We start from the raw sequence: 56,419 nt of genomic DNA, 5'->3' as shown, positions 1-56,419 counted from the left end.
GCTGAGTTCGAAGCAAAACATCCGCTCGATCGCGGCCTACGGCGAAGCCACCTGGCATGCCACCGCCCTCCTGGACGTGGTGCCCGGCCTGCGCTTCGAACGCGAGCGCGCCCGTGCCGACACCAGCTACGGCGCGATGGCGCTGGGCGGCGAGAAGACCTTCCACGCCACCTCGCCCAAGCTGGGCTTGAACTACCGGCTGTCCGACGACCTCACCGTGTACGGCCTGTACAGCACCGGCTTCAAGGCCGGCGGCTACACGCGCGCGGTGACGCCGCAAAACATCGGCTACACCTACGATCCGCAAACCACGCGCAACCTGGAAACTGGCTTCCGCAGCGAACTGCTGGACCACCGACTGGAACTGTCCGGCTCCGCCTACTTCATGCGTACCAGGGATTATCAGCTGTCGGTCGGCCCGGTACAGGGCCAGTATCTGCAAAACGCCGGCGAGGTGGAAACCAAGGGCGCAAGCCTGAACGCAAGATGGCAAGCCACGCGCAGCCTGTACCTGAAGGCCGGCGCCGCGCTCAACGACACCAAGTTCACCCGCTACGCCGACGCCGCCAACCCCGGCATCAACCTGACCGGCAACAAGGTGCCCTACGCGCCCAACGCCACCGGCAACCTCAGCGCCGAGTACACGATAACGCTGGCCGGAGGCGGCCGCCTGATCCCACGCGCCGGCATCAGCTATGTCGGCAAGACCTGGTTCAACGAAACCAACAGCGTCGGCCAGCAAGCGTATGCGCTGTACAGCGCGGGCGTGTCGTGGCAGTTGAACCAGACGCTGTCGGCCGACCTGAGCATCGACAATCTGACCGACAAGGCCTACGCCGTGTACGCGTTTGCCGCCGGTGCGCCTTACGGCACGCTGTACCAGGTCGGCAAAGGACGCACCGCCGGAGTACGCATCAATGCCCGCTACTGAACCAGCGCGCAAGCGGCGCGACATGCGGATCTGGTGGCGCTCCGCGCACCGCTGGCTGGCTTATGTGTTCGGCGCCTTCTTCGTGGTGCAGGGATTGAGCGGCAGCCTGCTGGTGCTGTCCGATCCGCTGGACGACTGGCTCAACCCGGAGCTGACGGTGCCGGCCGCCCGCCGCGTGCCGCTGGTGGACATGGCGGACGCGCTGGAACGCCAGCATCCCGGCGCGGCCGGCATCGGCGTCACGCAGATCGACGATGCCGGCCGTCTGACCACCGGCTTCTGGCCGACGCCCGATCCGCTGATCCCCAGCGAACGGCGCTACTGGCTGGCGCGCCTGCATCCCGGCACCGGCGAGGCGCTGGTGGTCACGCCCTACGGCGCGTGGTCGCTGGACCGGCGCGACCTGATCGGCCTGCTCTACGCGCTGCACACCAGCCTGACGCTGGGCGCGGTGGGCAAGCTGTTGCAGATCGTCACGGCGGCTTGCCTGCTGGTGCTGCTGGCGGCCGGCGCGATCACCGCCGTCAACCGCTGGCGGGCCGTGCGCGGCAAGGCGGCTGCGGCCATCGTCGACACGGCGCCGGCGCGCTGGCACCGGCGGATCGGCAGCGTGGCGGCACTGGCGCTGGCCATCCTGCTGGCCAGCGGACTGGCCTTGCAGTTCGAGACCGTGCTCGATCCCGCGTTCGGCTACCGCTCGCAGCCCGCCGCGTCCGGCCAGCGGCTGTCGCTGCGCCAGGCGTGGACCGTGGCCCACCGGCGCTACGGCGACGCCGAGACGCGCCTCATCATGGCGCCCTTCACCAAGGGCGGCGTGTTCCGCGTCGATATGGTGCCGCGCAGCGGTCCGCAGCGCGGCGAAAAGGTGGAGGTGTTTGTCGACGCCTACTCGGGCCGCGTGATGAAGGAGCGGCGCGCAAGCGAGCGCGAAGGCGTCCAGCAGGCGCTCGGCGTGCTGGAGGCGCTACATGGCGGCAAGGCGCTGGGCGTCAGCGGTCAGGCACTGGCGCTGCTGACCGGGCTGCTGCCGATGTTGTTGCTGACTACCGGACTCGTCATGCGCAGAAGGCGCGGCAAGTAAGCAGGCAGACAGGCAGACAGACAGACAGACAGACAGACAGGCGGCTTATTTTGCGGCGGGACTGCGCGGCTTGCCGTCCACGTACAGTGTGCGGGCGGTCTTCGTTACCACGTATTTGATTTCGCTACTATTGGGCACCGTGCCGTAGGAGCGGCCGTTCAGATACACGACGCCTTGCAACAGCTCCACCTTGTCGCCCAAGATGTTGGTGGTGCCGCCCATGCCACGGATGGTCGCCACGCCCCCGTCGTCGGTGACCTCGATGCGGCTGCTGCTGCCGCCATCCTGGCGAGGTGCTTTGGCGGCGTTGCCCGCGTAGGCGGAGAGGGAAAATACGACAGCGAACAGCGGGATCAAATAGGAAATTGGTTTCATCATCGTGTGTGCGTGAAGTTGAAGATTTTCAATCGAAGCGGTAGCTGAGCGCAGCCAGCCCGGAATCGAGCGAGCGCCGGCGTACGGCGGGATTGCTGCGGATGGAATCGTCCAGCCAGGTGCGGCGCACGTTGGCGACCAGGTACCAGTGTCCGCCCAAATGAGCTTCCACCAGCAGGCCGACAAACGGATTGTTGGCATGGCGGGCGACGCCGTCGTAATAGCGCACATAGCTGGCCGAACGGTATTCGAGGCCGGCCTGCGGATAGAAGGCGTAAGGCCCTTGCTCGATTTCCGCCGCGTACATCAGGTCCAGCATGGCGCCGTGCGATTTGCCCAGGTCGCGGTACAGATTGGCCATGAAGGCGCCGACCGGCGTCACCTGCAAGGTGCCCAGGCCCAGCGGCAGCGACGAGCTCCGGCGCGCTTGCGGCGGCGCGCTGGCGCGGTAGCCATCCTCCATCGCGCGCGTCACCAGTTCGACACTGCCATAGCCCACAGGCGCCAGCTTGACGCCGAAGGTGTCGATGCGCGCAAACGCCGGGCCGTAATCGAAGTTGAGATACGGGACCACGCCGGTGCTGCGCGACTGCGCCGCCACCGCGACCGGCGCGGCACTGACACCCAGGCCGACATCGCCGACCAGGTGGTTGGCGCTCTCTTGCGCCTGCGCGTAGCCCATGCACAGCAAGGCCATCGCGGCCCAACGCCGATACGGAACGCTCACCGGAAAGCGCTGACGATCAGCGCGACATTGCTGCCGCCGAAAGCGAAGGAGTTCGACATGGCGGCCTGCAAGTCCAGTCCGCGCCGGCATTCGCGCGGCACGTAGTCGAGATCGCACTCAGGATCGGCTTTGTCGAGGAAGGCCGTCGGCGGCACGGCGCCGTGGCGCACGGCCTGCGTGGTCAGCACGAATTCCAATGCCCCTGCCGCGCCCAGCGTATGGCCGTGCATGGACTTGGTGGAGCTGACCAGCAGCTTGCCCGCCAGTTCGCCAAAAGCTTGCTTGATCGACGTGGTCTCGGCGACGTCGCCGGCCGCGGTGCCGGCGCCGTGGGCGTTGATGTAGCCGATCGCCGACAACGGCAGACCGGACTGCTCCAGCGCCTGGCGCATCGCCCGCTCCTGGCCGTCGGCGTCGGGCTTGGTGATGTGGGTGGCGTCGTTGCTGGTGCCGTAGGAGACCAGCTCGGCCAGGATGGTGGCGCCGCGCGCCTGCGCCGACTCCAGCGATTCCAGCATGACCGCCGCGCCCGCCTCACCCAGCACCAGGCCGCCGCGTCCGGCCGAGAATGGCCGGCACGAACGCTCGGGATGCTCGGCATCGACCGGCGCCAGCACGCGCAAGGCGTCCCATGCGCTGACCACGCCGTAGCTCAGCAAGGCTTCCGAACCGCCGGCCAGCACGCGATCGGCGTAACCGTGGCGGATGTGGCGATAGGCTTCGCCGATGGCCTGCGCCGACGACACGCAAGCGCTGCTGTAATTGTTGACACTGCCCTTGAAGCCGCAGCGCAGCGCGATCTGCGCCGCAGACGCGTTGTTCATGCCGGCCACGACCGACATCGGCCGCACGCGGGTTTTACCGTCGATGAACAAATCGACATAGCCGGATTCCACGGTGAGCGCGCCGCCCATGCCGGTGCCCCAGAACACGCCGCTGCGTTCGGGCGCGACGGTGGCGTCCAGGCCCGACTGGGCCAGCGCCTCGCTGGCGGCAGCCCAGCCCAGCAGCGCGAAGCGGTCGAACACCGGCAGTTCCGAAGTCTTGACCAGCTCCGGCAAAGGGCCGCGTATCTGCGCGGCCGGCGTGCCGGGACGCTGGCGGTCGCCGCCCAGCTGCAGCAGGCCGATGCCGCTGTGGCCGGCCAGCGCCTGCTCGAAATTATGGTCGGCGCCAACGCCCAGGGAGGAAATCGCTCCCAGGCCGGTGATCACCACGCGCTGCGCGGTCATGCCTGGGCAGCCTTGCCGGCCAGGTAGGTATCGATCTGGTCGGCGATGTCTTGCACCACGACCAGTTTAGGACGCTCGTCGCCGACTTCGATGCCGAACTCTTCTTCCAGGTCGAAGATCAGTTCGATCACGGTCAGCGAATCGGCGCCCAGCGCTTCGAGTTCGGTTTGCGGTTGGATCTGGTCTTCCGGCAGGTCGAGGCTTTTGGCGAGCAGTTTGGCTACGGTTGGAAAGGAATTCATAAAAATAGTCTCAGTATGGAATGTGTTAAGCGCGGTTCAGCAGCGCGTCTTCGGCAGGCAGGTGCTGGTTGAAGAACGCGATCGTCTCGTCGGCAACGAGTTCTTTCTCATTGTCGAGGGTGATGATGTGGTAGCTGTCGTGCAAGATGATCTTGCGGCGGCTCGGCGAGCTGATGCTGCGTTCGACCAGGTCGGCACTCTTGGTGCTGGCGACGTCGTCTTCCTCGGCATGGATAATCAGCGCCGGCGCGATCACTTTGGACAACTGGCTGCGCACCTGCTTGATCAGGCGGTGGGCCTGGAAGATGCCCTCGGCCGACAGGCGCGAGGCACCGGCCGCCGACGAATCGCTGACCTTCATCTCGCGCGCGATCCAGCGCCGCAAGTTTTCGTTTTTCAGACCGTAGGGATAGCGTTCCTGGTAGGAGTACCAGTGGCGCGCCGGCGTGTAGTACGCCAGCGGCAGCAGGAAGCGATACTTGGGGATGCTCCAGCCGTCGTACGACAAGGTGGTGGCCAGCAGGCCGAGGGCGGCCACTTCGTCGCCGCGCTCGATAGCAAGACGCAAGGCCAGCACCGCGCCGATGCACAGGCCGACCACCGACACGCTCTTGTGGGTCTGCTTGAGCTGGTCGAACAGGCGCGACACTTCCTCGAACCAGCGCTCGCTGCGCGTGGTCCGATAAGAGTCGGCCTGGCCGGACGAATAGCCATAGCCCGGTATCAGCGGGATGACCACCGTATACCCTGCACGTTGCAGGCGCTTGCCCACATACTGCATTTCCAGCGGGTTCCCCAGCAGGCCATGCAATGCCAGCACGGCATGTGGACCGCCTGCCAATTCAATAGTCTTCATACTACCCTGTTCAAGAAAATCTTATTATTATTGACCGAGAAACGGCCGCTGATCGCTGTCGCCGCGTTCGTCAATATATGGAGTCATGATACCCTCGTTTTGCGCAGAAATTCCAGTTACCGCCGCGCCGGAATGCCGTCGACATGCAGTTTTTTTGCCGAGGGTGTGCAACGCTTGCCCGATCAGCTCGCTGTGATCATCGATGCGTTGACATTGATGCCGTGGAAAAATTCGAGGATAAAATCATCCAGCCCGTAGGGTTGGCGAATTTTATCCGTTCCAGGCTGTCGGCAGGATGACCACTTTATTACAGATTGGAAAGGCAAAACCGCGCCATCTGGCGAAGCAATCAATTCTTTCTTGCTTTACGCAGGCCCTTTGCTATAATCTCGGCCGCACACAGGGGGGTATAGCTCAGCTGGGAGAGCGCTTGCATGGCATGCAAGAGGTCAGCGGTTCGATCCCGCTTACCTCCACCAATGTGTTTCAATTTGGCAGTTCACAGTCCCCATCGTCTAGAGGCCTAGGACATCACCCTTTCACGGTGAGTACGGGGGTTCGAATCCCCCTGGGGACGCCATCATCACGCGGTCGTATCGACCACACTTCCCACCGTCGCTTCGCTGGATTTCGCTTTGCGCGCCGCAGCGGCCGACAACTCCTGCTGATGCTTCAACTGTTCCAGCGCGGCTTTCTGCGCGGCGGCCGATTGCAGTTGCGCGATCTGCGTCTGCAGCGCCTGGATCTGCATCTGCAGCAGTTTCAAGCGCTCCTTCGCGCCCGGCGACCGGTCTTGCGTCGCCTCCCGCAGCTTCTTCATCAAATCGCCCATCTTCCTTTGCAGCACTTCAATCGCACTGTTGCCGCCCGAAGCGCCACTGGCGCCGACCGCTCCCACCGCTGTGACCATGTCCGCCTCCATGCCAAATCCGTAAGTGTACCATTTTAGCAATATGCCTCACCCAACATTGCTCCTTAGGGTGTAAACGGTATAAACCGAATAAACAGTAGGCTCTAACGCTGTGGCCGGCGTTGCTGCCAGGCTGGCTGCATCACTGCAGCTTTTGAAACTTGCCGTTGTCCAATAGCTTCGCCCTCGCCCGCCCTTCGTGCATGCAGACATAGTCGCGGTTGAACTGACAGCCGTAGATCTGATCGACCACCTTGCCGCCGGCGATGGAAAGATACACGCCGCTCATGATGTCGCGCTCCTCATTGCGCACGTAGGCAAAATCATCGACCCGCACCAGGACCACATCCTTCATCGGCGCGAACACCAGGAAGGTTGCTGGAATTTTCTGCTGGAACGGTGGAGAGAAGCCCTCCGTGTATTGCTGTCCCCACTTCGAATAATCGTGATTGCCCACAAGTTTCATGATGGGATCGGAACTCTTTGGATCGGCGACGTAAGGGAAGTAATCCGGGGCGCATTTGTCGGTCGTATGCGGCCGGCCCTTGGCCAGGATTTTCGGCAGGCAGGACGCATAATAGCGGTCGTAATCCAAGGGCAGCTGGCTCAGCTTGTACGCCGACGCGATCGTCCCCTGCGGCCCCGCCGACGCTTCGACCGGGACTTTTACGTAGGAGTAAAACGTAATGCCTGTCACAGCCAGGATCCGGTCGCCTATCACAAAGAATTCCATGGTGCGACGGCTCCCGCATTTTTCCGTCGAATCCAGGGAGTAGATCTCCTTCGTTCCGGCCAGCGCCAAATGAAAATTCTTCAACAGGAAGTAATCCATCTGCTTCGCCGAAATACCCTGCTTGGTTAGCGGCTGGAACACATCCGGAAAATAATAGGGTTCCGACGTGACCTTGGCAACGCAGCTTGCAGACAGGCTGACTTCGTTTTTACTAAACTCCAGGGTGGGGAACGGCGGCGCCTGATTCGCCGGGATACGGCCCTCGAAGTCGCCTGCCCGCTCAAACTTCCACCTGCCCTCCGGAACCGCGGCCGAGGCAAGCGCCGTGGCAAACAACACCCCCATCAATAATCCGATCTTTGCAACTCGCATGCCCATTCCCTTATTGTTTAAATTAATTTTTATTGTATGACAACATCCTGAAATGCAACTTCGGCGATTTCAATCGGATTTCAATGGTGTTGCCATAAATATATGTCTTCGGCTTATCATGGCGGCCTTTGCGGCCCTGCCGCGGCACTCCGAAAGCATGTATGAAACCAACAGTCCTCGCGCTGGCCCTGCTCGGCATAGGAATCGGCCTGGCCGGCACTGCCCGCGCAGATCTGACCGGCGGCTTATCGGCCTACGAGGCAGGCCGTTGCGAAGAAGCAGTCAAGACGCTCACCCCGATCGCGGAAACGGGCGACGCGGCGGCGCAAAAGACGCTGGGCGATCTCTATCAGAACGACGAGCAGCACTGCAAGGATAAAGGGCGCAATCTGACGACGGCGGAATCCTGGTACCTGCTGGCGGCCCGCTCGGGCAACGAAGCGGCGCAGCGCAAGTTGATCGCGATGTACGACTACAGCTACAAGATGAGCAACCCGACGCAGGCCACCTTCTGGATGGCCAAGGTTGCGGAGCTGGGCGGCGCCAGCGATCTGTCCCGGCTGGCGACGCGCCTCGAACGGGCCGAAGGCGTGCCCTACGACCGCGTGCTGAGCCATGCCTTCAACCTGCTGGCCAGCCGGCGCCTGGACAAGGACGATGGCGGCGAATCGGAAAAGACGCTGGCACGCCAGGTGGAAGAGATGTCGCCCGAGCAGTTGGCCGAGGCGGAAAGCATGGCCGCCGCCTGGAAGCCGGGCACGCCGTTGCCGGCCGTCTCCACGACAGGCCGGCGCGATCCGCGCGACTGGTACAAGGCCCTCGCCGAAACGGGCGATCTGGAGGCCGCCCACAAGGCAGGTACGCTGTACTGGAGTGCCCACTACGGCATGACGCCGAATCCCGAACAGGCCGCGCTCTGGCTGCGCAAGGCCGCGCAAGGCGGTATCGCGGATGCACAGTATCAGCTCGGCGAGTTGTACACCATGGGATACGGCGTGCCGAAGGACTACGTGCTGGCGTTTGTCTTGTACCGGCTGGCCGTCAAAGGCGGAAGCACGGAAGCACAAAAATTCAAGGACGGCTGGGACGACACCCTGACCAGAGCGCAGCTCAACGAAGGCCATGCGCTGCTCGACACGTGGAAGAAAGGCGATGCACTCCCGCAGGCGTCGCGCTACGGCATGCAGCGCAAGATCAATTACGTCGACGATGCGCGGGGCAAGCTCACGCCGACACCGGAAGTGCTGGCCCTGTTCAAAGCCGCCAATGAAGGCCAGGAAGCCGACTTCACCCGCCTGCTGGCGAAGGTCAACAACATCGACGACTATCTGGTCGAAGGCAAAAAACTGCTGCACACCTTGCTGATGCCCGCCGCCAGCCTGTACGCGGAAGCCGAGGCCTGGCGCAAGGAGGGCAATCATACGCGCGACACCGCCCACTGGCACGCGCAGCAGGCTCGCCATGCCGCGCTGCTGCCGGCCAAGACCCGCATGCTGGCGCAGGCGCTGCGGCGCGGCGCCAGCATCAATGAGGGCGACCAGCGGGACCACGCCGCGCCACTGCACTTGGCCGCGATGTTCGGCACGCCCGAGATGGTGCGGCTGCTGCTCAAGCACGGCGCCGATCCGCGCCAGTACGGCGGCCAGAACAATCGCTATGCGCCGCTGGAATTCGCGCTGGAGCAAAAGGAGTACGCCCGCAACCTGCCGGAGCTGATCACGCCGGAACAGCGCACCGGGAATTTGCTGGCGCTGCTGCAGGCTGGAGCGCCGCGGCCGTTCATCCGCGATGATATCGACCAGCTCCGCGGCAAGGATCGTGGATTCAAGCTCAAGCTCCCCCACGCCGACTATCGGACCTGGCCTGAGATGCTGTCCCAGACGCGCGGCACGGCGGTGCTCGACGCGCTCCTGAAGACCGGCACCAGTCCCGTCGATGACGATGAAGAAGGCAAAACCGCCTTCGACTACGCTGCCGAGGCGGGCAATGCCGACGCCATCGCCTGGCTCAAGCCGCGCGTCTCGCGCTACGGCAAGCAGAAGCGCGACCGCTGGCTCGATGCCGCCATGCTGGCCATGCATAGCAGCGCGCCCGGCCGCGACAAAGTGCTGCAGCAATTGCTGGTCAGGGATATGAACTGGAGTCAGAAAGCGCCGCCGCAAAATGGTTTCAGCTACAACTACCGCAGCCTCTACGCCCGCAACGAGCAGCTGGGAAGCGGCACACTGCTGAATCAAGCCACAGCCGCCCGCCGCCTGGAATGGATACCGAAGCTGGCCGCGCTAGGCGCCCCCGTCCATGCCGGCGGCAGCGTGCAGGACCTGGCCGACGCCGTGCGCAACAACGAGCCCAAAGCCGTGCAAGCCCTGCTGGCGCAAGGCGCCGATCCTTTGAGCGAATGGGACTCGGCATTGTCGCTGTCGCTGCAGGCGCCTGACGACGCCATGCTGGACCTGCTGCTGCACCATGTGGTGCAAGTGCAAAAGCGATCCCTGGCCGAGATGAGGCGCTCGCTGGTGGAGTACGTGCTGGAGAACCCGAACGGGATCAACGCGGCGCGTGTGCGCAAGCTGATCGAAGCAGGCGCCCCCTTGCAGAAGATGAGTGGACAGGCCATCGGCAGGGCATTCTCTTCTCCGGATCGCCGGCTGGCCAGCTTGCTGATCCAGCACGGCTTGCTGGACAACGCCGACAGCGACACAAACCCAGGCGAACCCCGCTTCCTGTTCTTCGCCATCGGCGCGGATCGCCCGGATCTGCTGCCGACGATACTGGCGCATGGCGAGGATCCGAACCTGCACAACAAGCTGGACAACAACGGCTTGCAGGCGAGCCCGGTGGAATACGCGATTTCACAAGGGAAGATGGAGTCCCTCAAAGTTCTGCTGGCCCATGGCGGCGTGATCGACACGTCCACCGTGCAACCCTGGGGCACGGCGCTGGACCGTGCCGTCGCTTCGCTCAACGCCGACATGCTGCGCTTCGTGACCAAGGACTTCAGCCTGCCGATCAAACAGGTTTGCATGAAGTCGAATGGCCAGCTGGGCAAAGTGGTGCTGGAGTCGCCAGCCAGCTACTGGACGGTGCTGCGCGAGCACGGCTTTGCCATCGGCGACGTCTGCACCGGCATGCAGGAGCGGCTGGCGCTGCACCTGTCCGGGCGGCCCGACCTGCTGCTGGAAGGCTGGCTGGGCCAGCACCTGGTGGAACGCCTGCCGCAGCTTGGACCGGGCCGCGAAACCTTCGACGCCGGCACCTGGGTGGCGATCGCCGCGAGCAGAAACGATCCGCTGACCGGCCTGCTGGCCAAGGCCGGCTGGCGCGCGCCTGCCGGCCCCATCATTGCGGCGGATGCGGAGCCGCAACAGGACAAGGCAGCCGATCAAACGCTGCAAGCCAAACTGCCAGGCCACTACTATCTGGCCGGCGCCACTGAAGTGGGCGCGGAAATCCTGCTGCGGCCGGATGGCAAGTTCCAGTACTCGATGGCCTATGGCGCCGTCGATGAATACGCCCAGGGCAGCTGGACGGTCTGGAACCAGCAGGTGGTGTTCCGCTCCGAGACCGCGCCGGTGCAGGCGGCATCGATGCGCCCTTCCATCGATGCACCTCCTGTCACCCTGCCTGCGGGCCAGTTGCTGGTCGACCTGCGTTACCAGGGCAAGAGCATCCCCGACTTCAAGGTGGCAGTCCTGGGTGACGCGCCGCTCAAGTCGGAAGGCAAGACCGGCGCACAAGGCTGGCGCACGAGCTTCAGCGGGCCGGTGCGCCAGATCGCCGTGAGCCATCTGGAAGTCAACGAAAACAAATGGATGGTGTACACCGTGCCGGCGGCGGACGCGCAGCGCGGCCGCTACCAGCTGGACTTCCAACCGCCTGCGGCCGCATCGGCCAACTTCAACTTCACGCTCGATGTGCAGGACGGCAAGCTGATACTGGAACGCCGCGGCCGCCCTATGCAATTCGAAAAACACTAAACGATATTAACTGATAGAGAAAATGACCACGATGAAAACCACCCACCGTTTGCTGTACACCCTTCTCCTGGCCACACTGGGCTGCGCCAGCGCGCATGCCGCAGGCCTGGAGCTGAGCGATTGCGACATCCTGATCGGCAAGAAATCCAACGCCGCCTACAAAGACTGGCTCAAGGATAATCAGAAGGAAGCCGATGCGGGCGACCGCGACGCGATCCGCCTGCGCGCGATCGAGGCGCACAATCGCCTGGCCTGCTACGAAGAAAAACTCACCGGCGACAATGGCTGGGGCATGACCATGACCTCGTCGGACGGCAGCTCGGAAACGCGCCAGCCACCCGGCATCGCCAATATCCGCAAGCAGCCGGCCGCCTGGCGCACACTGAATCAGGCGGTGAAGTACGGCCATCAGGCTGGCGCCTTCGACGTCGGGCTCAAGGGCGCGTCGGCGGAACTGGTGGTGCGCTACGCGGCAGAGCTGCCGCAGCAGCTGGAAGCGGCCTACGAGGATGCGGCGGCCGTGTATGAGTATGACTGCGTGCTCAAACGCCAGTTCGGACGGCGCGACCGCAACGCCGGCTGCGCCTCCGGCCGCGCCGCGCGGGCACGCCTGATTCCGATGGTGGCGGCGGAGCGCCGCCAGGCGCTGGACGCATCCGCGCGCCTGTGGGCCGAGCAGTTGCCGGCCGTGCCGAAGAATCAGTAAGGGCGGCGAATCACACCAGCTTCGCACTCAATGTCGCTGCCGGGAGCCCAGCGCTGTCGCTCATTTGCTTGCCGACTTCCCGGCAGTAAATGCTGCGGCAGTTGAATTCAAAATCGCAGGTGCGAAGCGCTCGCTAAAACCACACAAGAAAGCGGCGACCCACAACACAGCTTCTTTATTTCCTTCGGTGCCGATCGAAATGCCTAATACCTGGTATCGGATGATAACGAAAATGACGGCGACAAAGCCCAGCGCGATGAAGGGCTGGATCATGCCGGAAACGATAACGAAAGCCAGGCTGTCGACCTGCTGCAGCGACATCGCCGACACCCTGAGCCAGATGCTGGTCAAACTGCCGAACAAGCCGTAAAAGCACAGTGACGCGATCGTCTGTCCGTCGGCGAGATTGCCGGCCAAAGGCAATTTGGAAGTGGTGAGACCGATCATCCAATAACCTGCGATCATCCCGATCAACGCACCAAAGAAGGCGCCACCGATGAACGCCAGCTGATTCGTGGTCTGCATCGATTGCTGGAATCGTTGCTCTGCCTGCTTGTATAACTCACGCCCCTTGTCAACGTCATGCGCCGCCGTATAAACCGCCCCCTGTAGCAGCGCGATCAGTTCCGGCCTGCGCCGCGGACTGCGCCGGAAGATACGACAATGCAGCGCCGCGACCTCGCCCAGCAACTGCTCGAACGCCGCATTGGCGGCGGGCCGTTTTACCTCTTCAAGGAGTTCCCTCGTCCGCGCCAGATAGCCGACGCGCACCTCGTGACATTGCCGCCAGAGCTCACGCAACTTCACATAAACGGACGGCATGGTTACTCCTTTTTGATTTCTCGTCGGCTATGGATTTCAGCCCATCTTTGTAGGACAGATCCTACACAGCCCTATTGTGCGGCCGGCCCGCCTCCATAATTCTCTCCAATCATAACAATTTGAAAATATCTCCTTGCTAACGCAACAGCACCGATATCGAGAGAGAGTTGGATAGCAATCCACGAAATACAGCTGTTAAGCTACACACCCTGGCGCCACCAAAACAGATCCTTCCGGCGCGGTTGTCCAAGGACGGAGCACCATGAGAAAGCTGAACACAGCAATAACTCACCTCCTCGATTTCCTCGCCCTCAGGCTGTCACCTGTGCTGCCCTGGCTATACGTTGCGTTGCGGCGCGCTGCCATTCCCACCATGTTTGCCACCGTGACGGCCATCCTGTTCTTTGCCGTCCCGCAAACCCGCGAAATCCTTCACAGCTTTACAGCCGCCTCTCCTGTATCCGCGCCGACGGAAACCCAACCAGGTAGTACGCCGCTGGTCGCGTACATCGCCACGGCTTTCTTGCTGACAGGCGGCGTCTGGTATTGCTCGCGACTGCTGTGCACGATCGAGATGGCAGCTTCGATCCCAAGTGCCCTGATGGCGCCACCTGGCGCGACTCAACTTAGCGTAGCGGTCACATGGTATCCGCGCATCCTGGGCTTGGCAGTACAAGCTGCAGCCTTGGGCGCCCTGCTCTTTGCCACCTTCATGCCGCTGTTGAATGCAGCCACCGCAGCAGCACTCACCACAGCCCTGCTGGCGTCGCCTCTATGCGTCTACATATTTTTCCATCGCCGCGTGGTACGGCTTATTGCCATCGCGGCGGCGGTTGCTATTGCGATCGTGACCTGTACGCTGTCTCTGCCGGCAAGCACCAAGCTTTGGATCCTGCCCATTGCCGTGCTACCCACCGCCTCCTTCAGTTTCGTTATCCATCGCCGCAGGCTATTGCGGCAACTGGGCATGGCACCCTCTTCGGCTGCGACGTTTCACGCACTGGCACAACGCCTGCCCCAGTTGTTCCTGCTTCTGGTCTCCAGCCTGCTCGTCTTGAACGCAATGACACTGCTGTCGCGCGAAATGGTGCGCGCTTTGGGGTCGGCAGCGGCCGTGCTGTTCTTTCTGATCGCCGCAATGCTGGCCTTGACACTGGGCCAGCTGGTCATCCGGAGCCTCGCTCAACAGGTCGCCGGCCTGACTGGGGCCGTAGCGCTCGCTGTGCTGGCACTGGTTGCCATCTTCGGCAGCGAATCTCTCGGCCAGGAACATATGGAAGTACAAGGTGGGCTTGCCGCGACCGCCCTGCCGCCAACGGTGAACGATAACCGCGAGATGCTGGTGAATGCGTACGGCGGTGGTTTGCGTGCCGCCATTTACACCGCGGAAGTGCTGGCACTGGCCGACGATATGAGTTGCGGACAATTTGGTGAACGCATCCGCGCCTTCAGCGGGGTGTCGGGCGGCAGCCTGGGCATCGCGACCTACCTGACCGCTCGCCAGCAACTGCACGCCGCACTATGGCTCGACTGCCGAGTCGGCGCACCAAACCCAGCGACCCCACTAACCGATGTGGTCCGCAGTGCGCTGGTGCGCGATCACTTGTCGCCTGCCATCGCCCGGATGCTGGCGCACGATCTGCCGCTCTTCTGGCAAGTACCGATACGCGGTCAAGCATTATTGCTTAGCTGGCAGGATGGGATAGTCGATGCCATTGCAAGCCGAAGCTCCGGCATGGTCCCCGGCCTGGGCATGCGCCTGACCGAACTCGACGGCGGGATGAAGTACCGCCCGGCGGTCTATTTCAATACGGCGGATGCCGACAACGGCAAGACCGCCTACTATTCCAACGAACACAGGACAGCCAACAGCGGTCCCCTGCTTCAACCGTATGACATGACGCTGGGGATGGCGGTGTTGCACAGTGCGCGCTTCCCCATCGTCACGCCCGCCGGAAAATCGTTCGACAGACCTGCGCGACGGCTGGTCGACGGTGGCTATGCAGACAATTCCGGCGCCCATACGCTCGCCCGGCTGTTTCCGGATGCGCGCCCCGGCGCAGTGCTGCTGGACATCGATGGCAACCTCGGGCCCGACCGAGGTCTATGCACGGCGCAACAAAACAGGCACTCCCCGATCCCGACCGCGCTCGTGGCACTGCTGGCTTCACGCACCGCGCGGGCCAGCGATGCGGTGGACGACCTCATATCGCACACCGGTCTGAGGCCGAAATACCTGACCTACGATCTGTCTTCTGACGGCGCCTGTGAAGCCGAACGCCATGCCGAACGCGCGCCACTGGGCTGGTTCATCGGACGGGCCGCCGCCGCGCTCATGGAGCAGTCCGCCCAGCGGAGCGCCATCGCCGCTTGCGCTGCGGCCGCCCTGGACTGCCGGCCGCATGTCCAAAGGCTGCAGCAGGCAGATGCGACACCCTAGCAGGCCGCAAACCAGACTCGTTTCGTTCCCCTTCCCCAACACGGAGGCATCACCATGAAAATCGCCCTGACTTCCTGCGCCAAGCTACAGCAAATCGATCCTCAACCTGTCTGGCAAGAAATCCTGGACGAGGATCCGGATGTGCTGCTGCTGCTCGGCGACACCGTCTACCTCGGCCATGACCATCACACCGATCCCGCCGTACTGGGCGCCGAGCTGCGCGCGCTCTATGCCGCGCAATTCAAGGAAGCGCATTTCCAGGCCTTGCTGGCGCATATGGCCGAGCACGAAAAGCGCGTCGTCGCGATCTATGACGACCACGACTTCCTGGGCAATAACCGCTACGGCGGCGACCATGACCCGGCGTTGCGCGAAGCCGCGCGCCAGGAATTCGTCAACGCCTTCGGTATCAAGGCGAACCCGGACGTGTACCGGGTGGTGCGCGCAGCGCCGGTCGACATCATCGTGCTGGACGAGCGCTACTACCGCAGCAGTCCTCATCAGAGCGCGGACAACCGCGACGCCATCCTGGGGGCGGTCCAGTGGGAGTGGCTGGAACAGGTATTCCGTTCCTCGACCATGCAGTTCATCATGGTCGCGTCCAGCAGCACGGTGCACCGTATCGGTGACGAGAGCTGGGCTCAGTATCCGGCGGCATGCACGCGTTTGTGCGATTTGATGCGCGGACGGCCCGGCGCCTTCATTGCGTCCGGTGACGTGCACGACAATTACCTGGAAGACGACAACGGCGTGATTGAGATCGTCAGCTCCGGCGTCGCGCGCAAGACCTTGCTGTTCGGACGTCCGCTGAAAAATTACGGCATCCTGACCTTCAGCGCCGACCAGATGCGGGTCGAGCTGCGCAGCACCAAGGCCGGCTCGAAGCACGACATAACGCTCGACCGCAGCCGCTGGTCGCTGGATCAGGCGGACGACGTGGCCCATACCGGTCCGGTGAATGTGGCTTTGCGCTGAATCAGCGGCTGGGACCAACAAGAAGGACAGAAATGAAAAAACCCGCCGAAGCGGGTTTTTAAAAATACTGGCGGAGACGGTGGGATTCGAACCCACGATACAGGTATAAGCCGTATGCATCCTTAGCAGGGATGTGCCTTCGGCCACTCGGCCACGTCTCCCGGTCGATTACTCAACTCTGCCTTCTCCACGGTCTTGCTTTGGAGTAGGTGGTCGCTATCGTATAGATCGTTTCGCCTTTGGTCAAGGGCGGCGCTTGGGTGACGCGGACGTCGCGCGCCCTCGGCGCGCGGGGCTGGCGCGCTGCGCCAGCAGTTGGGCGATTCGGAGGGGATTTGCGCTTGCAAGCGCAAATCCTTCGAACCCCACCGTTCCGTCCAGACAAATAAAAAAGCCTCCCGCAGGGGAGGCTTTTTTATTTGTTCTGGCGGAGACGGTGGGATTCGAACCCACGATACAGGTATAAGCCGTATGCATCCTTAGCAGGGATGTGCCTTCGGCCACTCGGCCACGTCTCCTAGTCGATCACTCAACTATGTCTTTTCTACCAAACTGCGCTAGAGCAGACGACCGTCATAGTATAGACCGAGACACATTTGGTCAAGGCTACCCAACGATATTTTTGAAAAATTATGCCTTTTCCAATTCGAACGCTTTATGCAGCGCGCGAACGGCCAGTTCCATGTATTTTTCATCGATCAATACGGAGATTTTGATCTCCGAAGTCGAGATCATCATGATGTTGATGCCCTCTTCCGACAGGGTGCGGAACATCTGCGACGCCACGCCCACGTGCGAACGCATGCCAACGCCGACCACGGAGATCTTCGATACCTTGGCGTCGCCGGTGATGCTGGCAGCACCCAGCTCTTCCTTGGTGCCGTTCAGCACGTCCACGGCGCGCTGGTAGTCGTTGCGCGAGACGGTGAAGGTGAAATCAGTTTTACCATCGACCGACTGGTTCTGGATAATCATGTCGACTTCGATGTTGGCGTCGGCCACCGGGCCCAGGATGTGGTACGCCACGCCCGGACGGTCAGGCACGCCCAGTACGGTGATTTTGGCCTCATCGCGGTTGAACGCGATACCGGAGATGACTGCTTGTTCCATATGTGTGTCTTCCTCAAACGAAATCAGGGTGCCCGAGTTGGCTTCTACTTCCAGGTCCAGCATGGGGTCGGTCAGCGACGACAGAACGCGGGTCGGCACGCGATAGTTACCGGCGAATTCGACCGAACGGGTCTGCAGCACTTTCGAGCCCAGCGACGCCAGTTCCAGCATTTCTTCAAACGTGATCGCCTTCAGGCGGCGCGCTTCCGACACCACGCGCGGATCGGTCGTGTACACGCCGTCGACGTCGGTGAAGATCAGGCATTCGTCGGCCTTCATCGCGGCGGCGATCGCCACGGCGGAAGTGTCCGAGCCACCACGGCCGAGGGTCGAGATGTTGCCGCCCTCATCCACGCCCTGGAAGCCGGTGATGATGACGATCTTGCCGTCGTCCAGGTCGCGGTTGACCTTTTCATTGTCGATCGACTGGATGCGGGCCTTGGTGAAAGCGGAATCGGTTTTAATCGCGACTTGCCAGCCGGCGTAGGACACGGCTTTCTTGCCGATCGCCAGCAGCGCCATCGACAGCAGGCCAACCGATACTTGCTCGCCGGTGGAGGCGATCATGTCCAGTTCGCGCGGGTCAGGCTGCTCTTGAATTTCCTTGGCCAGGGCGATCAGGCGATTGGTTTCGCCGGACATTGCCGATGGCACGACGACGATGCGGTGCCCGGCGTCATGCCACTTGGCGACACGCCGCGCCACGTTCTTGATACGGTCCGTCGAACCCATCGACGTACCGCCGTATTTGTGCACGATTAAAGCCATAACAGTGAGTTTTCCGCTCAAATAAAGGTAAATGGAACCCTTAACTCTACATGTCGCACTGCAAAATAACAAGTCAAAAAACTCATAATGTCATACCGAATAGACATATCTACATACAAAATTCGGCAGATAGGGGTGATTGTCTATACAGCCTGCCAACGCAGGCGCCAGCGTGAAGCGCCCTCACCTACCAGCTGGTTGCAATCCATGCCGACCCCGGCCGCGAACAAGACCTGCTTGCCGGCGCTCAGCACCGGCAAGCGCGAACGCTCCCAGGCTGGAATGTCCAGCGCCTGATAATGGTACTTGAGGCCGCGTGTCGGTCGGTTGTGGGCCGGCTTCAGGCGCTCGCCGCCTTTGCGGAACTCGATCAGCAGTTGCTGGCCGCGCAGCCAGTCGCCGTCCAGGCCGGCTTCGCCTTCACCGGCCGCATCGAAATGCAGCACGCCGCCGTAGGCCGGGAACGCCAGCTCCGTCTCGCCGTTCCAGCGGAAGGTGGTGCCCGGCGTTTTGTCGAACTCGTCTTCACGCGTGCCTTCCAGGTCGGCCAGCTTGGGCGTGATGTGCAGGCGGTCGCGGTGACGTCTTACGTGGCAATCGGGGTGCGTTACCAGAGGTTGGGCGCCGTCGCGCGCTTCCAGCAGTTGAGCCAGCATCTCGGACAACCAGGCCGCGCTCGGCATGCGCAGGTTGCGGGTGCCGAACCAGTGGCGCAGCATGTTGTAGCTGCGGTCCAGGCTCAGCAGGCGCAGTTGAGCGATGTCGATACAGTCGTCGACCAGGCACAGCGCCAGGTCTTGCTGCGCCAGCTCGGTCAGCAGGCGCTGGGCCGACTGCGCGTGCTGGGCGCTGCGCGCGAAGCGCTCCTGGAAACCGGGGAAGGCCTCGGCCAGCGCCGGCATCACCTTGTGGCGCAGCGCGTTGCGGGCAAAGCGCGGATCGTCGTTGGATTCGTCGTTGATGTAAGTGATGCCGTGCTCGGCCACGTAAGCCGACAGCTGCTTGCGCGATGCCGGCAGCAGCGGACGCGCCATCACCAGGCCGGGATTGGCCAGCAGTTCCGGCGCGGCGTTGGCGGCGTCCATGCCGGACAGGCCGGCCGGGCCGGAACCGCGCAGCAGTTGCAGCAGCACAGTTTCGGCCTGGTCGTCGAGGTGGTGCGCGGTCAGCAGCAGCGGCACGTTGTGCGCGGCGCACAGCGCGCCCAGCGCTGCGTAGCGCACTTTGCGGGCGGCCGCTTCGGTGCCGCTCTTCTGCTGATCGGCCAGCTGCACGCGGCGCGCTTCGAAGGTCACGCCCAACGCGGCGCAGGCTTGCTCGCAGTGGGCCAGCCAGGCGTCGGCGTTGGCGCTGATGCCGTGATGGATGTGGAAGGCGTACAAGGCCACGCCATGCGCTTGCGCGTAGGCGTGCGCCAGGTGGAGCAGCGCTGACGAGTCGAGGCCGCCGCTGAGGGCCACGGCCATGCGTGGCGTGGCGTCTTGCTGCGCCAGCGCGGTGGCGACTGCCTGTTCAAAGGTCGAGGTCAGGGTCGGGATCTGTTGCTTCTTCAATTGCTGCTCCAAAATGCAAACCGGGGGCATGCGCCCCCGGTCGTTGTGTCATGCCGCGCGCGATTACTCTTGCGGCGTGGTTTCTTTGAACTTACCGTAGCTCATCAGCTTCTCGTGACGGGCTTCCAGCAGGTCCTTGGTTTTCATGCCGTGGAACTGGCGCAGCGAATCAGCCAGCGCGCGCTTGAGCAGCGTGGCCATCTGTTTCGGATCGCGGTGCGCGCCACCCAGCGGCTCGGTGACGATCTTGTCGATCAGGCCCATGGCCTTCAGACGGTGCGCGGTCAGGCCCAGCGCTTCGGCCGCATCGGCGGCGCGCTCGGACGTCTTCCACAGGATCGATGCGCAGCCTTCCGGCGAGATCACCGAGTAGGTCGCGTATTGCAGCATCAGCACCGCATCGCCGACGGCAATCGCCAGCGCGCCGCCGGAGCCGCCTTCGCCGATGATGGTGGCGATCAACGGCACTTTCAGTTCCGCCATCACGTACAGGTTGTGGCCGATCGCTTCCGACTGGCCGCGCTCTTCAGCGTCGATGCCCGGGAACGCGCCCGGCGTGTCGACGAAGGTGAAGATAGGGATGCCGAATTTTTCAGCCAGCTTCATCAGGCGCATGGCCTTGCGATAGCCTTCAGGCTTAGGCATGCCGAAGTTGCGCATGGCGCGTTCTTTGGTGTCGCGGCCCTTTTGATGGCCGATGACCATGCAAGCCTGGCCGTTGAAGCGCGCCAGGCCGCCGACTACCGACAGGTCGTCCGCATAGCTGCGGTCGCCGTGCAGTTCGTGGAAGTCGGTGAAGATTTCGTTGACGTAGTCCATGGTGTATGGACGCTGCGGGTGGCGCGCGATTTGCGCAACCTGCCAAGGGGTCAGCTTGGCGTAGATGTCTTTGGTCAGTTGCTGGCTCTTTTTGGCCAGACGGTCGATCTCCTCAGAGATGTCGACAGCCGAATCGTCCTGGACGAAACGCAGCTCTTCGATTTTGCCATCGAGTTCGGCGATCGGTTGCTCAAAGTTGAGGAAAGTCGTTTTGGTCATTGTACCTCCGTGATTATTCTCAGCCATGCGGGCACAAAAAAGCCTCGCACAGCGATTAGAGCATCTATTCTACAGCAACCGGGTCCAGACTACGCCATAAGTACCAGGTGGCGACGGTGCGCCAGGGTTCCCAGTTGGCCGAAACCTCGCGCGCATCGCTGCGGGACACGGGTTCGCCGGAAAAATAATTCTGGCTGATGCCCTGGATCAGACCGGGGTCATCGAGCGGCAAAACATTCGGTCGCAGCAGATTAAATATCAAAAACATCTCGGCTGTCCAGCGGCCGATACCGCGGATCTGCACCAGCTCGGCGATGACGGCTTCGTCATCCATCTGGTCCCACTGGCTGGTGTGGACGCGCTTGTTCTTGAAGTGGTCGGCCAGGTCGAGGATGTATTCGGTCTTGCGCTTGGACAGGCCGCAGGCCGCCAATTGCTCGGCGCCGGCCTTGATGATCTGCGCCGGCGTGCATTTCGGGCTGACCAGCAGCAGCTTTTTCCAGGCGACGTCGGCCGCCTTGGTGGTCACTTGCTGGCCGACGATGGAACGCGCCAAGGTGGTAAACGGGTCGTCATGGCCGACCAGGTGCAGGTCGCCAAATTGCGGGATCAGCTTTTTCATGATGCGGTCCCGCTTCATGAGCTCGATCTTGGCCTCTTCCCAGTACGGCGGCACGGCCGATACCGGGCCGCCTGCGCCCTCGTTATCCTTGGCGCTGACCATTATGCGCGGCGCCAGTTGGTCGTGCCGTCAGGCTTGTCTTCGAGGATGATGCCGGCCGCCAGCAGATCGGCGCGGATCTTGTCCGATTCGGCGAAGTTGCGCGCCTTCTTGGCTTCGATGCGCTGGGCGATCTTGGCCGCGATGGCGGCGTCGCCATCGGTATCGGTCTCGCCGACGGCGGCCTGGCGGAACTCCTGCGGCGTGCGGGCCAGCAGGCCGATGACGCCGGCCAGGGCCTTCAGCTGGCGTGCGACCGCCGGCGATTTCGACTTGTTGAGCTCGCTCACCAGGTCGAACAGCACGGCCAGCGCGACCGGCGTGTTGAAGTCGTCGTCCATCGCTTCGGCAAAGCGCGCGGCGTGCGGCTCCTGCCAATCCAGCGCCAGGCCGTCGCCTTCCACGCCGTCCAGCGCCGTGTACAGGCGGGTCAGCGCGACGCGGGCGTCGTCCAGGTGGGCGTCCGAATAGTTCAGCGGGCTGCGGTAATGGGCGCGCAGGATGAAGAAGCGCACCACTTCGGCGTCGTACTTCTTCAGCACGTCGCGGATGGTGAAGAAGTTGCCCAGCGATTTGGACATCTTCTCGTTATCCACGCGCACGAAGCCGTTGTGCACCCAGTAGTTGACCATGGTGCGGCCGAACGCGCCTTCCGACTGCGCGATCTCGTTTTCGTGGTGCGGGAACTGCAGGTCGGCGCCGCCGCCGTGGATGTCGAAATGTTCGCCCAGCAGTGCCGAGCACATGGCGGAGCACTCGATGTGCCAGCCCGGACGGCCCTTGCCCCACTTGGAATCCCACTTGACCTCGTCCGGCTCGGACTCTTTCGAGGCCTTCCACAGCACGAAGTCCAGCGGATCGCGCTTGCCGGTGTTGACGTCGACGCGCTCGCCGGCGCGCAGGTCGTCCAGCGACTTGCCCGACAGGCGGCCATAGTTGGGGAAGTTGCGCACCGCGTAGTTGACGTCGCCGTCGCTGCCCTGGTAGGCCAGGTCCTTGCTCTCCAGCGTTTCGATCAGCGCCAGCATCTGCGGCACGTATTCGGTGGCGCGCGGCACCAGCGTGGCCGGCAGGATGCCCAGCGCGCCGGTGTCTTCGTCCATGTATTGCGTGAAACGGGTGGTCAGCTGCGAGATGGTCTCGCCGTTCTCGACCGCGCGCTTGATGATCTTGTCGTCGATGTCGGTGATGTTGCGGGCGTACGTGACTTCATAGCCGGACGCCAGCAGCCAGCGGTACATGACGTCAAACGCCATCATCATGCGGGCGTGGCCGATGTGGCAGTAGTCGTAGATGGTCATGCCGCAGACGTACATGCGGACTTTGCCGGCTTCGATGGGAACGAATGTCTGCTTGTCACGCGCCAGCGTGTTGTAAATCTTTAAATTGCTCATCGGGCTCTTGCGTATTCTCTTGTAAGCGCGCGTCGGGGTCGCAGGCAATACGAGAACCGGGCGCGGCACAGTTGGGGCGCACCTGGTTCGTTGCATCACGTTGGGGACCGGCTGACACTCGGTAGTTATTCTTTCCACCTTCTAAGGGGTAGAATGAACAAGTATAGCATTGATAAAAACAGCATAGACCCAATCTGTCTTAGGATTTTTGGCAAGTCTGACTATTCCCACTGATAAAACCTATATGAGGAAGTAACAATGCACCAAACTCAGCCATCGCTGTTCGCCAAACTGATGACCATGTTTGCCGGCGTCGCCCTGTCCGGCGCCGCGCTGGCAGCCGCGCCGGCCGCCAACAATGCCACGCCGCAGGTCGAGATCAAGACCTCGATGGGCGATATCGTCGTCGAACTCAATCACGAGAAAGCCCCCAAATCGGTCGACAACTTCCTGACCTACGTGAAGGCCGGCTTCTACAAGGGCACCATCTTCCACCGCGTGATCGACGGCTTCATGATCCAGGGCGGCGGCTTCGATGAAAAGCTCAAGCAAAAGAAAACCAACCCGCCGGTGCCTATCGAATCGCAGAACGGCCTGACCAACAACACCTACACGCTGGCCATGGCCCGCACCGGCGATCCTAACTCCGCCACCTCGCAATTCTTCATCAACGTGTCCGACAACGACGCCCTGAACTACCCGGGCCGCGACGGCTTCGGCTACACGGTGTTCGGCAAAGTCATCAAGGGTCAGGAAGTGGTCGACAAGATCAAGGGCGTGCTGGTCGACGACAAAGGCAGCTTCCAGAATATTCCGGTGATCCCGGTCGTAATCAAGTCGGCGACGATTTTGAAGACCCCGATCCAGCCAAAACTGTAAAATAGCGGCCTGCCGTTTTCTTTAACTACCTCAGGACATAAAAATGACCAACGTAATCATCACCACCAACATGGGCAACATGACCGTCGAACTGAACGACGAGAAAGCGCCGAAATCGGTCGCCAACTTCCTGAAATACATGGAAGCCGGCCACTACTCGAACACCATCTTCCACCGCGTGATCGACGGTTTCATGGTCCAGGGCGGCGGTTTCGAGCCAGGCATGAAGCAGAAGCCTGCCGACGACACCGTCGAAAACGAAGCCAAGAACGGCCTGAAAAACGAGCCATACACGCTGGCCATGGCCCGCACCTCGGCGCCGCACTCGGCATCGGCCCAGTTCTTCATCAACGTCAAGAACAACTCCTTCCTGGACTACCCAGGCCAGGACGGCTGGGGCTACGCCGTGTTCGGTAAAGTCATCGACGGCACCGACGTGGTCGACGCAATGAAAAAAGTCAAAACCACCCGCAGCGGCATGTTCGCTGACGTGCCGGCAGAAGACATCATCATCGAGAAGATCGAACTGGCTGCTTAATTAATGAGCGATGCCAACATGCGCGCCGGCCAGGTCTGCGCGCTGTTTATCTCCGATCTGCATTTGCAGCCCGCGCATCCCGCCACCAGCGAAGCGTTCTTCGACTTCCTGGAGCGGCATGCGCGGCGCGCGCAACAGTTGTACCTGCTCGGCGACCTGTTTGAATACTGGGCCGGCGACGACGACATCAGCGATCCCCTGCATCAACAGATCATCGCCGCGCTGCGCCGCGTCAGCGATGCGGGCGTGGCCGTCTACTGGATCGCCGGCAATCGCGATTTCCTGGTCGGCCCGCAGTTCGCCGCCGCAGCAGGCCTGACGCTGCTGCCGGAAACCTTCGTCACCGACATCGCAGGCCAGCGTGTGGTGGTGCTGCACGGCGACGCCCAGTGCACCGAAGACATCAAGTACATGGAATTCCGCGCCATGGTGCGGCAGCCCGCGTGGCAGCAGCAGTTCGTGGCGATGCCGCTGGCGCAGCGCAAGGCCATCATCGCCGGCATGCGCGAGAACAGCCGCAAGGACCAGGGCGATAAATCCTACGAGATCATGGACGTGACGCCGCAAGCCATCCGCGACGTGTTCGCCGCCACCGGCGCCGACGTGATGATCCACGGCCACACGCACCGCCCCGCGCTGCATCACGTGGACGGCAAGCGCCGCTACGTGCTGCCGGACTGGGAACCGGAAGCGACGCCGCCACGCGGCGGCTGGATCGCCATCGACGTCCAAGGCGCCGTCACGCGCCACGACCTCGGCGGCGCAATCATTCCAGCGTAAGCGCCACGCCGTCTGCTGGCGGCGCGGCGTCGATCGGCGTCACGCAGTAGGCCGCAATCGACGGCAACTCACGCATGCGCCGCACCAGCTCGGGCCAGGGCTGCGCCCACACCTGCGGGTACAGCTGCTCGCCCTCGTTCACCACCGGGAAGGCCAGGTTCTCCGCGCCCGGCGTGAACTCGCACTGCACCGTGGCCTTGTTGCCGCGCGCATCGCAGCGGTACCAGCCGCCCTCTTCCAGCCACAATGCCACCAGGCCGTGCGTGCAGAACGGCGAGCCGGCGTCGCGCAAGGTCAGGCGCTGATAGCAGAAGCCGGACGGAATGCCGTTGGTGCGCAACAACGCCACCAGCAGATGGCTTTTCGCGATGCACAAGCCGGTGCCCAGCGCCAGCGCCTCGGACGCATCGACGCTGACCTCGTCGCGCTTGAAATCGATGCTGTGCTGGATCTGGTCGCGCACCCATTCGAAGCAGCGCTGCGCGGTGGCGCGCGGCGTGTCGGCGGCCAGCGAGCGCGCCAGCCGCGCCACTTCCGGATGATGCAAATCGACGGCGTCGCAAGCGGCGACAAAGGCGGGCGGCAAGGTGTTCATGGGTCTCCTGTTTATCAAACGTGCAAGATTTTCCCACAGTTCTCGCGCCAGTGCAGCGGATGGTCCTATAATTGGCCCATGACGATACGCGCCCTGTTCTTTCGCAGCCTGCCCTTTGCCGCCACAGCCATGTTGAGCGCCAGCGGCTGGTGCGCGCCACCGCTGACCGTGGCCTGGCGCGACAAGCCGCCCTACCACTACACCGAACAGGGCGAAGCCAAGGGCTTCCTGCTGGAGCGCGTGAAGAACATCTTCAGCGTGGCCGGCGTGCCAGTACAGTTCGTCAACGAACCGCAGAAACGGATCTGGGCCAACTTCACGCACGGCGCCACCAACTACTGCTCGATCAGCTGGTACCGCCTGCCCGAGCGCGAGGCGGTGGCGCAATACACCTCGCCCATCCATGAAGACTTGCCGCATACGGTGCTGATCTCGCAGGCCGCCGTGCAGCGCGTGAAGGCGCACCCAACCTTGAGCTCGCTGCTGGACGATCCCAGCCTGACGCTGGGGGTGGTGGAAGGCGTGTCCTACGGGCCGGCGCTGGACCAGATGATCAAGGACAGCAAGAACCAGATCATGAGCCGCACCGTGGAAACCACGCTGATGATGCGCATGCTGACGGTGGGCCGCGCCTCGTTCATGTTCGTCGACCGCGAGGACTGGGAATATTTTCGCGCGCGCGAGAAGACGCTGCACGTGGCGGTGCGCCACGACTTCCCCGACATGCCGCCGGGGATGAAGCGCCACATCCTGTGCAGCAAGGACGTGCCGGCCGAGACCATGGCCAAGCTCAATCAAGCCATCGCCGCGACCGGGGGCATCAACAACCCCGGCCACAGCGCCAAGCCGAAGTAATCAGGGCCGGGTTTCCTGCTGCGTCGGCTGGATGCCGAAGAACACTTGCTGCACAAAGGCGACCACGTCGCTGCGCGCCTGCGCCGCCGCGGCAGTGTTGCGGCCCACATGCACGCCGTATTTGGTGCACTGGCGATAGAACTCAGGCAGCGCCGCCGGATCGAGTATGCCGCCGGTCAGCTCCGAATAAATGGTCCAGCTGTCGATCTCCCAGCGCACCACGCCGCAGGGTATGGTGGTCGGCGCATTGGGCAGGAATTTGACGCCATAGGTCGCGTCGAAGGAATGGTAGGCGCCGTCATATTTGATGGTGCGGATCTGCGCGCCCGCCCCTTCGTACAGCGACGCCAGCCGTTCGCACGAGGCCACGCCGGTGTAGTCGTCGATGCCGCCGACCAGGCTGAGTATCGGCGCACCGGTAATCTGGCGCGACCAGTAGATCTGGTTGCAGCCGCTGTACAGCGGGATATGCAGCGCGAACTTCAGGTCGGACTTGATGACCGCGTGCCGCAGCGGCTCGATGGCGCTGCGGAACGCCACTTCACCGCCGCGCGAAAAGCCCATGACGCCGATGCGCTCGGCGTCGATGCGCGGATCGGCGGCCAGCACTTGCAGCGCCTGCAGGCCGTCCATCAGGTTGGCGGCGGGCGACAGCAGCGTCTGGTTCACAACGGTGCTGGTGATGCCGCGCGGCTCGAAGCTGCTGACGACAAAGCTCGCCACGCCGATGCGGTTCAGCGCGGCCACCCACATCTGCGTGTTGGATTCGATGCCGCCGCTGCCGTGCATGATGACCATGGCCGGCACTTTTTCTTTTTTCTGCGGCACGGTCAGGAAACCCCAGACCGGTTGCGGCGCCCAGTTCTGGCGCCGTTCGCGTGCCAGATCGTACATCGTCGACGGCGTGTAGCTGTCGAAGTTGACCCGCTCGGTGCCACGGCGGTCGCTGGTCTGGTCTTGCGCTTGCGCTGACGGCATCGCGCAGCAGACCACCGCCACCAGCGCCGCCAGGAATGCTTTGATTTTCATGTGCAGTCTCACTGTCGTTGAGAAGCACTTGATTTTATGACACTCATTTTGCGTTGTCTTTTTTTTATCAGCAACATGACGGATCGGTAATGTTCAATCGCGACGGCGGCCGAATCGGCGCGTCAACGCCCGGCGGCGGCCATCGCCGCGTTCAGGCGGCGTATCAGGTCCTGGTTCATGTCGCGCGTGTGGCGGGTCCAGCGCTCCATGGTGCGTTGCAGTTCGGCGTGCAACTGGCCGGCGCGCGCCGCGTCGCCGCTGCCTGCCGCCCAGATCGCAAACTCGGCCTGCACGGCAAAGCTGTTGTAACGGCCCAGCGCAAATTCAAACTCGGCCTTGGCCTCGTCCTGGCGGCCGGCTGCGGCCAGGGCCTGGGCCAGCAGCAGCGACACTTGCTCGCCGCGGAAATTGGCGTCGCTGGCGCGAATGGTTTGCAGGTGCGCCACCGCCGCCGCCGCGCGGCCGCTGGCCAGCGTGGCGCGCGCGGCGCCGTAGCGGATTTCCAGGTCGCCCGAGAACGGACCTTGCAGGCAGGCTTCGTAGGTCGATGCCGCCTCGTCGGCGTTGCCGGCTTCCAGCTGCGCAGTGGCCAGGCGCATCTGGTTTTGCGCGGTGGGCGTGTAGGCATAGGCGTCGCGCGCTTCACGCAGTTCGCGGCCCGGATCGAGGGTGCGGGCGGCCGCCGTCACCATCTTGCGGGCGCCGTGCTCCAGCCGGGAATCCGGCAGGTAGATCGCGATGAAGTACACCACGCTGCCCAGCAGCGGGAAGGCGAACAAAATCATCAGCCAGTACATCTGCTGCCCGCTGCGGATCACGTGCACGGCGAAGAACAAAGCCACCAGCACGTGTAATCCAATTCCAAATATCGTCATAAAGCTCGCTCCAACATTTCGTCAATGTCGCGAATTGTAGAAGCTCTTGCCCTGCATCACAAGGAAAGTTGCAAATCCATTAAGCCGCCACGGGCTCGGCCGATTGCAGCCAGGCCGCCACACAGCGCGCCAGGCGGCCGACAAATACGCCATTGAACAAGCCAAACAGGCTGGTGACAGCCAGCATGAACGGCAGGCTGCTGCGGGTTTCCGCGTGCATGGCCGTCACCACCGCCACCGCGTATTTGCTCACGAAGATGGCGACCATCAGCGCCAGCGGCATCCAGCTGCCGCGCAGGAGCACGGTACCGGCGGCGCGGTTGACCTGGATGACCATGGCGCGGCCCAGCGTCCAGGCCAGCACCACGCCGGCCAGCAAGCCCAGCAGCCAGACACCCCACACGCCGCCACCCAGCACGCCATCGGTACGCGTGCCGGACAGCGACAACCACAGCATCACGGCCGGAATGATGAACAGCTTCTGCAGGCTGATCTCGCGCTCGCGGCTGGCCCACAGGCCGCGATATATCAGGAAGGCCAGCAAGGCCCAAACGTAGATGGGGGTGTGGCTGACAATCTGCTGAATCATGATGCGCTCCGCATGGCTGGTTAAGGTGACGCCACTATGCCCGCTGACGCGGCGGCATGGGCCGCGATGCGACGAAACGCCGCAAAACGGCGCGAAATGCAAGCGGCGCGCGCAAGATGCAAGCAATCAATAGCCCGACCGTTGTAAGGCAATGTCTGGTTACAAAATATTTCTGGCGAGTCAGACGAACTCAGCATAAATTACTGCATAGCAATATCCGAGCCCCCTACGGAGAACCTCGCCATGACCCCAACACCAACCCCGGCCGCCGCCGCCCGCTTTCTGGCGCAAGCCTCGATGGGCGCCAGCCGCGCCGAAATCGCCAGAGTGCAAGCGCTGGGCTACGCCGGCTGGATCGACGCCCAACTGGCCGCGCCCCGCTCCGGCACCCGCTGGGACTGGCTGATCGCCAAAGGCTTTAACGATGTCGCCAACCGCAATTCGGAGAACGGCTTCGACGCCTGCGCCTGGCGCAAGCTGATCAGCGCGCCGGACACGCTGCGCCAGCGCGTCACGCTGGCGCTGTCGGAAATCTGCGTGGTCGCCATCGACGGCCTGGTCGGCGCGCCCTGGCGCTCGTTTTCGGCGGCGGCCTACCTGGACTTGCTGGAGGACTACGCTTTCGGCAACTACCGCGCGCTGCTGGGCGCGATCTCGACCAGCGCGCCGATGGGCCAGTACCTGACCTTCCGTGGCAACGTCAAGCAAAACCCCAGCACCGGCGCCCTGCCCGATGAAAACTATGCGCGCGAGCTGATGCAGCTGTTCAGCATCGGCCTGGTGCAGCTGAACGCCGACGGCACGCCGCAACAGAGCAACGGCGCGCCCAGGGAAACCTACGGCCTGGCCGACATCACCGGCCTGGCCCGCGTGTTCACCGGCTGGGACTTCGACATGGGCAACCAGACCAACGCCGTGCCGGACTTCCTGCGCCGGCCGATGACGCAGGTGCCCAAGCGGCATGAGACCGGCGCCTCCACTTTCCTCGGCAGCACGGTGGCCGCCGGCCTGTCCGGCGCCGACGCGCTCAAGGCCGCGCTGGACATCATCTACGCCCACGCCAACGTGGCGCCCTTCATCAGCCGCCAGCTGATCCAGAAACTCGTCACCAGCAATCCCTCGCCGGCCTATGTGGCGCGCATCGCCGCCGTGTTCAACAACGACGGCCGTGGCGCCAAGGGCAACCTGGCGGCCGTGGTCAAGGCGCTGCTGCTCGATCCCGAAGCGCGCGCCGACACCTACATCGGCCCCAACTACGGCAAGCTGCGCGAACCGATGCTGCGCTTCATCGGCTGGGCGCGCGCCTACGGCGCCGCTTCGGCTTCGGACGCCTGGGCCATCGGCAACACCAGCGATGCTTCCAGCCGCCTGGGCCAGAGCCCGCTGCGTTCGCCGTCGGTGTTCAATTTCTACCGGCCGGGCTACGTGCCGCCCAACAGCGCCGTGTCCAAGGCCGGGCTGGTCGCGCCGGAATTCCAGCTGACCAATGAAACCTCGGTGGTCGGCTACGTCAACTACATGCAGCGCGCGGTCAGCAAGGGCGTGGGCGATGTGCTGCCGGACTACAGCACGCTATTGCCGCTGGCCGCCAGCGGCCAGAAGCTGGTCGACGAAATCAACCTGGTGCTGGCCGCCGGCCAGCTGAGCAGCGCCACCGTCGGCCTGATACGCGGCGCCATCGACACTATGCCAGCCAAGACCGACGCCGCGCTGCGCAACCGCATCTACGCCGCACTGACCATGGTCATGGCCGCGCCGGAATATCTGGTTCAACAATAGGGAGCCACCATGACCACCAATTCTTCCCGCCGCGCCTTCCTGCAGCGCGCCTCGATGCTGGCCATGAGCGGCGTGGCCGCGCCGCTGGCCGTCAACCTGGCGGCCATGGCCGAAGCCGCGGCCGCCAACGCCAGCGACTACAAGGCCATCGTCTGCGTGTTCCTGTACGGCGGCAACGACTACGCCAACACGCTGGTGCCGTACGACGCCAGCAGCTACAACGCCTACTACGCGCTGCGTTCCAAGCTGGCCTACCAGCAAAGCGCGCTGACGGGCACCGTGCTCAACACGACGGCGCCGCCGGTCGATGTCAACGGCGTCGCCCACCAGTACGCGCTGGCACCGGAGCTGGCGCCGCTGCTGCCGATCTTCAACGCCGGCAAGATGGGCGTGCTGCTCAACGTCGGCACGCTGGTGCAGCCGACCACCAAGCAGCAATACCTGGCCAAGTCGGTGCCGCTGCCGTCCAAGCTGTTCTCGCACAACGACCAGCAATCCGAATGGCAATCGTCGATGCCGGAGGGCGCGACCTCGGGCTGGGGCGGCCGCATGGGCGACCTGTTCGAATCGGGCAATGGCAACGCCACCTTCACTTGCGTCAATGTGTCCGGCAACGCCGTGTTCCTGTCCGGGAAGCAGGCGGTGCAGTATCAGGTGTCGACCAAGGGTTCAGTGCCGTTCACCGGCTTGCAGAGTCCGCTGTTCGGCTCGGCCAGCTGCAGCAGCGCGCTGCAGACGCTGCTCACCCAGCCGCATGGGCACGCGATGCAGTCCGACTATGCGCGCGTGACGCAGCGGGCGATCTCGGCCAACGACGTGCTGACCTCGGCCCTGGCCGGCGCGCCGGCGATCAACACGCCCTTCCCCGCCAACAGCAATCTGGGCGACCAGTTGAAGATGGTGGCGCGCATGATTTCCAGCGCCTCGGCATTGGGCGCCAAGCGGCAAGTGTTCTTTGTGTCGATGGGCGGCTTCGATACGCACGACGGCCTGGTCAGCGTGCATCCGGGCTTGCTGAAAAGCGTGGCCGACGCCATGGCGGCGTTCTACCAGAGCACGGTGGAGCTGGGCGTGGCGAACCAGGTGACGGCCTTCACCGCATCCGATTTCGGCCGTACGCTGAGCGGCAACAACGACGGCTCGGACCACGGCTGGGGCAGCATGCACTTCATGCTGGGCGGCGCCGTCAAGGGCGGCCGCTACTACGGCAAGGCGCCGGTGGTGGCCAGCGACGGCCCGGACGATGTCGGCCAGGGCCGCTTGCTGCCGACCACGTCGATCGAACAGTATGCGGCCACGCTGGGCAGCTGGCTGGGCGTGTCGAACACCGACCTGCTGGCCATGCTGCCCAACCTGGCCAACTACAACGCCAGCGCGCGCAACCTCGGCTTCGTCTGAGCGCGCTGGCGCTTACTGCGCCGGCTGCAGATTGGCGACCAGCGCGCCGGGCCGGGTGCTGATCCCGGTCAGCACGAACTGCACGCCGGCGTAGCGCAAGTCTTCCGGACGGAAGGTGTGCACCGGTACATCCTTGAGCGTGTTCTCGCCCAGCAGGTTGGCGACGCTGGCGATCTGGTTCTGCTTGCCCTCGTCCATGCCGTCCACCGCGAAACGGTCCATGTGGGCATCGCTGATGTAGATGGTGTTGCGCACGTTATCCACCTTCAAACGCCCCGACACCGCCATGCTGCCGTGCCACGACTGGCGCGCCAGCAGCGGCGACACGTTCACATCCAGCGTCAGCGCGACGCGGTCGTTGTCGGCCAGGATGGCCAGCTGCGGATGGCTCAGCTCGACTTCGAAGATGCCCAGCACGCGGCGGTGCACGGGAAATTTGTGTTCCAGGTTCTGCTGCAAGCGCGCCTGCGGCAATTCCACCTGGCGCGGGCCGATCAGCGTCGAGCAGGCGGCCACCACAGCCGCCACCATCAGCGGCGCGGCAAATCGGGCATAACGTTTAAGATCACTCATGTCTTCTTTCTGAAAATGGCGGATCGCCCACATTATGACCCACACACGAGTTGGCTGCGCAAGCTGGAGTATCGACCGTGCGTCGGCGCCGCAGTTCGCCGCCGACGGCAGCCATCTGCAGCGCTACGCCCGGGTCATGAATGCGGTGGAGATCAACTCCTCGTTCTACCGCCCGCACCAGGCCAGCACCTATGAACGCTGGGCCGCCGACGTGCCGGACGATTTCCGTTTCTCGGTCAAGCTGGCGCGCAGCATCACCCACGACCGCCGGCTGCAGCAGGTCGACGAACTGCTGGCGCGCTTTGCCGGCGAGGCCGGCGCCCTCGGTCCCAAGCTGGGCTGCGTGCTGGTGCAATTGCCGCCCAGCCTGGTGCTGGATGCCGCGCCGGCCGGCGCGCTGTTCGGCCGCATCGCCCGCCTGCTCGATTGCCGCATCGCCTGCGAAGCGCGCCATCACAGCTGGTTCACCGGCGCGGCCACCGCGCTGCTGCGCGAGCACGGCGTCACCCGGGTGATCGCCGATCCGCCCGCCGGCCAGCCCGGTCCCTACGTCGCGACCGGCGACACCGTGTACGCGCGGCTGCACGGCAGCCCGCGCATGTACTACTCGTCGTACACGGACGAGTATCTGGACAGCGTCGCCGCCTATCTGGCCGGCAAGGATGGCTGGGTCATCTTCGACAACACCGCCGCCGGCGCCGCCCTGCCCAACGCGCTGGCGCTGATGGAAAAACAAATAAAACAACGCAGCGCTTGATTTTTTTAACGGCAGTGTTATAGTTTACTACAACACCGCTCCATCAACACACACTAGGGGACCACATGTATGTCCACGATAGGCTGGAATGACAATGCGCCGATTTATCGGCAGCTCAAGGAAAAGGTGATCGGCATGATGCTCGACGGCCTGCTCAAACCGGGCGACGCCCTGCCCTCGGTACGGCAGGTGGCGGCGGATTATCAACTCAACCCGATTACCGTATCGCGCGCCTACCAGGAGCTGGTAGACGAAACACTCGTAGAAAAAAGAAGGGGACTAGGTATGTACGTAACTGACGGCGCCCGCGACAAACTGCTGGCCACTGAACGTGAACGCTTCCTGCGCGAAGAATGGCCGCTGATGCTGGAACGCATCCGCCGTCTGGGCCTGGAACTGGACACCCTGCTCAAGTCCGCCGCCCCCGGAGGTGCGTCATGAGCGCCATCATCACCGCGACCAGGATCAGCAAGCAGTACGGCAAGCAGGCCGCGCTGAACGGCGCCAGTTTCACGGTCGAGGCAGGCCGCATTGTCGGCCTGATCGGCCCCAACGGCTCGGGCAAGACCACCACCCTCAAAGCCATTCTGGGCCTGACCCAGTTCGACGGCGAGCTGTCAGTGATGGGCATGGACCCGCGCACCCAGCGCGAAGCCCTGATGAACGAGGTCTGCTTCATCGCCGATGTCGCCATCCTGCCGAAGTGGCTGAAGGTCAAGGATGCGATCGACTTCGTCGAAGGCGTGCACCCGCGCTTCGACCGCAGCAAGGCCGAGAAATACCTGGCCAACACCAAGCTCAGCCCGAACATGAAGGTCAAAGCCATGTCCAAGGGCATGGTGGTGCAGCTGCACCTGGCGTTGGTGATGGCGATCGACGCCAGGCTGCTGGTGCTGGACGAGCCGACGCTGGGCCTGGACATCCTGTACCGCAAGCAGTTCTACCAGAACCTGCTGGAAGACTACTTCGACGAGAACAAGACCATCCTGATCACCACGCACCAGATCGAGGAAGTCGAGCACATCCTGACCGACCTGATGTTCATCCAGGATGGCCAGATCTCGCTGGCGGCGTCGATGGACGAGGTGGGCGAGCGCTTCACCGAAGTGATGGTCGAGCCGCAGTTCGTCGCCGCCGCCAACGCGCTCAAGCCGATGAGCCAGCGCACCGTGTTCGGCAAGCCCATCATGCTGTTCGATGGCGTGCCGCGCCTGCAACTGTCGACCTTCGGGGAATTGCGCACGCCCAGCGTTGCCGACCTGTTTGTCGCGACCATGAAAGGAACCTACGCATGAAAACGATGAAATGGCTGATCAAGCGCGAAATGTGGGAACACAAGGGCATGCTGTTCTGGGCGCCCATCGTCATCGCCGGCCTGGTCGCGGCCCTGGCGCTGACCGGCATCTTCCTGGGGCATAACGTCAACTTCAACGAAGACGGCCAGGCGGTGCAGATCGGCACCGTCACCATCGAAGGCGCGGTGCGTACGCGCATCGTCGAGACCGCGTCGCAGGCTTACATCGTGTCGGCGATGCCGGGCATGATGCTGCTGAGCTTGCTGGTGTTCTTCTACTGCCTCGGCGCGCTGCACGACGAACGCCGCGACCGCAGCCTGCTGTTCTGGAAATCGCTGCCGGTGTCGGACTTCACCACCGTGATGTCCAAGGTCGTGCTGGCCCTGGTGGTGGCGCCGCTGATCACGATGGCGATCGGCATCGTGCTGTCGCTGCTGATCCTGCTGGCCGGCTGCGTGGCGATGCTGGCGCACGGCACCAACCTGTTCGGCGCACTGCTGGCCACGCCGGACCTGTACCTGATGCCGCTGCGCCTGGTGGGACTGCTGCCGGTCTACATGCTGTGGGCCTTGCCGACGGTGGGCTGGCTGCTGATGGTGTCGAGCATGGCGCGCTCCAAGGTGTTCCTGTGGGCGGTGGGCACACCGCTGGCGACCTCGCTGCTGCTGGTGTGGGCCGAGAAGATGCTGCACTTCGGCTTCGACGCCAGCTGGTTCGTCACCCGCGTGGTCGACCGCATCCTGCTGGGCGTGATCCCCGGTTCGTGGCTGGTGTTCGATGCCGACAACGCGATGCGCCACCATGACATGAAAAAGCTGGAGATCCCGCAATCGATCTTCGACGCATCGTGGGGCACGCTGACCGGCGCCAGCGTATGGATAGGCGTCGCGGCCGGCGTGGCGATGATCGCCGCCGCCGTCTGGATGCGCCGCCGCCGCGAAGAAGGCTGAGCATGGCGGGCAAGCACTTCGTGACCGCCGCTCTGCTGGCGGCCGCCGTGACGGCGCTGCCGGCCACGGCGGCCGAAACGGAAGGGTCGGATCAGATGGTCGTCATCAACGGCACCCGCAGCCCGGAAATGCAGCCTTACCGCTACATGCTTTCCGGCCTGGACGCCTTTGATAGCCAGCACGCGCTGGCGCCGAATGCGCAGCAACTGCGCTTCCGCCTGCACACTAAAAGGAAGGCGCCCGCCGACGCGATGGACAATGTGGTGGTGCGTCTGTCCGGCAGCGAGACCGACATCGTCGTGCCGCTGGCGGCGGACCACAGCTTCGCCCTGCCGCGCAACCGGGCGGCGGAGGACGACAACGCCGATGTGGTGCTGAACCAGAAGAAGAGCGACTACGGCTGGATGCCGGACGTGCGCAGCGCCGGCGTGCCGGCGGACATGCGGCGCCTGGGCGACATCCAGCTGGAGTGCCGGGTGCTGATGGCGATCGCGAAGAACTACATACCCTTCCTGATACGCGCGATGATCAACACCTTCACGCTGACGACAGACTGGTGTTCGTTCAAGGATTTCAACATGAACGTGCGCAGCGACCGCGCCATCACCAGCGCCACACTGGTCGACGGCGCCCGCAGGCTGGAGCTCAAGGTCGACGAGTACGGAAAAATGTACTCGGTGCCGCTGGCTGACAAAACCTACTCCAGCGACGCCTTGATCGAGTTCAGGTTCGAATAAAAGCCCGGCCTTATTCGAACTGCTTGCGGAATTCGGCAAACTGCGCGGTCAGCTCTTCGACCTGCTGGCGCAGTTGCTGGACTTCCTGCTCCAGCGCGGCGACGCGGCCGCCCTGCCCGGCCACGCTGACCGAACCGCCCATGCTGGCGGCGGTTTCTTCACGAGCCAGGGCTTCTTCCCCGCCCAGCAGCTGGCCGTAGCGCGGCTCCTTGGTGCCGGGCGCCAGCGCCAGCTTCGATACCAGCGGCGGATATTTGTCGATCAGGAACTGCAACGCCTGCTCGACATCGCCGACGGTCTTGAATTCGTGCAGACGTCCGCTGCGGGTGCGGATCTCGCCGGCGGTCTGCAAGCCGCGCAGCATCAGGATGCTCAGCACGGCCAGCTTGTCCTGCTCCAGCGACCATTTGATGCGCATGCGGTGTTCGTACTTGGTCACGCGCGCGCCCGCCTGCGTGATGCCGTTGACGTACTTGCGCTGCATCAGCCGCTGCAACACCTCGGCCACCGTCTCTTCCGACAGCGCCATCACCGGGTCGCGGCTCGACAACTGATTACAGCCATTCACCAGCGCGTTCAGCGACAGCGGATAGTTATCCGGCGTCAGCGCTTCCTTTTCGGCCAGCACGGCCAGTACGCGGATTTCAAACGGGTCCAGCACTTCTGCGCCATCGGGCGACGATTCCATAGACATCATCCTTATTCAACGAGCTTGTTGAGTTGGTCGGAATTCAATTTATCACATTCGGGCACGCCCTGACACTGCAAGCCCGCCGCCTTCATCGTGGCGAGGATGCGTTCCATCTGCTCTTCCTGCTTGACGGCGTGGCTGATCAGCCCGTGCAGCGCCTTGGACAGCGGGTCGTCGCCGTTCGGCGTGACGCCGTAGGCGCTGAACAGATTGGCCGTGGCGCTGGTCGCCGACGCCGGCTCCTTCTGCACGATGTGCGCGGGATTGCCGACCGCCGTCGCACCCGCAGGCACGGGCTTCAACAGCACGGCGTTGGAGCCGACCTTGGCGTACTCACCCACGGTGAAGCCGCCCAGCACCTTGGCGCCGGCGCCGACGATGACGCCGCGCGCCAAGGTCGGATGCCGCTTGGCGCCGGTGTGCAGCGACGTGCCGCCCAGGGTCACGCCCTGGTAGATGGTGCAGTCGTCGCCCACCTCGGCGGTCTCGCCGATCACCACGCCGAAGCCGTGGTCGATGAACACCCGGCGGCCGATGGTGGCGGCCGGATGGATCTCGATGCCGGTGACGATGCGCGCCAGGTAAGAGATGAAGCGCCCCAGCCATTTCATGCGGCGCGTCCAGCACCAGTACGCCCAGCGGTGCATGACGATGGCTTGCAAGCCGGGGTAACAGGTCAGCACCTCCCAGGCGTTGCGGGCCGCAGGATCGCGTTCGATGATGCTGTTAATGTCTTGGCGCAGGCGATGGAACATGGGGTGATCGGGATTGCAACTGAAACGCTAATGGTAGCGTATTCGGTCGGTGGTTGCTGGGAAGCGGCTTGCTTCGGGGGAGGCGGGAGTGTAACCCGGCGACCCTCGTATCAGGCCGCCGGTAGTGCATATCGCTTAAATGTCTTTGGCGATACGCTGGCGGCGTGCCTCGTACAGACAGACGCCGGATGCGACGGATACGTTCAGGCTTTCAACCGAACCGAACATCGGAATGCTGACCAGCATGTCGCAGGTCTCGCGGGTCAGGCGGCGCATGCCCTCGCCTTCCGAACCCATGACCAGCGCGGTCGGGCCGGTGAAGTCGGCTTCGTACAGGCCTTTCTCGCCGTCGTCGGAAGTGCCGATCAGCCAGATGTCGCGGTCCTTCAGGTCGCGCAGCGTGCGCGCCAGATTGGTGACGGTGATGTAAGGCACGGTCTCGGCCGCGCCGGAGGCGACCTTGGCGGCGGTGGCGTTCAAGCCCACGGCACGGTCCTTCGGCACGATCACCGCGTGTGCGCCGACGCCGTCGGCCACGCGCAGGCAGGCGCCCAGGTTGTGCGGATCGGTGATGCCGTCCAGGACCAGCAGCAGCGGCGGGCCTTCGATGGCGTCCAGCAGTTCATCCAGGTTGCGCGCCAGCGCCAGCTGCGAGGCGAAGGCGATCACGCCCTGGTGGCGGCGGGTGCCGACGATCTTGTCGAGGCGGGCCGAATCGACCGGCATCACGCGCACGCCGGCCGCCTTGGCGTTGGCGATCAGATCCTTCATGCGGCGGTCGTCGCGGCCGATGTCGACAAAAATCTCTTCCACGGACGATGCCTCATGGCGCAAGCGCGACGTGACAGCGTGGAAACCGAAAATCATTTTATTCTTACTCATTTATCGCTTCTTTTTACTTTTTGAGACAGTCTTCGCTGCTCGGGGTGCTACCGGGGCAGCCGCCCCGGCATTAGTCTTGCGGCCGCCCTTGGCCTTGGCTGCGGGCTTGGCGGCGCTCTTCGCGACGGCCGGCTTGCCAGCGGCAGGCTTGCCGGCGCCAGCCCTGTTGGACTGGCTCTTGGCGACAGCCTTGACCGGCTGCGCTTTCGGCACGGCCGGACCCGGCTTGATGTTGGTCTTGCGGTCCTTCGATTGCGCATCGGCCTTGTCGGCGCGCGGCGGCGGCGCGTCGGCGCCAGCCAGACGCAGATCGATCTTGCGCGATTCCAGGTCCACGCGCACCACCTGCACGCTGACGTGGTCGGTCAGCTGGAACTTCTTGCCGGTGCGTTCGCCGCGCAGTTCGTGGCGGGCGTCGTCGTACTGGAAGTAGTCGGCGCCGAGGTCGGTGATGTGCACCAGGCCTTCAACGAACAGCTGGTCCAGCTGCACGAAGATGCCGAAGGTGGTCACGCCGGTGATGATGCCGGTGAATTCCTCGCCCAGCTTGTCCTGCATGAAGTAGCACTTCAGCCAGTTCTCGACATCGCGCGACGCTTCGTCGGCGCGGCGTTCGTTGGCCGAGCAGTGCACGCCCAGCGCATCCCACACGGTCAGGTCGGCGGCTTTCTTTTCCTTGCCTTCGGCCTTGTCCTTGGCCTGCTGCTTGCGGGTCGCGTTCGAGACGTTGGTGTTCAGCACGCTGGTGCTGGCCACTTTCGGTTCGTACTTTTTGCCGAGCAGGATGGCCTTGATGGCGCGGTGCGTCAGCAAGTCCGGATAGCGGCGGATCGGGCTGGTGAAGTGGGCATAGGCCTCGTACGCCAGGCCGAAGTGGCCGATGTTGTCGGGGCTGTAGACCGCCTGCTGCATCGAGCGCAGCAGCATGGTTTGCAGCAGCGACGCGTCCGGACGCTGTTTGACCTGACGCATCAGCTCGGCGTAATCGCCGGCGGTCGGCTTGTCGCCGCCGTTCAGGCTCAGGTTCACCTGCTTGAGGAAGGTGCGTACCTGCTTGAGCTTTTCAGCGGTCGGGCTGGCGTGGATGCGGTAGGTGCCGGGATGCTTGTGGCGGATCAGCAGGTCGGCCGCGCAGACGTTGGCGGTCAACATGCATTCTTCGATCAGGCGGTGGGCGTCGTTGCGGGTGCGCGGGATGATCTTCTCGATCTTGCCGGACGGGTTGCAGACGATGTAGGTTTCGGTGGTTTCGAAATCGATGGCGCCGCGTTCGGTGCGCGCCTTCAACAGCGCGTTGTACACCTCGTACAGGTTCAGCAGGTGCGGCACGATGCCTGGACGGCGCGCGGCTTCCGGTCCCTTGGTGTTGCCGAGGATGTCGGCCACTTCGGTGTAGGTCAGGCGCGCGGCCGAGTGGATCACGGCCGGATAGAACTGGTAAGCCTTGATCTCGCCCTTGGCGGTGATGACGGCGTCGCACACCAGCGTCAGGCGGTCGACCGCCGGGTTCAACGAGCACAGGCCGTTGGACAGCTTTTCCGGCAGCATAGGAATCACGCGGCGCGGGAAATAGACCGAGGTGCTGCGCTCCAGCGCGTCAGCGTCGAGCGCATCGTTCGGCTTGACGTAGTGGCTGACGTCGGCAATCGCGACGATCAAACGGTAGGCGTTGCTGCGGCCGATCTTGACCGGTTCGCAGTAGACCGCATCGTCGAAGTCGCGCGCGTCTTCGCCGTCGATGGTCACCAGCGGCACGTCGCGCAGGTCGACGCGGTCGGCCAGGTCGATATCGCGCACCACGTCCGGCAGCTTGTTGGCTTGCTTGAGCGCGGCGTCCGAGAACACATGCGGCACGCCGAACTTGCGCACGGCAATTTCGATTTCCATGCCGGGGTCGTCCAGCGAACCAAGGATTTCAACGATCTTGCCGACCGGCTGCTTGAAGCGCATCGGCTGTTCGGTCAGTTCAACGCTGACGATCTGGCCCGACTTGGCCTTGCCGATAGCACCTTCGACCAGGATGTCCTGGGCGATGCGCTGGTCTTCGGGCGCCACGATCCAGGCGCCGTTTTCGTTCAGCAGGCGGCCGATGATGTGGGTGTTGGCGCGCGAAACCACTTCGACGATGGTGCCTTCCGGACGGCCGCGGCGGTCAACGCCGATGACTTTGGCCAGCACGCGGTCGCCATGCAGGACTTTCTGCATTTCCTTTTCGGGCAGGAACAGGTCTTCGCCCGGCTCATCCGGGATGACGAAGCCGAAGCCGTCCTTGTGGCTGCTGACGCGGCCGGAGATGAAACCGGTATCCGTGGCGAGCGAGAAGTGGCCGGTGTCGTCGGAGACGATCTGGCCGTCGCGCTGCATGGCGTTCAGGCGGCGCGACAACACGGCCTGGGCCTCGGTCGCGACCTTCAGCGACTTCGACAGTGCGCGCAGATCGAGCGGCGCCTTGGCGCTACGGAAGATGCCGAGAATTTCCTCCCGGCTGGGAATGGTATGGGTAGATTGGTTCAAAAGTATTTCTGTAGTTATTATTGACAGTGTTCAGAGGAAATCCGGCCTGGCAAAATCGTCAGGTGCATATATATGACACGACGACAGGCGTAGTGTACTTGGAAACGCCCTGATTGACTAATTTGCGGCTGCTTACGCGAATCCGAGCGGATTTTTTATGTTGGGGCATTTGACATCCCGCAAAATTCCTCTATAATCTTGGTCTCTCGCAGCGACAAAGTTGAAAAACAGCGGCAAAGTGAGAATTGCTAGACAGGGTTGATGTGCAGTAAGGAGCGTAAGCTCATCTGGCGCGAAACCTTCCCCGTCGTTATAATAGCAGAGTTGTTGAGAAGCATCAGTGCCCACGTGGCGGAATTGGTAGACGCGCATGGTTCAGGTCCATGTGCCGCAAGGTGTGGGGGTTCGAGTCCCTCCGTGGGCACCACAAAATTCCGCAAAAAAGCCGCAGCGCCCTTAAAAGGCCTGCGGCTTTTTTCATTCGCACTCGCTTTTTACAGTTTGGACAAGAAGCGGCCGATCAGGTTGAAGATCAGTTCCTCGTTCGCGCTGCCCTCGTCCAGCGGCAAATCCCACAGTGCGGCCGTGGCGATGGTCATGCGCAAATCCGGCACCAGCATGGCGAACTGTCCGCCGAAACCATAGGCCGTAATCACCTGGTGGCCGCCCAGCATGCCGCGCCACCACAAATAACCGTAGCCGACATCACTCATATCGCCTATCGGGCCGATGTGGACGTGATTGGTGAAACTCTCGTTCAGCCACGCGGCCGGCACCACGGACTTGCCCTGCCACATGCCGCCGTCGAGCGCCATCCACGCCAGCTTCATCAGGTCGCGCGCCCGCAGTTGCAGGCCGAAGGAGCCGAGTATCGTCCCGGTCCCGTCGCGCTGCCAGGCCGTCTGGCGGATGCCGAGCGGCGCAAACAGATTGCGCGTGGCGACCGCCAGCGTGTCCTCGCCATAAGCGTTCGCGACGATGGGCGACACCAGATGCGAGACGGCGGAGTTGTAGTTCCAGTAGGGCCCGTTCGGCCCCAGCGGCGCGATCGGCAAGCTCAGCGCCAGGCTGGCCAGGTCGGGCGCGTGCAGCAGCTCCTGCATGTGGACGTCCTCATCCCAGGCCAGGCCGCTGCGCATGCGCAGCACCTGGGCCAGCGTGACATTGCCCGCCACCGAGGTCGGCACCCTGGCCATCTCCCTGGGCAGCAACTCGGCCAGCGTGGAGGTGACGCCGCGTATTTTTCCATCGCGGATAGCCTGCCCCGCCAGCAGGCTGCTGACGGTCTTGGTGGCCGAGCGGATGTGGCGCAGGTCCGAGGACTGCCCGTCGGCATAGTAGCGCTCGCCGATCAGACGGGCGTTACGCACCACCAGCAGGCTGCGCAGCGATGGAATCTGCGCACCCTCCGCCAGCAGGGTTTGCATCAGCGCGGGCGCCACGCCCTCGCCCTCCGGCGCGGCCCGGTTCCAGTCATCGTCGATGATGGCCGAGAGGACCACGTTTTCCGGCCCGGCGCCACCGCCGCCAGAGCCGCCGCCACCGCAGGCAGTCAGCCAGGGAGCGGCCAGACCCAAGATCATCATGTCGCGTCGCGTAACCATATCACCCCATCATCGGAAGATAGTGACCGCCGCGTGCGGCGCATGCGGCGAGTCGATGGGTGATGTTAGGCCTGCGCAGTCATCAGGAGGGAGTGCCGAAAGTCATGCATGCGGCCTCACTGCAACGCCGTGCTCCACTCCAGCCGCAGATGGGCGCCGATCTCGCGCAGCAGTTCGCGCTCGTCGACCGGCTTGCTGAGGAAGGCGTTGGCGCCCACCTGCAGCGAGCGGGCTTCCTCCTCCGGCGTCGAGCTGGCCGAGATGATGAGCACCGGCGTGTTGGCGGTGCGGGCGTCGGCGCGCAGGCGGCGCGTGGTTTCAATGCCGTCCATGTCGGGCATCACCATGTCCAGCAACACCAGGTCGGGCAGGCGCGCCTGCACCTGGCGCAAGGCGGCGACGCCGTTGTCGGCCTCCAGCATGCGGAAGTCCAGCGCACCGAGCAGGTCGCGCAGCAAGGCGCGGTTGGTGGCGACATCGTCCACCACCAGGATGGTCTTGCGCGGCCCCAGATAGCCGGTGGCGTTGTGGCCGTCGCTGCTGACGGCGGCCGGCGCGGCCACCACCCGCATCGGCACATCGAACCAGAAGCGGCTGCCCTGTCCCAGCCGGCTGTCCACTTTCAGCTCGCCGCCCATCAAGCGCACCAGCTGGCCGCTGATCGCCAGGCCGAGGCCGGTGCCGCCGGCGCGGCGCGATACATCGCCCACTTGCTCGAACGGCCGGAAAATCGTCTCGATATGATCGGCCGCGATGCCAATGCCGTCGTCGTGTACTTCGAAGCGCAGCTGCGCCATGTCGTCCGCATCGCCGGGCCTGGCCGGCAGCGGCTGCACGCGCAGCCGCACCGTGCCGCGGTCGGTGAACTTGACGGCGTTGCCCAGCAAATTCAACAACACCTGGCGCAGCCGGGTTTCATCGGCATCGATCGCCACCGGCAGGCCGGACACCAGCTCCAGCTCGAAATGCAGCTGCTTCTGCTCGGCGCGCACGCGCATGATGTCGGCCACCACCGACAACAGATCGCCCAGCGCCACCGGCTTGGGATGGAATTCCATCTTGCCGGCCTCCACCCGCGACAGGTCGAGCACGTCGTTAATCAGCGCCAGCAAATGCTGGCCGCCCTGCTGTATCGTGCTGACGCCGGTTTGCTGCGATGCGCTCAAGCCCTTGTCGCGCCTGAGGATTTGCGTGTAGCCGAGGATGGCGTTGAGCGGCGTGCGCAGTTCATGGCTCATCGCAGCCAGGAAGGCGCTCTTGGCGCGATTGGCCACTTCGGCGCGCTCCATGGCGGCGCGCAGGTCGTTGTTGGCCTTCAGGAGTTCGGCGTTGACGGCCGCCAGCTGCGCCGGACTGGGGATGCGCAGCGCCACCGGCACCAGCCGCACCAGCACGATGGCCGTCACCACCGAGGCGACGGCGGTGATCGCCTTCAGGATCACCGCCAGCCAGTAGTCGGGATGCCAGATCACCCAGATGTCGGCCAGGTGGGTGCCGCCGCAGGCCAGGATGAAGATGCCGAAGGCGATGAACATCCAGTCGAACGGCATGTCGCGGCGCTTGCGGATGAAGTACAGCAGCGTGACCGGGATGGTCAGGTAAGCCAGTGCGATCAGCGCGTCGGAAATCACGCTCATCCACAGGATCGAGGGTATCCACAAAAAACAGTGCCCGTGCGGCATGAAACCCTGGCTATCGAACCAACTGCTCAGCATGTCCATTGCCTGTCTCCGGTTGTTACGGGTGGCGGGGTAGCACTCAGGAGCTTACGAAAGTGTGAGCAAACAAGCAAGCAGGAAATCTTTCGTGCGGCCTCATGCAATCTTTCTCAAAAATCAGCATTTCGCTCTTGACGCGGACACGCCGCTCCCCTATGATTCTGGCCTCTGTTGCAGCACACGCAGCGACAGAGAGCAGTACAGTGCCCACGTGGCGGAATTGGTAGACGCGCATGGTTCAGGTCCATGTGCCGCAAGGTGTGGGGGTTCGAGTCCCTCCGTGGGCACCAAAAAATTCCGCAAAAAAGCCTCCATCGAGCTGAAAAGCAGATGGGGGCTTTTTTCATTGTGGGTTTCGACGGCCGGCCGCGTGCCGATTGCATCATGTTGCAAGCAGCCCTTGACGGCAGCGCCGCCATGCGGCATGATGCTGCCTCTGTTGCAGAACACGCAGCAGAAAAGCAGCAACAGTGCCCACGTGGCGGAATTGGTAGACGCGCATGGTTCAGGTCCATGTGCCGCAAGGTGTGGGGGTTCGAGTCCCTCCGTGGGCACCACAGAATTCCGCAAAAAAGCCTCCAGCGAGCCTTACGGCCTCTGGGGGCTTTTTTCATTACTGCCTTCCCTTCGCACTTCCCTCATGTACAGGGCATAGCGGCCGCTGTCGCGCAGCCGCTGCAGGCCGCGGTTGAACAGCGCCAGGTAGCGCCGGTTGGCGCTGTCTTTTTTGCTGAGCATCAGATGGTAGGGCGTGATGTTGTAGGGCTTGGGATCCCAGGTGATCTGCGCGGCCTGCGCCGGCGTCAGGTCGTTGCGCATGATGTGCAGGCCGACATCCAGGTTGGCCGGAAAGATCTGGAAGCGCCCCGCCAGCAGCTTGCGAAAATTGAGCTCGTCGGTGGCCGCCGTGCGGTCGATTTTGATATCGGGGAATTTGTCGAACCAGTAGACATAGCCGGCCGTGCCACCCATCTTGATGTCGCGCAGCTGGTCGAAACCGGTCCACTCGAACGGGTAAGTCTTCAGGTGGAAAAATACCGACTGCCCTTCGAACACCGGATCGCTGAAATAAAAGCGGCGCAGCCGGTCGCTTTCAGTCCTGGACACGCTCCAGACGATGGAGCCGTTGGCGCTGCCATTGTCCGCCTCGGCGTAGGCGCGGCTCCAGGGGCGGAAGACGTAGCGCACCGTCACCCCTTCCAGCGCGAACGCGGCGCTGACGATGTGCGAGATCGGACCATAGTCGGGCAGCTTTTCCGACATATACGGCAGCCATTCGCCGTTAATCAGCGTGATGACCTCCTCCGCCGGCGCGCAAGCAGGCAGCAGCAGCAAGGCAAGCGCAAGCGCGCGCAAAGAGGCAGGCATGGGGCGGGGTTCCCGTAAAGTCGCCCAGCCATTATATCCAAGCGGATGAAATTATTTCACAAAAGCACGAAATCTCTATTGACGAGGCCCGGGGCGTCCTTTAAGATTCGGGCCTCTGTTGCAGAACACGCAGCAGAAAAGCAGTAACAGTGCCCACGTGGCGGAATTGGTAGACGCGCATGGTTCAGGTCCATGTGCCGCAAGGTGTGGGGGTTCGAGTCCCTCCGTGGGCACCACAGAATTCCGCAAAAAGCCTCCATCGAGCTGAAAAGCAGATGGAGGCTTTTTTCATTACAGCGCCGCTTTGACGGCGTCCGCCAGCGAGATGGTCGGACGGCCGATCAGCTTGCCCAGCGTGCAGCTGCCGTCATCCAGCGCGCCCTTGGCGGCGTGCGCATCCGAATCGGCGATCAGCCCGGCCAGCGGAACCGGCAACCCCAGCTGCACCAGCATGTCGCGATACGCCTGCTGCGGCAGATTGTGGAACGGCAGCACCTTGCCCGACTGGCGCGACACTTCCGCCGCCAGCTCGCCCAGCGTGAACGCGCGGTCGCCCGCCAGCTCATACACTTGCTCGACCGGACCAGCGCTGCTCAGCACGGCCGCCGCCGCATCGGCGTAATCGGCACGGGCCGCCGCCGCGATCCGCCCTTCCCCTGCGCCGCCGGCCAGCGCGCCATGCGCCAGCGCCCCGCCCAGGTTGCCCGTGTAGTTTTCCACGTACCAGCCGTTGCGCAGCAAGGTGTACGGCAGGCCGGAGGCGCGCACCGCCGCCTCGGTGTCGCGGTGCTCGGCCGCCAGCGCCAGCGGCGAGGTGTCCGCATGCAGCACGCTGGTGTAGGCCAGCAGGCCGGCCCTGGCGCGCACGGCGGCGTCGATCACGTTGCGGTGCTGCGCGCCGCGCTGGCCCAGTTCGTTCGACGAAATCAGCAGCACCTTGCTGGCGCCCTGGAAGGCGGCGTCCAGCGAGGCGGGATCGGCATAGTCGGCGCGGCGCACCTGCACGCCTTGCGCGGCCAGGTCGGCGGCCCTGGCGACGTCGCGCACGGCGGCGACGATCTGCGCGGCAGGGACGGTTTGCAGCAGGCGGGCAATCACCAGGCGGCCCAGTTGGCCGGTTGCGCCAGTCACGATAATCATATGGTCTTCCTTTGAGTAAGCTGCCGCGGGGAGGTTTCCGCGCGGTCAGGGCTATAATAAGACCTATACTTACTATTTGTAAGTACGTACAATTTGGTAAGTACCCCAACAATCCGAGGAAGCCCAAATGAGTCAAGTCAAATCCAGCCGCTCCCTGCGCAAGGTGCTGATCGAAAACCAGGGCCATCCGCGCCCTCATGTGCTGGCCGCCGAATGCCCGTCGCGCATCGTGCTGGGCCACATCACCAGCCGCTGGGGCGTGCTGGTGCTGGTGGTGCTGCTGGACGGCACCCACCGCTTCAGCCAGCTGCGCCGCGAGATTGGCGGCGTCAGCGAAAAGATGCTGGCGCAGACGCTGGACGCGCTGGCCGGCGACGGCCTGGTGCTGCGCGTGGCGCAACAGGTGGTGCCGCCGCACGTGGAGTACAGCCTGACGCCGCTGGGGCGCCAGGCGGCCGAGCGGCTGGAGGTGCTGGTCGACTGGATCGAGGACAATTTCCCGCTGATCCGGCAAGCCCAGGAAGCCGCCGCACTGGAGGCAGCATAAAGGCTTGACCCGGCCCGCCCATCCTGTGACACTGGCTCCCATCGCCTACTGCGGAGCGGACCCACAGCCATGATGCAGCCGTTACCATCCGATCAGCCAGGCATCGTCCTGCTAGCCACCAACACGACCTACGACCTCGCCACGCTCAGGATCATGCTGGCGGGCCACGGCCTGCAAGTCGAGCAGGTGCGGCGCGGCGACGAAGCCCTGGCGCTGGCGGCCGGCGGCCGCGTGGTGCTGGCGCTGCTCGATGTGGCGCTGGCCGGCAGCGCGCGGCTGGAACTGTGCCAGCGCATCCGCGTCGGCTACGAACTGCCGGTGTTCCTGCTGTCCGGCTCCCCCACGGCCGAAGAGCGCGAGCGCGCCCTCGAAGCCGGCGCCGGCGCCTACCTGCCGCTGTCCTTCCCCAGCGAAGACGTTGCCGAAAAAATCCTGCTGCAACTGAAGCGGATCACGCCGGCGCCGGTGTCCGACCTGCCGACCATGGCGACGCTGGAAGTCAACTACCACCACATGCTGTCCGGCTCTCCGGACGCCATCCTGCTGATGCAGCGCGGCAGCAACCGCGTGCTGGACGTCAACCTGCGCACCCGCACGCTGTTCGGCATGACCGAGACCGAGCTGATACAGACCGACCTGCCCGCGCTGTGCCCGCCGGTGCAGGCGGACGGGCGGCCGTCGGCCGAGGTGTTCGCCGGCTACGTCGAGCAGGTGATGGCGGGCGATGTGCAAGTGTTCGAACTGCTGGTGCAGCACAGCTCCGGCCGCCAGGTGCCTTGCGAGCTGCGCATGGTGCCGCTGAACACGCCCGAACACCGGCTGATGCACGTGCGCATCGTCGACGTCACCAGCCGCAGGCTGGCCGAGCAACTACGCGACGGCAAGAACCTGGTGCTGGAAATGATCGCCCGCGGCGATCCGCTGAACGACACGCTGGAACGCCTGACCTTGCTGATCGAATCGCAGGCGCCGCCGGTGCTGTGTACGGTGATGCTGGTGGCGCCGGACGGCGTCACGCTGCTGACGGCCGCCGGCCCCAGCATGCCGGCCGAGTATCTGGCGACCATCAACGGCTTGACGGCCGGGCCGGCGGGCGGCTCCTGCGGCACCGCCATCCACCGCCGCGAAACCGTGGTGGTCAGCGACATCCTCAACGATCCGCTGTGGGCGCCGTACCGCGACATCGCGCTGCGCTACGGCCTGCGCGCCTGCTGGGCCATGCCCATCCTGCTCGACCAGGGCACGGTGCTGGGCAGCTTCGCCATGTACTACCGCGAGCCGCGCAGCCCGACCGACGACGACCGCCGCCTGATCAAGGCCGCCACCCACCTGGCCGGCATCGCCATCGCCAGCACCCGCCGCGAGGCCGAGCTGGTGCGCCATCGCGAGCATCTGGAGGAGCTGGTGCACGCGCGCACCGCCGAACTGCAGCACGCCAAGGAAGACGCCGAGCACGCCAACGAGGAACTGACCACGGTGCTGGACAACCTGAGCCAGACGCAGGAAGAACTGGTGCGGCGCGACAAGCTGGCGGCGCTGGGCGCGCTGGTGGCCGGCGTGGCGCACGAACTGAACACGCCGATCGGCAACTGCCTGACGATGGCCGGCAGCATGGCCGAGCGCACCGCCGAGCTCAAGCGCGACATGGAGGGCGGACTGCGGCGCTCGGCACTGGAAAGCTATCTGCAACAGGCGGCCGACGCCGACCAGGTGGTGATGCGCAACCTGAACCGCGCCGCCGCGCTGGTGGCCAGCTTCCGCCGCATCGCGGTCGACAGCGCCGGCTCGCCGCGCAGCCGCTTCGTGCTGGGCGACCTGGTGGCGCAGCTGCTGCAAGCCACCCAGGCCACCGTCAAGCAGCACGGGCTGGAGCTGGTCGAGGAAATCGAACACTGGGTGGAACTCGACAGCTACCCCGGCCCGCTGGCGCAGGCGCTGGAAAACCTGATCGACAACTGCATCGTGCACGGCTTCGACGGCCGCGGCGGCGGCAGCATCATGATACGCGCCCAGGACTGCGGCAACGGCGAGATCGCCATCACGGTCGCCGACGACGGCGTCGGCATCCCGGCCGCCAACCTGGCGCGCATCTACGATCCCTTCTTCACGACCCGGCTCGGCGCCGGCGGTTCCGGCCTGGGCTTGTATATCACCCACAACATCGTCACCGGCGTGCTGGGCGGGCGGATCGAGGCCGTCAGCGCGCCCGGACTGGGCAGCAGCTTCACCATGCGCCTGCCCCGTGTGGCGCCGCTGTAGACGGGCTCAACTATTTTCCTGCACGCAAATATTGCAGCCGTATAATAGGTTGTAACAGACCGGCAATCAGCCGGCCCCTAGCCAGAGAGACTAGTCCAGTGCGTCCACATCCCGCCCAGCCTGCAAAGACGGACATGGCCACCCTGCGCTGCGAATTCAGCGACCGGGCGGCCGAGCAAGCCTTTCTGCGCCACCACCTGGCCACGACGCAGGCGCAACTGCGGGTGACGTTTGTCTTCTGCTCGCTGTTCTACCTGAGCTTTGCCGTCACCGACGTCATCTGGCTGGGCTACAGCCTGCACACGGCGGTGCTGGCCAGCGCGCGCCTGCTGGTGGCCGCCTCCGCGCTGGGCAGCCTGGTGCTGCTGCGGCGCCGGCCCGTATCCATCCCCGTCACGCGGATGGTGGCCAGCGTGGTCGAGCTCGCGGGCGCGGCCGGCTTCCTGCTGATCGCGGCGCTGCGGCCCACCGAGTTTTCGCTGCATGCGATTTCGATGTCCATCGTCGTCATCGTCATCTACATCTACATTCCGAACCGGTTGCTGTACGCGGCCGCCATCGCGGCGCCGGCCACGGCGGGCTTTCTGCTGCTGGCCGACCGGCTGGGCCATCTGCGCAGCGTCGAGCTGGCGACCATGGGCGCGCTGCTGGCGCTGACCAATCTGTTCGGCTACGTGGCGGCGCGCCGCTACCAGCTACTGCTGCGCAACGAATACAGCGCGCAAACGGTGCTCAAGAACCTGTCCGTGCGCGATCCGCTGACCGGCTGCTACAACCGCCGCCACCTGCACGAGCAACTGCTGGAAACGGAAATCTCGCGCGCCCAGCGCTACCGGCTGAGCCTGACCGTCATCATGAGCGACCTCGACCACTTCAAGGCGGTCAACGACAACTACGGCCACAACGGCGGCGACGCCGTGCTGCAGCGCTTCGCCGCGCTGCTGCAATCGATGACGCGCGACAGCGTCGACAGCGTGGTGCGCTACGGCGGCGAAGAGTTCCTGCTGATCCTGCCGGAGACCGACCTGGCCGGCGGCGCGCTGCTGGCCGAGCGCCTGCGGCACGCGCTGGCCGCCACGCCGGTCGAGCACGAGGGCCAGCAGATCGCCGTCACCGCCAGCTTCGGCGTGGCCAGCGTCGACTTCGCCAGTTCCACGCACGCCGCCCACATCAACATGATCGCCTCCGCCGACGATTTGTTGTACGCTGCGAAGAATAGTGGCCGCAACCGCGTCTGCACCCAACAACTGGTTTGAACCATGCACAACATCCAACGATACGCGGCCGCAGCCGCCCTGCTGGCGCTCTGCAGCGCCAGCCTGAACGCCGGGCCGGCGCCGTGGTACAAGTGGCGCAGCAAGATCGACAACGGCATCGCCTGCTCGCAGACGCCGCTGGGACCGGGCTGGGAAAAGGACTCCGGCCCCTATAAAGATAGCCGTTGCGAAAAGTTAGTTCTTGTTAAATAATGGGGCCGCAACAACAGGGGGAATCCCGGGGCAGTACAAGCTACATCCATCATCTTGAGGAGACTGTATGTTTACGAATCCCGAACAATTTGCCAACGCCACCAAAGCACTGTTTGAATTTCAGCTCGAAACCTTCAACACCCTGACCAGCAAAGCCGTACAAGGTGTCGAGCAAGTCGTCGCCCTGAACCTGGCCACCGCCAAGACCCAACTGGAAGACGGCCTCGCCGCCGGCAAGGAAATCAGCCAGACCGCCGATCCCAAGGCCGCGCTCTCGCTGGCCGCCGCCAAAGTCCAGCCCGGCATGGCCGGCGCCGTCGCCTACAACCAGCAACTGGGCGGCATCATCGCCGAGATCCGTGAAGAATTCACCCGCGCCGCCGACGCCCACATGACCGAAGCCAAGAGCACGCTGAGCGCGCTGATCTACGACGTCACGAAGAACGTGCGTCCCGGTTCGGAAAACGCCGTGCAGATCGTCAAGACCGCGATCGACAACGCCTTCACCGGCTACGAGCAAGTGACCAAGGCCACCAAGCAGGCGGTGGAAGCGGTCGAAGCGCAGATCGCCAAGGCCAACGCGCTGGTCGACCAGAACACCGTCAAGCCGGCCAAGGCCGCGAAGAAATAAGCCCGTCGTCCTCCCGCACCAGCCAGGCCTGCGCGCCTGGCTTTTTAATTTGCTGGGCCTACGCCGTCAAATACGGTACACTGTACATAAACACAGTTATCGTAACAGCTCGCGCCGGCAATGAACAAAGTCCTGGAAAATCCCTTTTACTACCTGGAGAACTTCCAGCAGGTACTGACCTGGATCGGCGGCCGCTACGAAGACCTGCTGACCGCCGACGAACGCGCCCTGATCACCGTCTTCCCCGCGCTGCCGCAAGCCTCGCGCGCGCTGTTCGTGCGCATGGTGATGCGCAAGGGCACCGTGTTCCGCGCCAGCAAACTGGTGTACGCCGAAATCGGCAGCACCCACGAAGCCGCCCGCCCGCTGGCCGCCCTCGGCCTGATCGAGGAAGATCCCGCGCTCGACCTGGAACAACTGTTCGACCTGCTGCAAAAACCGGAGATCGGCAAGATCTTCCAGCTGCCCGCGCACCAGCGCCAGCTGCGCAAGGCCGATCAGCTCGAAGCGCTGCGCGCCCAGTACGACGGCCAGCACCGCTTCTCCGCCTGGTACGAAGGCGCCGGCGACCACTGCTACCGCAACCTGACGCAGGAACTGTGCGACCGCCTGCGCCTGATCTTCTTCGGCAACTACCACCAGGACTGGACCGAGTTCGTGCTGTCCGACCTCGGCATCTACCAGTACGAAAAGGTCGATTTCTCGCCGGCCGCGCGCGGCTTCCGCAGCCGCCGCGACATCGACGACTTCCTCGCCCTGCACCGCTGCCACGAGCGCTTCATCGAAGGCGAGCCGGCGGACGAGGTGATCCGCGACCTGCCGCCCTGCCCCGAAGACAACGAATGGCTGCGCAGCCGGCGCGACAAGCTGACCTTCCAGATCGCCCAGCACCTTGAAAAGCAATCCGACTGGCAAGCCGCGCACGCGCTGTACGCCGGCTGCAACTACCCCGGCGCCCGCGCCCGCGCCGTGCGCGTGCTGGAAAAAGACGAGCAGCCGCGCGCCGCCTTCGAGCTGCTGCAAGCCGCGCTGCTGGCGCCGGAAAGCGAGGCCGAGCGCCAGCAACTGCTGCGCATGCAACCGCGCCTGGCGCGCAAGCTCGGCCACGCCAAGCCGCAGGCCAGCACGCCCGCGCAAGCGCTGCGCATCGACCTCAGCCTGCCGCCGCCGGAGCAGCCCGACTACGTCGAGTTCGTCGTGCGCGACCACCTGACGCGCGACGACGCCCCCGTCTACTACGTCGAGAACGCGCTGATCAATTCGCTGTTCGGCCTGCTGTGCTGGGACGCCGTGTTCAGCCCCATCCCGGGCGCCTTCTTCCACCCCTACCATCGCGGCCCGGCCGACCTGCACAGCGCCGATTTCCAGCGCCGCCGCGCCCAGCAGTTCGACGCCGCGCTGGCCCAGCTCGACAACGGCCAGTATCGCGCCACGATACACGCCAACTACGCCGCCAAGGCCGGCATCCAGTCGCCCTTCGTGTACTGGGAAACGCTGGACGCTACGCTGCTCGACCTGGCGCTGGACTGCATCCCGGCGCTGCACCTGAAGCGCGCGTTCGAGCGCATCCTGGCCGACATCAAGGCCAACCGCAGCGGCTTCCCCGACCTGATCCAGTTCTGGCCGGCCGAGCGCCGCTACAACATGATCGAAGTGAAAGGCCCCGGCGACCGCCTGCAGGACAACCAGCTGCGCTGGATCGCCTACTGCGCCGCGCACGACATGCCGGTCTCGGTCTGCTACCTGCAATGGGCGGCATGAGCGTGGGCGAGCAGGCGGCCCCGCCCCGCTACACCATCGCCGTGCGCGCGCTGTGCGAGTTCACCGCCAAGACGGGCGACCTCGACCTGCGCTTCACGCCGTCGCCGACGGCGCAGGAAGGCATCGCCGGCCACGCCACCGTGACCGCGCGCCGCGACGACGATTACCAGGCCGAGCTCGCGCTATCCGGCGACTACGGTCCGCTGCATGTGCGCGGCCGCGCCGACGGCTACGCCCCGCGCGCGCGCCGGCTCGAAGAAATCAAGACCTATCGCGGCGACCTGAAGAAGATGCCGGACAACCAGCGCCAGCTGCACTGGGCGCAGCTCAAGGTCTACGGCCACCTGCTGTGCCACAGCGAGGGACTGGAGCGGCTCACTCTGGCGCTGGTCTACTTCGACATCGGCAGCCAGAAGGAAACCGTGCTGCAGGAAGAACACACGGCGGCCGGCCTGCAAGCGTATTTCGAACAGCAATGCGAGCTGTTCCTGCAATGGGCGCGGCAGGAGCTGGCGCACCGCACCGAACGCGACGCGCAGCTGAAGACGATGCGCTTCCCGCACGCCGACTTCCGCCCCGGCCAGCGCCAGCTGGCGGAAGCGATGTACAAGGCCAGCAATCGCGGCGTGTGCCTGCTGGCGCAAGCGCCGACCGGCATCGGCAAGACCGTCGGCAGCCTGTTCCCCATGCTCAAGGCCAGCGCCGAGCATGGCGTCGACAAGCTGTTCTTCCTGGCCGCGAAAACCTCCGGCCGGCAGATGGCGCTGGACGCGGTCGACGTGATCCGCACCGGCGCGCCGCTGCTGCCCTTGCGCACGCTGGAGATGGCGTCCAAGAGCACCGCCTGCGTCAACCCGGACAAGGCTTGCCACGGCGACTCCTGCCCGCTGGCGCGCGGCTTCTACGACCGCCTGCCCGCCGCCCGCCAGGCCGCGCTCGACATCATGGCGCCGCCGGCGCCGGGCGGCGCCTTCCTCGCGCTGGACCGCGAAACGCTGCGCGCCATCGCGCTGGCGCACGAAGTCTGCCCCTACTACCTGAGCAGCGAAATGGCGCGCTGGTGCGACATCGTCATCGGCGACTACAACTACTACTTCGACCTCAGCGCCATGCTGCACAGCCTGACGCTGTTGAACGACTGGAAGGTCAACGTGCTGGTGGACGAAGCGCACAACATGGTCTCGCGCGCCCGCAAGATGTATTCGGCCGACATGGAACACGCCGCGCTGCGCCTGCTGCGCAAGCTGGCGCCGGAACAGCTGAAGAAGCCGCTGGACCGCGTGCACCGCCAGTGGAACCAGCTGGAGAAAGACCAGGCAGCCGAGTACCAGTCGTATGCCGCGCTGCCGGAAAAATTCATGGGCGCGCTGCAGACGGCGGCCACCGCCATCGCCGACTACATGGCCGAGCATCCGGCCTACGTCGACGCGGATTTGCAGGCGTTCTATTTCAACGCGCTGCTGTTCACGCGGCTGGCCGAGAGCTTCGGCGACCACGCGCTGTTCGACATCGAGAAATCCGAAGGCGCGCGCGCCAGCCACTCCAACTCCGTGCTGTGCATCCGCAACATCGTGCCCGCGCCCTTCCTCAAGCCGCGCTTCGAGAGCAGCCACAGCACGGCGCTGTTCTCGGCCACGCTCAGCCCGTGGAACTACTTCGGCGACATGCTCGGCATGCCGGACAGCACGGCCTGGGTCGATGTCGAATCGCCCTTCGTGGCGGAGCAGTTGTCGGTGCAGGTGGCCGCGCACATTTCCACGCGCTACCAACACCGCCAGCAATCGCTGCGGCCGATCGCCGAGCTGATGGGCGAACAATACCGCCGCCAGCCGGGCAACTACCTGGCCTTCTTCAGCAGCTTCGACTACATGGAAAAAGCCGCCAATCAGTTCGCCGAACGCTACCCGGACGTGCCGGTGTGGCGCCAGTCGCGCCGCATGGACGAGGCGGAGCGCGCGCAGTTCCTGGCCCGCTACACGCTCGACAGCGAAGGCATAGGCTTCGCCGTGCTGGGCGGCTCCTTCGGCGAAGGCGTCGACCTGCCGGGCGCGCGCCTGATCGGCGCCTTCGTCGCCACGCTGGGCCTGCCGCAGATCAATCCCGTCAACGAGCAGATCCGCCAGCGCATGGACGCCATCTTCGGCGCCGGCTACGACTACACCTACACCTTCCCCGGCATGCAGAAAGTGGTACAGGCGGCCGGCCGCGTGATCCGCACGCAATCGGACCGCGGCACCGTCTACCTGATCGACGACCGCTTCGGCCGCCCGGAAATACAACAGCTGATGCCGGCCTGGTGGCGCATCGAGGTGGCGGCAACGGACCGCGCACCGGCGCAGTGAATCGCCGCCGCTGGAACGATAGCGATATGCAATCGACCACCGGCGGCAGGTCTGATATATTGGCTTGACCGGACTACCGCGCCCCGCATCCGCGCAGCACCACTGGTGTTGGCCGACTCACCCCGACTCCGTGAGCCTTCAGTTTT

General features: G+C 64.1%; 50 protein-coding genes and 8 tRNA genes (1 of these 58 running past the window's edge). 30 read left to right on the top strand and 28 right to left on the bottom strand.

The annotated features are described in order from the left end of the window. Positions 1–931, top strand: the end of a protein-coding gene (locus tag GEV02_RS13385; RefSeq protein ID WP_217433131.1) for a TonB-dependent receptor. The gene continues 1,049 nt to the left of window position 1, outside the view; only the last 931 of its 1,980 coding nucleotides appear in the window; the start codon falls outside the window, past its left edge; it ends in the stop codon at positions 929–931. Further along, on the top strand, positions 918–2,012 hold the full coding sequence (locus GEV02_RS13380; RefSeq protein ID WP_152838421.1) for a PepSY-associated TM helix domain-containing protein: 1,095 nt from the start codon (positions 918–920) through the stop codon (positions 2,010–2,012). The genes GEV02_RS13385 and GEV02_RS13380 overlap by 14 nt, the downstream gene beginning before the upstream one ends. Positions 2,013–2,057: 45 nt before the next feature. Here the strand turns inward: GEV02_RS13380 and GEV02_RS13375 are convergent, their stop codons facing one another. Genes GEV02_RS13375 through GEV02_RS13355 form a run of 5 tightly spaced genes read right to left on the bottom strand, consistent with a single transcriptional unit; the run spans position 2,058 to position 5,444 of the window. Beyond that, positions 2,058–2,390: a hypothetical protein gene (locus tag GEV02_RS13375; RefSeq protein ID WP_152838420.1), complete on the bottom strand. Its 333-nt coding sequence runs from the start codon at positions 2,388–2,390 to the stop codon at positions 2,058–2,060. A gap of 25 nt (positions 2,391–2,415) precedes the next feature. Further along, a complete protein-coding gene (locus tag GEV02_RS13370) occupies positions 2,416–3,114 on the bottom strand; it encodes a MipA/OmpV family protein (protein ID WP_328595805.1) in 699 nt (232 codons plus the stop codon). Further along, positions 3,111–4,346: a beta-ketoacyl-[acyl-carrier-protein] synthase family protein gene (locus GEV02_RS13365; RefSeq protein WP_152838419.1), complete on the bottom strand. Its 1,236-nt coding sequence runs from the start codon at positions 4,344–4,346 to the stop codon at positions 3,111–3,113. Before GEV02_RS13365 ends, GEV02_RS13370 begins: the two co-directional genes overlap by 4 nt. Continuing rightward, entirely contained in the window at positions 4,343–4,588 is a 246-nt protein-coding gene (locus GEV02_RS13360; RefSeq protein WP_008447587.1) for an acyl carrier protein, read from the bottom strand. The genes GEV02_RS13365 and GEV02_RS13360 overlap by 4 nt, the downstream gene beginning before the upstream one ends. A 25-nt stretch (positions 4,589–4,613) precedes the next feature. After that, entirely contained in the window at positions 4,614–5,444 is an 831-nt protein-coding gene (locus GEV02_RS13355) for an alpha/beta hydrolase (RefSeq protein ID WP_152838418.1), read from the bottom strand. A gap of 403 nt (positions 5,445–5,847) precedes the next feature. On the opposite strand from GEV02_RS13355, the gene GEV02_RS13350 reads away from it, so the two are divergent. Together GEV02_RS13350 and GEV02_RS13345 are read left to right on the top strand one after the other, a co-directional pair. Then, positions 5,848–5,923, top strand: a tRNA-Ala gene (locus tag GEV02_RS13350). Positions 5,924–5,948: 25 nt separating this feature from the next. Further along, positions 5,949–6,024, top strand: a tRNA-Glu gene (locus tag GEV02_RS13345). A 3-nt stretch (positions 6,025–6,027) separates the two neighbouring features. Here GEV02_RS13345 and GEV02_RS13340 read toward each other — a convergent pair. After that, complete coding sequence (locus GEV02_RS13340; RefSeq protein WP_174999088.1) at positions 6,028–6,354, bottom strand: FlxA-like family protein; 327 nt, start codon at positions 6,352–6,354, stop codon at positions 6,028–6,030. 142 nt (positions 6,355–6,496) lie between these two features. Next, positions 6,497–7,459: a hypothetical protein gene (locus GEV02_RS13335; RefSeq protein ID WP_152838416.1), complete on the bottom strand. Its 963-nt coding sequence runs from the start codon at positions 7,457–7,459 to the stop codon at positions 6,497–6,499. A 161-nt stretch (positions 7,460–7,620) separates the two neighbouring features. Between GEV02_RS13335 and GEV02_RS13330 the strand changes: the two genes are divergently transcribed. Then, on the top strand, positions 7,621–11,436 hold the full coding sequence (locus GEV02_RS13330) for an ankyrin repeat domain-containing protein (RefSeq protein ID WP_152838415.1): 3,816 nt from the start codon (positions 7,621–7,623) through the stop codon (positions 11,434–11,436). 22 nt (positions 11,437–11,458) lie between these two features. Then, positions 11,459–12,142 carry a hypothetical protein gene (locus GEV02_RS13325; RefSeq protein WP_152838414.1) on the top strand — a complete coding sequence of 228 codons (684 nt, stop codon included), beginning with the start codon at positions 11,459–11,461 and terminating at the stop codon, positions 12,140–12,142. A 60-nt stretch (positions 12,143–12,202) separates the two neighbouring features. Here the strand turns inward: GEV02_RS13325 and GEV02_RS13320 are convergent, their stop codons facing one another. Continuing rightward, positions 12,203–12,964 (bottom strand): hypothetical protein, encoded by a 762-nt coding sequence (locus GEV02_RS13320; protein WP_152838413.1) that lies wholly within the window; start codon positions 12,962–12,964, stop codon positions 12,203–12,205. Positions 12,965–13,226: 262 nt separating this feature from the next. On the opposite strand from GEV02_RS13320, the gene GEV02_RS13315 reads away from it, so the two are divergent. Both GEV02_RS13315 and GEV02_RS13310 read left to right on the top strand, forming a co-directional pair. Continuing rightward, complete coding sequence (locus GEV02_RS13315) at positions 13,227–15,404, top strand: hypothetical protein (protein WP_152838412.1); 2,178 nt, start codon at positions 13,227–13,229, stop codon at positions 15,402–15,404. A 54-nt stretch (positions 15,405–15,458) separates the two neighbouring features. Next, positions 15,459–16,379: an alkaline phosphatase D family protein gene (locus GEV02_RS13310; RefSeq protein ID WP_152838411.1), complete on the top strand. Its 921-nt coding sequence runs from the start codon at positions 15,459–15,461 to the stop codon at positions 16,377–16,379. Between the two features lie 68 nt (positions 16,380–16,447). On the opposite strand, the gene GEV02_RS13305 is transcribed toward GEV02_RS13310, so the two are convergent. The 7 genes from GEV02_RS13305 to cysS form a co-directional block, all read right to left on the bottom strand. Continuing rightward, a tRNA-Ser gene (locus GEV02_RS13305) sits at positions 16,448–16,540 on the bottom strand. 264 nt (positions 16,541–16,804) lie between these two features. After that, positions 16,805–16,897 (bottom strand) — tRNA-Ser (locus GEV02_RS13300). A 112-nt stretch (positions 16,898–17,009) separates the two neighbouring features. After that, the gene (locus GEV02_RS13295; protein WP_008447528.1) at positions 17,010–18,257 is read right to left on the bottom strand and encodes an aspartate kinase; all 1,248 of its coding nucleotides are present in this window, start codon (positions 18,255–18,257) and stop codon (positions 17,010–17,012) included. 143 nt (positions 18,258–18,400) lie between these two features. Beyond that, positions 18,401–19,810 (bottom strand): tRNA lysidine(34) synthetase TilS, encoded by a 1,410-nt coding sequence (gene tilS / locus GEV02_RS13290; RefSeq protein ID WP_152838410.1) that lies wholly within the window; start codon positions 19,808–19,810, stop codon positions 18,401–18,403. Positions 19,811–19,873: 63 nt separating this feature from the next. Next, a complete protein-coding gene (locus GEV02_RS13285; protein ID WP_008447525.1) occupies positions 19,874–20,848 on the bottom strand; it encodes an acetyl-CoA carboxylase carboxyltransferase subunit alpha in 975 nt (324 codons plus the stop codon). A 64-nt stretch (positions 20,849–20,912) separates the two neighbouring features. Next, positions 20,913–21,572, bottom strand: a complete 660-nt coding sequence (locus tag GEV02_RS13280) for a DNA-3-methyladenine glycosylase family protein (protein ID WP_152807234.1) — start codon at positions 21,570–21,572, stop codon at positions 20,913–20,915. Next, the gene (gene cysS / locus GEV02_RS13275) at positions 21,572–22,963 is read right to left on the bottom strand and encodes a cysteine--tRNA ligase (RefSeq protein ID WP_152838409.1); all 1,392 of its coding nucleotides are present in this window, start codon (positions 22,961–22,963) and stop codon (positions 21,572–21,574) included. The genes GEV02_RS13280 and cysS overlap by 1 nt, the downstream gene beginning before the upstream one ends. A 258-nt stretch (positions 22,964–23,221) precedes the next feature. On the opposite strand from cysS, the gene GEV02_RS13270 reads away from it, so the two are divergent. From GEV02_RS13270 to GEV02_RS13260, 3 genes are read left to right on the top strand one after another with little or no spacing between them, the layout of a single operon-like run. Next, on the top strand, positions 23,222–23,842 hold the full coding sequence (locus GEV02_RS13270) for a peptidylprolyl isomerase (RefSeq protein WP_152838408.1): 621 nt from the start codon (positions 23,222–23,224) through the stop codon (positions 23,840–23,842). A gap of 43 nt (positions 23,843–23,885) precedes the next feature. Next, a complete protein-coding gene (locus GEV02_RS13265; protein WP_008447521.1) occupies positions 23,886–24,380 on the top strand; it encodes a peptidylprolyl isomerase in 495 nt (164 codons plus the stop codon). Between the two features lie 3 nt (positions 24,381–24,383). Next, the gene (locus GEV02_RS13260) at positions 24,384–25,160 is read left to right on the top strand and encodes a UDP-2,3-diacylglucosamine diphosphatase (RefSeq protein ID WP_235922757.1); all 777 of its coding nucleotides are present in this window, start codon (positions 24,384–24,386) and stop codon (positions 25,158–25,160) included. Here the strand turns inward: GEV02_RS13260 and GEV02_RS13255 are convergent. Further along, positions 25,147–25,755, bottom strand: coding sequence for a transglutaminase-like domain-containing protein (locus GEV02_RS13255; protein WP_152838407.1), 609 nt, complete (start codon positions 25,753–25,755; stop codon positions 25,147–25,149). The genes GEV02_RS13260 and GEV02_RS13255 overlap by 14 nt on opposite strands. Positions 25,756–25,833: 78 nt before the next feature. On the opposite strand from GEV02_RS13255, the gene GEV02_RS13250 reads away from it, so the two are divergent. Beyond that, on the top strand, positions 25,834–26,610 hold the full coding sequence (locus GEV02_RS13250; RefSeq protein ID WP_152838406.1) for a substrate-binding periplasmic protein: 777 nt from the start codon (positions 25,834–25,836) through the stop codon (positions 26,608–26,610). Here GEV02_RS13250 and GEV02_RS13245 read toward each other — a convergent pair whose 3' ends face one another. From GEV02_RS13245 to GEV02_RS13235, 3 genes are all read right to left on the bottom strand, one after another. Continuing rightward, positions 26,611–27,639, bottom strand: coding sequence for a dienelactone hydrolase family protein (locus GEV02_RS13245; RefSeq protein WP_152838405.1), 1,029 nt, complete (start codon positions 27,637–27,639; stop codon positions 26,611–26,613). Between the two features lie 122 nt (positions 27,640–27,761). Next, the gene (locus GEV02_RS13240; RefSeq protein WP_152838404.1) at positions 27,762–28,514 is read right to left on the bottom strand and encodes a tetratricopeptide repeat protein; all 753 of its coding nucleotides are present in this window, start codon (positions 28,512–28,514) and stop codon (positions 27,762–27,764) included. A gap of 79 nt (positions 28,515–28,593) precedes the next feature. Continuing rightward, entirely contained in the window at positions 28,594–29,205 is a 612-nt protein-coding gene (locus GEV02_RS13235) for a DUF6622 family protein (protein ID WP_328595813.1), read from the bottom strand. Between the two features lie 141 nt (positions 29,206–29,346). On the opposite strand from GEV02_RS13235, the gene GEV02_RS13230 reads away from it, so the two are divergent. Further along, positions 29,347–30,882 (top strand): DUF1800 domain-containing protein, encoded by a 1,536-nt coding sequence (locus GEV02_RS13230; protein WP_152838402.1) that lies wholly within the window; start codon positions 29,347–29,349, stop codon positions 30,880–30,882. Positions 30,883–30,891: 9 nt separating this feature from the next. Then, positions 30,892–32,280, top strand: a complete 1,389-nt coding sequence (locus GEV02_RS13225; RefSeq protein ID WP_152838401.1) for a DUF1501 domain-containing protein — start codon at positions 30,892–30,894, stop codon at positions 32,278–32,280. Between the two features lie 12 nt (positions 32,281–32,292). Here GEV02_RS13225 and GEV02_RS13220 read toward each other — a convergent pair whose 3' ends face one another. Beyond that, positions 32,293–32,853, bottom strand: coding sequence for a DUF1439 domain-containing protein (locus tag GEV02_RS13220; RefSeq protein WP_235922756.1), 561 nt, complete (start codon positions 32,851–32,853; stop codon positions 32,293–32,295). 34 nt (positions 32,854–32,887) lie between these two features. Here GEV02_RS13220 and GEV02_RS13215 point away from each other — a divergent pair, with 34 nt between their 5' ends. The 5 genes from GEV02_RS13215 (at position 32,888) to GEV02_RS13195 (ending at position 36,592) form a co-directional block, all read left to right on the top strand. Then, on the top strand, positions 32,888–33,610 hold the full coding sequence (locus GEV02_RS13215) for a DUF72 domain-containing protein (RefSeq protein WP_152838400.1): 723 nt from the start codon (positions 32,888–32,890) through the stop codon (positions 33,608–33,610). A gap of 69 nt (positions 33,611–33,679) precedes the next feature. Next, positions 33,680–34,051 carry a GntR family transcriptional regulator gene (locus GEV02_RS13210; RefSeq protein WP_008447501.1) on the top strand — a complete coding sequence of 124 codons (372 nt, stop codon included), beginning with the start codon at positions 33,680–33,682 and terminating at the stop codon, positions 34,049–34,051. Beyond that, complete coding sequence (locus GEV02_RS13205) at positions 34,048–34,905, top strand: ABC transporter ATP-binding protein (protein ID WP_152838399.1); 858 nt, start codon at positions 34,048–34,050, stop codon at positions 34,903–34,905. Before GEV02_RS13210 ends, GEV02_RS13205 begins: the two co-directional genes overlap by 4 nt. Then, entirely contained in the window at positions 34,902–35,855 is a 954-nt protein-coding gene (locus tag GEV02_RS13200; RefSeq protein WP_152838398.1) for a hypothetical protein, read from the top strand. Before GEV02_RS13205 ends, GEV02_RS13200 begins: the two co-directional genes overlap by 4 nt. A gap of 2 nt (positions 35,856–35,857) precedes the next feature. After that, positions 35,858–36,592, top strand: coding sequence for a hypothetical protein (locus tag GEV02_RS13195; protein WP_152838397.1), 735 nt, complete (start codon positions 35,858–35,860; stop codon positions 36,590–36,592). A 10-nt stretch (positions 36,593–36,602) separates the two neighbouring features. Here the strand turns inward: GEV02_RS13195 and GEV02_RS13190 are convergent, their stop codons facing one another. The 4 genes from GEV02_RS13190 to rnr form a co-directional block, all read right to left on the bottom strand. Continuing rightward, complete coding sequence (locus GEV02_RS13190) at positions 36,603–37,280, bottom strand: YceH family protein (protein ID WP_152838396.1); 678 nt, start codon at positions 37,278–37,280, stop codon at positions 36,603–36,605. Between the two features lie 11 nt (positions 37,281–37,291). Then, positions 37,292–38,038 carry a serine O-acetyltransferase gene (cysE, locus tag GEV02_RS13185; protein ID WP_152838395.1) on the bottom strand — a complete coding sequence of 249 codons (747 nt, stop codon included), beginning with the start codon at positions 38,036–38,038 and terminating at the stop codon, positions 37,292–37,294. Positions 38,039–38,173: 135 nt separating this feature from the next. After that, complete coding sequence (gene rlmB, locus GEV02_RS13180) at positions 38,174–38,920, bottom strand: 23S rRNA (guanosine(2251)-2'-O)-methyltransferase RlmB (RefSeq protein WP_116989836.1); 747 nt, start codon at positions 38,918–38,920, stop codon at positions 38,174–38,176. Continuing rightward, positions 38,921–41,434 (bottom strand): ribonuclease R, encoded by a 2,514-nt coding sequence (gene rnr, locus GEV02_RS13175; protein ID WP_152838394.1) that lies wholly within the window; start codon positions 41,432–41,434, stop codon positions 38,921–38,923. Between the two features lie 342 nt (positions 41,435–41,776). Here rnr and GEV02_RS13170 point away from each other — a divergent pair. After that, positions 41,777–41,861 (top strand) — tRNA-Leu (locus GEV02_RS13170). A gap of 67 nt (positions 41,862–41,928) precedes the next feature. Here GEV02_RS13170 and GEV02_RS13165 read toward each other — a convergent pair. After that, positions 41,929–43,020, bottom strand: coding sequence for a serine hydrolase domain-containing protein (locus GEV02_RS13165; protein WP_235922755.1), 1,092 nt, complete (start codon positions 43,018–43,020; stop codon positions 41,929–41,931). Positions 43,021–43,154: 134 nt separating this feature from the next. Beyond that, positions 43,155–44,753 carry an ATP-binding protein gene (locus GEV02_RS13160; RefSeq protein WP_174999087.1) on the bottom strand — a complete coding sequence of 533 codons (1,599 nt, stop codon included), beginning with the start codon at positions 44,751–44,753 and terminating at the stop codon, positions 43,155–43,157. 208 nt (positions 44,754–44,961) lie between these two features. Between GEV02_RS13160 and GEV02_RS13155 the strand changes: the two genes are divergently transcribed. Together GEV02_RS13155 and GEV02_RS13150 are read left to right on the top strand one after the other, a co-directional pair. Beyond that, a tRNA-Leu gene (locus GEV02_RS13155) sits at positions 44,962–45,046 on the top strand. Positions 45,047–45,228: 182 nt separating this feature from the next. Further along, positions 45,229–45,313 (top strand) — tRNA-Leu (locus GEV02_RS13150). A 31-nt stretch (positions 45,314–45,344) separates the two neighbouring features. Here GEV02_RS13150 and GEV02_RS13145 read toward each other — a convergent pair. Next, positions 45,345–46,124 carry a substrate-binding periplasmic protein gene (locus tag GEV02_RS13145; protein ID WP_152838391.1) on the bottom strand — a complete coding sequence of 260 codons (780 nt, stop codon included), beginning with the start codon at positions 46,122–46,124 and terminating at the stop codon, positions 45,345–45,347. A gap of 151 nt (positions 46,125–46,275) precedes the next feature. Here GEV02_RS13145 and GEV02_RS13140 point away from each other — a divergent pair. Further along, a tRNA-Leu gene (locus GEV02_RS13140) sits at positions 46,276–46,360 on the top strand. A gap of 55 nt (positions 46,361–46,415) precedes the next feature. Here GEV02_RS13140 and GEV02_RS13135 read toward each other — a convergent pair. Further along, positions 46,416–47,264, bottom strand: coding sequence for an NmrA family NAD(P)-binding protein (locus GEV02_RS13135; RefSeq protein ID WP_152838390.1), 849 nt, complete (start codon positions 47,262–47,264; stop codon positions 46,416–46,418). Between the two features lie 127 nt (positions 47,265–47,391). On the opposite strand from GEV02_RS13135, the gene GEV02_RS13130 reads away from it, so the two are divergent. From GEV02_RS13130 to GEV02_RS13100, 7 genes are all read left to right on the top strand, one after another. Further along, positions 47,392–47,811, top strand: a complete 420-nt coding sequence (locus GEV02_RS13130; RefSeq protein WP_174999086.1) for a winged helix-turn-helix transcriptional regulator — start codon at positions 47,392–47,394, stop codon at positions 47,809–47,811. A 69-nt stretch (positions 47,812–47,880) separates the two neighbouring features. Beyond that, complete coding sequence (locus tag GEV02_RS13125) at positions 47,881–50,070, top strand: ATP-binding protein (RefSeq protein WP_152838389.1); 2,190 nt, start codon at positions 47,881–47,883, stop codon at positions 50,068–50,070. A gap of 134 nt (positions 50,071–50,204) precedes the next feature. After that, positions 50,205–51,326, top strand: coding sequence for a GGDEF domain-containing protein (locus GEV02_RS13120; RefSeq protein WP_152838388.1), 1,122 nt, complete (start codon positions 50,205–50,207; stop codon positions 51,324–51,326). 3 nt (positions 51,327–51,329) lie between these two features. Beyond that, positions 51,330–51,539, top strand: a complete 210-nt coding sequence (locus tag GEV02_RS13115) for a hypothetical protein (protein ID WP_152838387.1) — start codon at positions 51,330–51,332, stop codon at positions 51,537–51,539. A gap of 67 nt (positions 51,540–51,606) precedes the next feature. Further along, a complete protein-coding gene (locus GEV02_RS13110) occupies positions 51,607–52,170 on the top strand; it encodes a phasin family protein (RefSeq protein WP_152838386.1) in 564 nt (187 codons plus the stop codon). Between the two features lie 120 nt (positions 52,171–52,290). Then, positions 52,291–53,931 (top strand): VRR-NUC domain-containing protein, encoded by a 1,641-nt coding sequence (locus GEV02_RS13105; RefSeq protein WP_152838385.1) that lies wholly within the window; start codon positions 52,291–52,293, stop codon positions 53,929–53,931. Beyond that, positions 53,919–56,273 carry an ATP-dependent DNA helicase gene (locus GEV02_RS13100; protein WP_152838384.1) on the top strand — a complete coding sequence of 785 codons (2,355 nt, stop codon included), beginning with the start codon at positions 53,919–53,921 and terminating at the stop codon, positions 56,271–56,273. Before GEV02_RS13105 ends, GEV02_RS13100 begins: the two co-directional genes overlap by 13 nt. Positions 56,274–56,419: the final 146 nt, after the last annotated feature.

The sequence above is a fragment of the Rugamonas aquatica genome (genome assembly GCF_009380215.1).
Classification (GTDB): domain Bacteria; phylum Pseudomonadota; class Gammaproteobacteria; order Burkholderiales; family Burkholderiaceae_D; genus Rugamonas; species Rugamonas aquatica_B.
This window is presented reverse-complemented; position numbering and strand designations above follow the sequence as displayed.

Bases quoted from the DNA above. Each gene is read 5' to 3' on its own strand.
- GEV02_RS13380 (WP_152838421.1), top strand. From the start codon at position 918: ATGCCCGCTACTGAACCAGCGCGCAAGCGGCGCGACATGCGGATCTGG.
- GEV02_RS13375 (WP_152838420.1), bottom strand. From the start codon at position 2,390: ATGATGAAACCAATTTCCTATTTGATCCCGCTGTTCGCTGTCGTATTT.
- GEV02_RS13365 (WP_152838419.1), bottom strand. From the start codon at position 4,346: ATGACCGCGCAGCGCGTGGTGATCACCGGCCTGGGAGCGATTTCCTCC.
- GEV02_RS13360 (WP_008447587.1), bottom strand. From the start codon at position 4,588: ATGAATTCCTTTCCAACCGTAGCCAAACTGCTCGCCAAAAGCCTCGAC.
- GEV02_RS13355 (WP_152838418.1), bottom strand. From the start codon at position 5,444: ATGAAGACTATTGAATTGGCAGGCGGTCCACATGCCGTGCTGGCATTG.
- GEV02_RS13340 (WP_174999088.1), bottom strand. From the start codon at position 6,354: ATGGTCACAGCGGTGGGAGCGGTCGGCGCCAGTGGCGCTTCGGGCGGC.
- GEV02_RS13335 (WP_152838416.1), bottom strand. From the start codon at position 7,459: ATGCGAGTTGCAAAGATCGGATTATTGATGGGGGTGTTGTTTGCCACG.
- GEV02_RS13330 (WP_152838415.1), top strand. From the start codon at position 7,621: ATGAAACCAACAGTCCTCGCGCTGGCCCTGCTCGGCATAGGAATCGGC.
- GEV02_RS13325 (WP_152838414.1), top strand. From the start codon at position 11,459: ATGACCACGATGAAAACCACCCACCGTTTGCTGTACACCCTTCTCCTG.
- GEV02_RS13320 (WP_152838413.1), bottom strand. From the start codon at position 12,964: ATGCCGTCCGTTTATGTGAAGTTGCGTGAGCTCTGGCGGCAATGTCAC.
- GEV02_RS13315 (WP_152838412.1), top strand. From the start codon at position 13,227: ATGAGAAAGCTGAACACAGCAATAACTCACCTCCTCGATTTCCTCGCC.
- GEV02_RS13310 (WP_152838411.1), top strand. From the start codon at position 15,459: ATGAAAATCGCCCTGACTTCCTGCGCCAAGCTACAGCAAATCGATCCT.
- GEV02_RS13295 (WP_008447528.1), bottom strand. From the start codon at position 18,257: ATGGCTTTAATCGTGCACAAATACGGCGGTACGTCGATGGGTTCGACG.
- GEV02_RS13285 (WP_008447525.1), bottom strand. From the start codon at position 20,848: ATGACCAAAACGACTTTCCTCAACTTTGAGCAACCGATCGCCGAACTC.
- GEV02_RS13280 (WP_152807234.1), bottom strand. From the start codon at position 21,572: ATGGTCAGCGCCAAGGATAACGAGGGCGCAGGCGGCCCGGTATCGGCC.
- cysS (WP_152838409.1), bottom strand. From the start codon at position 22,963: ATGAGCAATTTAAAGATTTACAACACGCTGGCGCGTGACAAGCAGACA.
- GEV02_RS13270 (WP_152838408.1), top strand. From the start codon at position 23,222: ATGCACCAAACTCAGCCATCGCTGTTCGCCAAACTGATGACCATGTTT.
- GEV02_RS13265 (WP_008447521.1), top strand. From the start codon at position 23,886: ATGACCAACGTAATCATCACCACCAACATGGGCAACATGACCGTCGAA.
- GEV02_RS13260 (WP_235922757.1), top strand. From the start codon at position 24,384: ATGAGCGATGCCAACATGCGCGCCGGCCAGGTCTGCGCGCTGTTTATC.
- GEV02_RS13255 (WP_152838407.1), bottom strand. From the start codon at position 25,755: ATGAACACCTTGCCGCCCGCCTTTGTCGCCGCTTGCGACGCCGTCGAT.
- GEV02_RS13250 (WP_152838406.1), top strand. From the start codon at position 25,834: ATGACGATACGCGCCCTGTTCTTTCGCAGCCTGCCCTTTGCCGCCACA.
- GEV02_RS13245 (WP_152838405.1), bottom strand. From the start codon at position 27,639: ATGAAAATCAAAGCATTCCTGGCGGCGCTGGTGGCGGTGGTCTGCTGC.
- GEV02_RS13240 (WP_152838404.1), bottom strand. From the start codon at position 28,514: ATGACGATATTTGGAATTGGATTACACGTGCTGGTGGCTTTGTTCTTC.
- GEV02_RS13230 (WP_152838402.1), top strand. From the start codon at position 29,347: ATGACCCCAACACCAACCCCGGCCGCCGCCGCCCGCTTTCTGGCGCAA.
- GEV02_RS13225 (WP_152838401.1), top strand. From the start codon at position 30,892: ATGACCACCAATTCTTCCCGCCGCGCCTTCCTGCAGCGCGCCTCGATG.
- GEV02_RS13220 (WP_235922756.1), bottom strand. From the start codon at position 32,853: ATGAGTGATCTTAAACGTTATGCCCGATTTGCCGCGCCGCTGATGGTG.
- GEV02_RS13215 (WP_152838400.1), top strand. From the start codon at position 32,888: ATGACCCACACACGAGTTGGCTGCGCAAGCTGGAGTATCGACCGTGCG.
- GEV02_RS13210 (WP_008447501.1), top strand. From the start codon at position 33,680: ATGTCCACGATAGGCTGGAATGACAATGCGCCGATTTATCGGCAGCTC.
- GEV02_RS13205 (WP_152838399.1), top strand. From the start codon at position 34,048: ATGAGCGCCATCATCACCGCGACCAGGATCAGCAAGCAGTACGGCAAG.
- GEV02_RS13200 (WP_152838398.1), top strand. From the start codon at position 34,902: ATGAAAACGATGAAATGGCTGATCAAGCGCGAAATGTGGGAACACAAG.
- GEV02_RS13195 (WP_152838397.1), top strand. From the start codon at position 35,858: ATGGCGGGCAAGCACTTCGTGACCGCCGCTCTGCTGGCGGCCGCCGTG.
- GEV02_RS13190 (WP_152838396.1), bottom strand. From the start codon at position 37,280: ATGGAATCGTCGCCCGATGGCGCAGAAGTGCTGGACCCGTTTGAAATC.
- cysE (WP_152838395.1), bottom strand. From the start codon at position 38,038: ATGTTCCATCGCCTGCGCCAAGACATTAACAGCATCATCGAACGCGAT.
- rlmB (WP_116989836.1), bottom strand. From the start codon at position 38,920: ATGAGTAAGAATAAAATGATTTTCGGTTTCCACGCTGTCACGTCGCGC.
- GEV02_RS13165 (WP_235922755.1), bottom strand. From the start codon at position 43,020: ATGATGATCTTGGGTCTGGCCGCTCCCTGGCTGACTGCCTGCGGTGGC.
- GEV02_RS13160 (WP_174999087.1), bottom strand. From the start codon at position 44,753: ATGCTGAGCAGTTGGTTCGATAGCCAGGGTTTCATGCCGCACGGGCAC.
- GEV02_RS13145 (WP_152838391.1), bottom strand. From the start codon at position 46,124: ATGCCTGCCTCTTTGCGCGCGCTTGCGCTTGCCTTGCTGCTGCTGCCT.
- GEV02_RS13135 (WP_152838390.1), bottom strand. From the start codon at position 47,264: ATGATTATCGTGACTGGCGCAACCGGCCAACTGGGCCGCCTGGTGATT.
- GEV02_RS13130 (WP_174999086.1), top strand. From the start codon at position 47,392: ATGAGTCAAGTCAAATCCAGCCGCTCCCTGCGCAAGGTGCTGATCGAA.
- GEV02_RS13125 (WP_152838389.1), top strand. From the start codon at position 47,881: ATGATGCAGCCGTTACCATCCGATCAGCCAGGCATCGTCCTGCTAGCC.
- GEV02_RS13120 (WP_152838388.1), top strand. From the start codon at position 50,205: ATGGCCACCCTGCGCTGCGAATTCAGCGACCGGGCGGCCGAGCAAGCC.
- GEV02_RS13115 (WP_152838387.1), top strand. From the start codon at position 51,330: ATGCACAACATCCAACGATACGCGGCCGCAGCCGCCCTGCTGGCGCTC.
- GEV02_RS13110 (WP_152838386.1), top strand. From the start codon at position 51,607: ATGTTTACGAATCCCGAACAATTTGCCAACGCCACCAAAGCACTGTTT.
- GEV02_RS13105 (WP_152838385.1), top strand. From the start codon at position 52,291: ATGAACAAAGTCCTGGAAAATCCCTTTTACTACCTGGAGAACTTCCAG.
- GEV02_RS13100 (WP_152838384.1), top strand. From the start codon at position 53,919: ATGGGCGGCATGAGCGTGGGCGAGCAGGCGGCCCCGCCCCGCTACACC.